The organism is Pseudomonas protegens CHA0 (genome assembly GCF_000397205.1).
Lineage (GTDB): Bacteria > Pseudomonadota > Gammaproteobacteria > Pseudomonadales > Pseudomonadaceae > Aquipseudomonas > Aquipseudomonas protegens.
In genome coordinates this window covers 2,443,024-2,496,656 of record NC_021237.1, presented here as the reverse complement: position 1 = coordinate 2,496,656, position 53,633 = coordinate 2,443,024, and the positions used below count along the sequence as shown (strand labels likewise).

Genomic DNA, 53,633 nt, shown 5'->3' with positions numbered 1-53,633 from the left:
CGACAACAAAGATTTCTCCAGTCAGAGGCTGCCCTCCGTGATCGTGCTAGCAATTTGGTTTGGAATCGGGTGTGATAGCGGAGTGCAGATGGAGCTGATAGATGGAAGCGAAAGACTTAATGACGTTGGCTCTTTCAGGCGGGGCATTGCTCATTTCCTTCGCAGCGTTGTATTTTTCTCAACTATACAAACCTTCCAGCGCGATGTTGATCCTTCTCGAAAGAACATTTACACCTGAGTCAGTTTTATTGCAATTTGGAGATAATATTTACGATACACCTAAGGATCATCTTGTTAGTCCTGCGACACGGCACCTCAGATACACCTTAAGCAATACCGGCAAACAGGCACTATATGTAAAATCTGTCGAGATTCTCAGAGGACCTGACAATCGCGGGCATCTTCGGTCAAGTCATTCGTTCACGACTTTATATGATGCTGAGATAAATTCCCGCCTACTCGATCCGGGGCAAATCCTACCAATTGATGTAAATCATCCCGTTGAATTTAAGATACCAAGTGATTTTGACTATGCCTTTAATGCATATGAACTAGTTAGCATTGAGTTGATTTCGGCTGACGGCGCACGATATCAAATATGTCATGATATTTCAGATCTTGGAGCCAGCGGGCCTGAGTTGCATCACCCTCTATGGGACGGTGTCACTCTCGGGGCTCCAGTAAGAGGCTCCGGGTTTATGTAAAGAAAAATCAAACCGCCCAACTGCATGGTGGAAGTTTTTTGGGGTTGGGGTATATCGTCATTTTTCGCATTGCGCGAACTAATGGAAAAATCAGCAGATGGAAGTCAGAACTCCGCTCATATCCGAGATGAATAGAGCAATAAATAAAGAGCAATTTGATAGGGATAACCCAGTCATCGCTGTATTCAAGGGCTTGCACGAATACGTCACAGGTTTTGAATCCAGCCTAGACGATGATCACGAGGTAGGTGCCAGACTTATAACATTTGGCCAGTCAATTCAAATTCACGTTCAAAACATCGGCTACACAGCGCCATTTCTGATTACTTTTACCGGTGTCGATAGCACTGGCAGCCAACTGCAGCTCGTTCAACATGTGTCACAGTTAAGCTTTTTGCTGGTTGCGGTTCCAAAACTTCAGGAAAAGCCCTTCCGGGTTGGTTTCATCTGGGATAAATGATTGAAAGGCCCTTCTAACCGACTGTGACGCTGAGCAAGGCGAAATGGAAGCTATTTTCTTTGGCAATCAGCTCGATTCGTTTTTACCGGATGCGCGCTTGGAGTACCACCGCGCTGGAGCTGTCTAATAGACTTGCCCCAGCGTATGCCCAACGAATTGTCGGCATCACCGACGACGGTGACGATGGACTGATTGCGTCGCAGACGTGCCAAGACTATGTCAAAGCTCTAGCGCCTGCTCAATCCGAGTAAACCCCATATGCTCATATGATTGTTTATGTCTGAGGTGTCAGACCGCCGAGGAGTTAAAACTACCGATAACGAGCGACCGCCCCTGGCCGTTTTCTGCCTATCGCGACCGGTTGAATCCATAGCCGACTTCCGCCGTTGGCTACCGACTTCGGGCATGTAGAGGTTTAAACATGAGGGTGATTAGAACCTCATCACTTACCTGCGGTGACCACTGCTATCGCCATGACACACTGCCTCAAACATTCTCACCGACACATGGTTGTGCTGCGCAAACTCCCCCCCTATAGTTCGCCCTCGCGGCAAAATCCGCGAACGACCTTGGCCGGTCGAATTACAACGACGCATCAGCGTCCAAAACACCATTGCAGACGCTTTTTTTGTGGCTGCAATTCTGTGTTATGGCGGCTGTGTGCGGGACACCTTCGGGTGTGCCGGTGTCGTTGTTACCGGTCGGCCAACCCTCACACAGCTGCCACCCTCAATTTGCTTGGCCGCAGATGGTGGAAGCTCTACAACGAGTAACGACCATGGACGATCAATCGGTTCACCGCTTCTCCCCCGTCGACACCCATGACGCCAACCAAGCCGTTTTCTACCTCGATACCCAAGCCTCTCTGAACGATCTGGCCAGCAGTGCGGCCCATCGTTTCACCGTGGTGCGGGATCTGATGGACACGCTGTCCACGCTTAACCTGAAAGACATTGCCGACTGCGACCTGACGCGGGTCACCCGAGGGGTGCATCTGCTCACCCGGGAGGGTTGCGCGGTGCTGGAGGTGATTCAGTGGCGAACTGGGCAGGAGCCCTGAAGGCCATTGAATTCAATAAGCGCGTAAAACGCGCATGGGTTTTCTCCGGCTTTTGATCTTCCTGCCTCTTCAGGAAGCCGAGTGCAGGCATTGCGCAAGCGCCAGCAAGGGCGATGTATGACTTACGGGCCAATTCGCTGGCAAGCCGGCTCCTACGACAGCGCGTAAAACGCGCTTGGCTTTGCTTTGGCTTTTGATCTGGCTTTTGATCTTCCTGCCCCTTCAGGAGGCCGAACGCAGGCGTTGCGCAGGGGGCAGCTCGGCATGGATGCCGAGCTAGCCGCCCCAGGCCATGGATGGCCTGTGGCGGCGTGCCCCCGGAGCAATGCCGGAGTGAGGGAACACCGAGCCTAGGCGAGGCGCCGGATGCGGGGGCAGGAGCGTTTTGCTTACTTTTGCGCTTTTCAAAAGTGAGTCGCTGTAAGAGCGAAACCCTAAGCGGCCGTGACCACAGCAACGGATATGTACACAGAACCGTATGAAGTCAGGTGGTGCTAGCGCCGACCATTCGAAAGCCCATGAGAGAAATCGTTATCTGGACGACCAGAACCAGACACAGCAATACCGCTGCCATTCCCCAGTCACCGTGGTCGGCGATAACCCCCAACGTCGCGATCATTATCGTGGCGCCAATATTGCCGACTAACCAGAAAATTGAGGTCGCCGTCCCAGACCTGGAGAGTCCGGCAGTGTCGGCTATCAGTTGCAGCAAAAGAGGCAGCGGAGATAACAGCGCGGCACCGATCACGATCCCTGCCAGGCTCAATATCCAAGGGGAACCCGAGGTGAAAAGCAGTACCGTACCTCCCCCTGCCAACAATGAAACCCCGGACAGAATGCCCCCCACGCTTGCACCGCTACGCACCAGTAAAGGCATGAACGTCATACCCGCGATACCACCGGCCAACATCAGAACAACGATAAATCCTGAAACCTGGGCATCGATCCCCTGACGCAACAGGATCGGCTCCAGCCATGTCGTAATGGCGGAGAAATAGCCGTTGGTTAAAAAAATCATCAGCAAAACCGCCGTGAACGGAGCCGTGCGCAATAAATCGATACCCTCCGCCAGTAAACGGCCGCCGGACTTGGTCGGGGCGGACGTTGTTTGCACAAGAGGGCCATCTCGCGGGACATAAATGAAGGTCAATAGCGCAATCAGCCCCAGGATCGCGACGTCAATCAACAACGAACTGCTAACGTTCCCCTCCTCCGTCAACGGGACAATCATGAACGCGGAGCCTATACCCAGGAAAATCACCGTACTGAACAGCGTCGTGACCCGCACATGTTCGTCTTCAGAAAACCAGGTGATCATCAACTTGACGAGCAGCGACATGGTCAAGGGTTGAACAAACCCGAACAACAGTTGGCCGGCAAGCAGGTATTCATAATGGGGCTGTAACACCCGGATCAAGGCCGCCAACAACATGGCAATGGCTGTGATACGCAAGGCTGTTTGTACCGATATCCGGTCAATCAGGCCACCGCTGGGAAGTGCCAGCGGTAATGCAAGTGCCGTCACAGCCAAAGACAATGAACCGACTTCCCCATAAGTAATACCGTACTGGGTGGACACCTGATCCGTGATAGGCGCAAAGCGCATCCATTCATACTGGGTCAACGCCAGCATGCCGGAGTAAATACAAAGAATACGGTAACGTACTGGGATCACTTTAATCTCCCGCAAGAAGACACAAGTGAAGTCCGGGGCGAATGCGCCGGACCTTGAGTTCACACTGTGCAATCAGAACGCCCTCATAGGGCATTGGTTGTCAGCAACCTTAATACTTGATTCCGGTTGCCAGGCTCCAGTCACCGTATTGCGTGCGGGAAACTGTAATATCGCGAAAACCGGCGATCGTCAGCAGCTCCCTTATCTCGGTCTCTGACAATTGCTGACCCTGGGTCCACAGCAACATGTTCGCGTTATAAGCCGCGACATTATGTGGGCCGGTCTTGTCTTTATTAAAAAACATCTCATGAAGAATGATACGGCCGCCGCTGGGCAGTGCATCAAAACTCTTTTTGGCCAGAAACAGACACTTGTCCAGCGGCCAATCATGAAAGATATCACTGTAAAGATGCACATCGGCGGCTGGATACTCAGACGCCCAGATGTCTCCTTTATGGGTTGTGATGCGCCCCGCCATCCGGTACTGCTCGACGTAGGTATCGGCAATATCGCAGACATAGGGAAGATCAAAGATCACGGCATTCAGTTCAGGCCATTTCTCCAACGCACAAATAGAGTGAACACCCGAACCACCGCCCACATCCAGAAGACAGCTATACCCGGACAGATCAATCCGACCCGACCAGGCCCGAGCCGGTCCTTTGCTTTTACTGTGCATCGCCTTGGTGAAAATTTCGCTGTGTAACTGGTCCTGCGCATTGTTCTCAAACAGATCCGTCTCACCGAACAACCCGGACTCTCCACTGAGCATCGACTCTTTGAAGAATGCATAAGAGAACGCATCTTCTTTGTGGCGTGCGGATTGCAGAACCCCACTGAACGAGGTCTCCGACTTTCGAGTCAGAAACGCTTGCGCCAAAGACGTCAGGCCATAGCACTCCCCACTCTTCTCAAGCAGCCCCTGACTGGTGCACATAGCCACAAGCGCCTGTGCTGCCCGAGGTGCCAGTTCCAATGCCGAGCCGATTTCACCCAGCCTCAGCGCTTTGCCTTCAAGCAGATCAAACAGTTTTACTTCATCCGCAAAAAACAAGGTGTAGGTATTGATAAACCCGAAGTAGATATCAAATATCTGTTTATCACTGTGATGCTCCGTGTGCCCTGTACTATCCATGTAGATGCATATCCCATTTCAAAAATGCCGTTGAAGACCATCAACGATGCCGTGACAATAAAAACCCTCAACAACACGATCAAACGCCTGCCTGGCCTCATGCGAAGCGTTGCCCACCAGGTAACCATGTGAACAGGCCTTCAACATCTCGATGTCATTACAACTGTCCCCGAACGAGATGACTCTGGCGGGGGAAATCTCATGTTTCTTGACGATGAAATCGACCCCCTGCTTCTTTCCGCACCCCGGGTGCATGATGGCTACATCGTAGACATTCTCAGGGTCGCCGGCGGCGGCACTGGCGTAGGTAATCGAGGCCTCAAGACCCACCTGCAAACAGAGTCTATGAATCTGCTCGATGGCGATCGCTTCATTGCCATCGGCCTTCAAGTAATAACCCCGAATGCGTTTTTGCTGGAAAGTCTCCGACTGCAACGTCAACTCAATACCCTCTTGCTCGAACAGGGTGCTCAGCCTTATGACCCGCTCTGGAAAGGTGCCTGCGCCTTGTAACGGCCAACCCTCATCCTCCAGAACACGGTCCGGGTGATTCCAGTACAACTCGGTTCCCAGACTGGTCAGTGCAAAGTCCCAGGGAAATTCGGGGTATCTCTTCATCTTGTCCAGGACCACCGCTTGACTGTTTCCCGTGGCCCAGCCAAACAACAGGTGGTGCTTGCGTTTCAGTTGATTCAAACAGCTTTCCAGTTCGTCTATCCCGGCATCCGCCTCTCGAGACGACAAGACCGGCATGAACGTCTCGTCAAAATCAGAAACTATCAACCAGGTGTCTTTGCTCGTCATACCTGCTCACTCTCTGATGAGTCCCATGGACTGTGAGGATATTTCAATCCGGGAAAACTCCCCGACCGCTCCCTCGGAAAAGGGCGACTGCACACTAAACCCGACGCGCACTTCATCCGGGCAGTTGCTCACATAGAACGCCCGATGAAACACCACCGCACCCTCAGAGCCACTCAGATAACACGAGAACACATCCCCACTTCGCGAAATGAACAGCCGCACAGGCTTATCGTTTACCTCGATGCCATTGACTTCATCGCTATAGGGCGATGAATGCACCGATACGATCTTCTTGTTGCTGCCGTACTCTTCAACACCGAACTTCAGCTTGTGCAGCCCGACTTCAAGAAAGAGCCCTGCAGCATCAAACTTGGCCAGGCTGAATAACTTGATGTCAGCGCCAAGGGCAAACTCTCCCGTCACCGACGTGAGCAAAGTGCCCAAGCTGTCCACCGTATGAAGCCCTGGAATATTGAACGAATCGCTACCGGGTTCGCTTCGCATTTTCAGAACCGGCGCTACATAACGCAGCTGTGCGCAATGCTCGGCAGCGAACACACGATCACTGATCCTCAGTACGGTGTTCGGGTCTTCGCGCAAAAGAGGCGTAGTGCCAACGGTGTCATCCATACAGGTTCATTCCGCCATCGACCGACAGGGATTGAGCCGTGATGTCTTCGTTCTCAAGCACCGCCAGACAGAACCGGGCAATGTTTTCCGGGATCTGTGTACGACCCAACGGGATCAGGCCCTCCATGCGAGCCCACAAGTCATCCAGCGACTCGTTGGGCTCGATGAGGCGGTTCTCCAGGTACTTCCACATATTGGTTTTGACGATGCCGGGGCAAACGCAGTTGACCCGGATATTGTGAGTGGCCAACTCCAGCGCCAAGGCGCCAGAGAAGCCCTGCAACCCGGCTTTCGCGGCGCAGTAGGAAGATATTCCAGGAAAGGCGACTTTTGCGGCAATGGAGCTGATATTCAGGATCGCGCCACCCTTGCCTCTCTGGATCAGTGCGCGGGCAGCTTCACGCGACGTCAGGTAAGGCGCTGTAAGGTTGGTTTGCACGATCGCGTCAAACTCGCTCAACGATGATTCAACCGTGTTGATCAGGTGGCTGCTGCCAATGGCGTTGACCAGGCCGTAAAAGTGCTCTGACTCATGGACAACGCCCGCTACGGCCTCTATGACCTGGGCTTCAGACGTTGCGTCGACCGCAATGGCCTTCACCGAAAGCCCTTGCTCCACCAGATCCGCCGCCAGCGTGCGAGCCGCCTGATAACCACTGACATCCTGAGTTTGATAGTGGTTGATTGCATTGGGTGTCCGGTCGGTATCAAAGATGTAGACATGAACACCTTCTTTGGCCAGTACTTCAACAATCGCGGAGCCGATGCCTCTGGCACCGCCCACGACGATCATGGTTTTACCGGACAACTTGCCTTGCGCTTTATTTCCCTGCGTCATAAACCACTGCTCCTGAATCCATAGAAAGCCCGCCGAACCCTATACAGGGCTCAGAAAACCAATAAGTAGTTGAAACTGCATTTAAACGTGTGAAGTCTAATTAACTAATGCGTACGGCGGATCAGCCAACAATGCACCCAGTGCTCGAGGTGCAACATTTGCCTGGAAAGTCTCGGTTGTTGGCCACTCGTAGGCATCACTGAAGACCTTGCGAACTCGAACCAGCAACCTGGACTCAATGTATTCAGCCAGGTTGAAGCGACCACTGTTATGTTCTACGACAATAATTTCGGCACATTGGCTCAGCATCTCTTTAACCAGCTCAAGATCCGGCCGAACGGACAGGAACCGGATATGCGTGCATCTTTTTGTCGTGGCGACCTGAAAGGCTTCATACGCCATCGACTCCGATGACACTATCAATGAACCGGCGGCAAACTCGGGCTGAAAAATATAGATATCTTCAGACAGCTTCCGGTACTTCTCTCTCAGGGCACACACTCTTTCCATGGGCTGGTCGTACATTAAGTACAGGCCGTTTCCACCCAGCGCTTTCTGTCGATGAATACAGGCCAACAGATCGAGAGGGTCTGTCAGTTCGTATACGGTTTCTTCCGTCAGCAAGCTGAATACGGTTGAGGCGTATGTAGCTCCGCCCCACACACCGTTCTTCCGAGCGCCAATGACATGCAAATTACGACAGGCAATCAAAGCAGAGTGCAGTACATCTATCGCGTTGAGGTAATACTTGTCATCGGTCAGGACAAACTTCAGTTCATCATCCGGGCACCCCATCGCGCAGGTCAGCAACGCTGACTCGGCCAGGCCGGTGTTGCAATAACCGGACAATGACTTAAGGCCAAACCGAGCGGCCAGATCCGCAGTGAATACATGGGCAGGTGCCCCTGACCGAACTTCTTCGATAATGTCGGCCGTTCGACTGCAACTGGAAGCTTTCCTCAGATCATTCTTCTGCTGATCGTCCGTTGACGTCATCAAACTCTGATGGCTGGCACGTTTGAAGGAGTGAACGCCTTTTTCGGTATGACAGATGATCGCGGCCGAGCGATGGTCCTTCTCTGCCTGGCGAACGTGTTCACTGATCGCCTGGGTGTCGTGTCCATCCACTTCATAAACATCAGAAAAGTAGGCGGCCAAATACTCCGGCTTCAACTTCCCGGGAAGTGGGTCAATCCCTCTGCCATTGTTGTCCACTATCAACGTCAGGTTCTTGACCTCAAGTTCGCCAATCAGGCGAATCGCCTCGAAAGACACCCCTTCGTTCAACTCACCGTCACCCGCCACACAGATAACACGTGCATCACGATTGGTATTGGCCCGCCCCAACGCAATGCCCACTCCCTCGCCCAGGCTATGCCGCATGCTGTAGGCAAAACCGTAGTGTTTATTGACAACAGCCGGAATCTTGTCGTGAACCGCAGCCAAAAAAGCCAAAGGCATACCGTTGAGCACATGACGATAAGCATAAAACAATGGCGCAATATGCCCCCTGCCAATCACCAGATCCTGATTGGCCACCCCTGCCGCATTGCAGAGTTCCAATGCAAACAGTGCTTCGGCAATGTTCAGTGACGACAGGCAAGATGCCAGGGTTCCGTAACCGGCAATTTCATGAATCCGCTCCAGGCAGCCCCTTACGTCTGAATAGAACGGCGTAAATTGTCTGGCGATGGCTACCGACAGTTCGTTGATCGTCTGGCACTTCGACGACTCGGCAATACCGACTTCAACTTCCTCATTGGCACGCACATACTCATCGGCCGTCAGGTACGCCTTCCGTTTATGCACGCTTTGACGAATGCCATATAACGGCGTCAACAGGCTGGCAACTGGCTCGAGGTCATAACTGACTAATTGATTCATTCAACACCTCGAACACGTCACTTAGCGTTTCTTCTGACATGATGTAGGCGGGCGCCAGGCAAGCCCAATCTTCCTCACCTCGGATAATCAACTTCCTTTCAAAGCACAGCCCACCCAATTTCTTGCCTGCCTGCTCCCCAAGGCTTGAGTCCAGGGTTATGCCGATCAGCAAGCCATGGGATTCAATTCGGGCGATCCGCTCATTCCCGGCGATTTCCTGACACAGCGCCTGAGTCTTTGTAATGAGTTTTTGTAGCTGCCCTGCGGCCTCTATCTGTTCCAGCACGCGCATCGACGCATTGATGGCCGCGATCGAAACCGGGTTGCTTGCATAGGTATGCGAATAGGAAAACGGGATCCACGGCTCTGGCTTGTCAAACACCGAGGCGATTTTATGGGATGTCGCCATAGCGGATGCCGGGTAATAACCACCGCTGATGCCTTTCCCGAGCGCGACGATATCGGCAGAAACCCCAAACTGATGGGTATTCAAGAACTCTCCGGTTCGAGAGGCGCCGGTCACGATTTCATCGGTAATCATCACAATATCGTAACGGTCACAGAGTTCACGAATACCGATCAGGTACTCGCCGGGAGTTTGCCGCATCCCTTTCAAATGGTTGACCGGCTCGAAAATAATGCAAGCGATCTGCTCCGCACCATAATGAAGAATAATATTCTCCACATCCGCCACGCTGTGCATTTCCAACGCCTGACCTTCGTGAACGACAGGGAATGGCGGGTTGATCCGAATCGTGTCGTAACCGCTGCAACGCAGGTCCTTGAAATCGTTCCTGCCGGTAATACTGTGGGCCCCCAAGGTGGCGCCGTGATAGGAGTGCTTGCGGCAGATCACTTTCTTCTTGAACGTATTGCCTTTGCGCTGGTGATATTCCAAGGCCATGGCAATCGACGACTCGATGGCTTCCGAGCCGCTGTTGACATACAGCAAGCCGCCATCTTCCATCTTGGCGCGTTTGAGCACCAGCTCTGAAGTTTCAAACAGCTCGGACGAATAGAAATGATCCTTGGGGTGGAAAGGCAGATCCGTCAACGTTTTGGAAATATGCTGCTTGATGGGGTCGCACGAATACCCGAACGGTACGTTAAACATGCCCGAAATCGCATCAGTGTAGATGCCACCCTCTGCATGAACACTGACATCTTTAACAGAGCCAACAATTTGATCTTTCACGCGTGACTGATAGACAAACATCCCTTTATGCCCTCTATTGATTAGATCGGATAAACCTGAGAACCAGCGCCCAGCACTTTACTGTGTGGCGGAACCGACTTTGCCACGACAGCACCCGCACCGATAATTGACCCCTTACCCACTGTGACGCCCGGCAAGATTGTTGCGCCGCCGCCAATCCATACATCATCTTCAATGACTACAGGTGCACCCGATTCTATATAACGACGCCGCTGCTCAAGATCCTTGGCATGGTTAGAGGTATAAATACCGACATGAGGCCCGATAAACACACGGTTCCCGATGTTTATTTCAAACGCATCGAGGAACACCCCATTGGCGTTAATAAAAACACCGTCACCAATGTTTATGTTCGAACCAAACTCACAAAAGAAATTGCCCCACTGTTCAAACCCCTCACCCACTGACCCGAACAGCAGTTTATAAAGCGGCTCCCGACCATCAGGGTTATTGCTGATGGAGGAACACAAAGCACGGGCGATGCGCCTACGGGCAACTAAAGCAGGTTCCGCCGCATCGAATGTCATGAACTCACGCATACGCCACCCTGTACACACGGGCGTAACAGAGAGCACTCATGCCGTGCTGATCGGCAAGTAAACGGGGGCAAAAAAGACAATCATTAGTTCCGTGAATGCCACTACCACCAACAACTAACGCCCACACTTCCCCAATAGCCTGATTCCCTTCAGCCATCATCATCTCCATCTACTATTTATTTTTTAAATATACTTCAGAACTTTCTGAAATTTTTCCACCTTCTACACTCGCCACCAGCGCTTTGCAAATTTGTTATTACGTCAGTCGTATTGTTCTGTCACTGTTTTCAGGGCCTGTTACTTCCCTTCTGGATTAAGTGTGACGGCGCCGATGGGCTGCCAATTACGCGTCGCACCTGACCAGCGATGCGTAGGCTGATAAGGGACTTGCTGCTACCGAGCCCAGCAAGCACTGCTGAAGGAAACACTGAGCGCACATCAGGCACGCATGGCCGATCTGGATCAGCGCTTTGAGGTGTGCAAGCGTTTCGCGGCCTGCTGGCAACGTTGCTATGACGGCGCCATTTTCTACCTCGACACCCAAGCCTCCCTGAACGGCCAGCCCAACCGTCCAAGGCCAAAAACCACCCGGAACGACATGTCCCGACACATAACTCCAGACAGACAATTCAACCTGCGCCATTATGCGCCTGGAGTTATAAAGCACCTCTCGCCCCGATAAGGAGATGGAGGTGCAAAGCAGACAGTTGATCAAGGAGCTTGAAGCCACAGGATGGGTGCTGGAGCGAGTCACCGAAAGCCATCATCTGTTCAAGCATCCTTACAGGCCCAACACCGTTCCGGCGCCTCACCCGAAGAAGGATCTGCCACGGGGTACGGTCAGGGCCATCAGAAAACTGGCTGAACTGATCTAGCTCCCACCACCTTCGCACCTATTGAGGAGATCCCCGTGCAATATCCCATCTGCATCGAATGGGGCGACGAACACACCGCCACCGGCATCCAGATTCCTGATATTCCCGGCGCAGTCACCGCCGGCGACAGCTTCGAGAGCGCCTACAGCGCGGCCATCGAGATTGCCCACGTCATGCTCGAAGAGCTGGCCCGAGCGGGGCACGCCATTCCCCTGCCCTCTCCCACCCGCAAGCACCGCGCCAACCCCGATTTCGAGGGCATGGGCTGGGGCATGCTGGATATCGATATCGCGCCTTATCTGGGCAAGACCGAGAAGGTCAACGTGACCCTGCCGGGTTATGTCATCCAGCAAATCGACCGCTTTGTCCGCGAGCACAACATCAAGAGCCGGTCGTCTTTCCTGGCCGATGCCGCGCTGGAAAAGCTCGGGCGCTGAAAGCGGCTGCAGAGGGCAGGCCGAGCGGTGTGAGGGCGGTTGTGGTTGCTGCGCAACCCAGCGGGAGCAAGCTCCCTTGCCACAGGGGTGTGGCCTGCCAAATGGTGAGCGCTGCCATAGGAGAGACTCCAGCCTCAGCGGCCACAACCCCCACCTCACCCAATCACCCGCCCCAACCGCACCGCCACGCTCACCGCCTGCTCCGCACTGACCACATTGGTAAACCCCATCACCAATCCCTGCCTACTCCCGTCCCCCAGATACCACTGCGACAGCGGCTCCACCGCAATCCCCACCTCCCGAGCCCGCCGGGCAATCTGCACATCGTCCCCCTCCCCCAGCCCAGCCACCACATGCATGCCCCCGGCCTGCGGATCTATCTGCAAGCGGCCACCCACCTGCTGGTGCAACGCCTCCATCAGCCATTCCCGCCGACGCGCATACAGGCCCCGCATTTTGTTCAGGTGCCGGGCAAAGTGCCCCTCGTTGAGAAAGGCCGCGACGGTCGCTTGCAGCAGGTGCGGGCAGTGGTTGTGCAAACGATCGGCCTGGCGGGCGAACGCTGGGGTCTGTTCGGCGGGCACCACCAGGTAGGCCAGGCGCAGCCCCGGAAACAGGACTTTGCTGAAGGTGCCGGTGTAGAGCACGCGGCCCTGCTGGTCGAGGCTCTTGAGGGCCGGCAAGGGCTTGCCCTGGTAGCGGTATTCGCTGTCGTAATCGTCCTCGATGATCCAACTGCCTTGACGGTTGGCCCAGTCCAGCAGGGCCAAGCGCCGCGGCAGGGACAACGACACCCCCAGCGGGCTCTGGTGGGTTGGGGTGACCACGGCAAAGCCGGCCTCTGGCGCGCGGGCGATACCTTGGGCGACGTCCAGGCCTTGATCGTCCACGGGCACCGGCACCAGCTGCGCGCCGGCTTCCAGCAGTGCGTTCCTGGCCATGAAGTAGCCGGGCTCCTCCAGCCAGCAGGTGGCGCCTGGGCGCATCAGCGTGTGGCTGATCAGGTCGAGGCAGGCGCGGTAGCCGGCGCAGACGAAAATCTGCTCCGGATGGCAGGTGATGCCCCGGGAAATCCCCAGGTAGGAGGCAATGGCCGCCCGCAACGGGGCGTAGCCGCGCGCGTCCGGGTAGACCAGGCCTTCGACACCCGCCTGGCGCAGTTGCCGGCCCGCCAAGCGGGTCCAGAGTTTGCGCGGAAAGGCATCCAGCGCTGGCAGGCCCATTTGCAGTGCCAAGGGCGAGGTGCCGGCATGGGTAGCTTGGTGGGTCGTTGCAGCCACTGGGGCACGCTGCGCGGGCGCGCAAATCGGTGCCAGTTGCGGGGTGACAATGGTCCCGGCGGCCCCGCGAGCAATCAGGTAGCCCTCGCCTATCAGCAGCTGGTAAGCCGCTTCCACGGTGCCTCGCGCCAGGTTGAGCTCCGCCGCCAAGGCGCGTACCGCCGGCACTCGGTCCCCCGGACGCAGACGACCATCGGCGATGGACTCACGAAACCGCTGGTAAAGCTGGCGATAGATCGGCGCCGTCTGGCTGCGGTCCAATTCGAAAGGAAGGATCATGGCCTAGTCATTTATGCATTTTTTGGCCCTGTAGCTTAAGCCATCGACCTTCTAAAGTGGGTCATCTCTTTTCAGCGGATGACGGACATGCCCTACACCCTTCAACACCTCGAAAGCGAAGCGGCCCTGGCGGCCAGTTTCGACGTGATGCGTGTCTTGCGCCCCCACCTCACCAGCCCGGCGGCCTATGTCACCCAAGTAGCCCGGCAAACCGAGCAGGGCTATCGCTTGCTCGCCGCGTGGGACGCCGAGCGCATCGTCGGCCTGGCAGGCTACCGCGAGCTGGAAAACCTGCTCTACGGGCGTTTCATCTACGTCGATGACCTGGTGGTGACCCCGGAGCTACAGCGCAGCGGCCTGGGAGCGCGGCTGTTGAGTGCGGTGCGGGATGAGGCCGTGCAGCGTCAATGCGAGCACCTGGTGCTGGATACCGGCCTGCATATGCCTCTGGCCCAGCGCTTCTATTTCCGCCAGGGGTTGCTGGCCCGCGGCATGCACTTCACTCAGCGACTTCAGGGTGGGGAGCCGGTATGAACACTGTTCTGTTGATCAACGCCAGCCCCCATGGCCAGGTTTCCCAGGGGCACCGGCTGGCACTGGAGCTGGTGAGCTCCCTGCGCCAACGCTATCCGCAGCTCGAACTGGTCGAGCGTGATCTGGGGGCGCAGCCGTTGCCACCGCTGGGCCTGGACTACGCCCACGCCCTGACCACCCCCACGCCTTTCGACGCGCCACTGTTCGACGTGTCCGAAGGGCTGATTCGTGAGTTGGAGCGCTGCGATGTGCTGCTGATTGCCACGCCCATGCACAACTTCACCCTGCCGGCGGCGCTCAAGCTGTGGATCGACTACGTGCTGCGCATTCACCGCACCTTCAGCTCCGGTCCGGAGGGCAAGGTCGGCCTGCTCAAGGACCGCCCGGTGCATGTCCTGGTCAGTTCCGGCGGCTTTCACCAGGGCCCGCGGGCACGGCAGCCAGACTTTCTCACGCCTTACCTGCGCCAGGTGCTGAACACCCTCGGCCTGTTCGACCTGCAGTTCACTTATCTGCAAGGGTTGGTGTTCGGTGACGAGGCCGTGCGTGCAACCCTCGACGAGGCCCGCAGCGCACTGTCCTTGCAGCCCCTGTTCAACCCTCTCGTTTGTGCCTGATCACTTTTTTCCCTATCGGAGTTTCACCATGAGCCAACTCAGACTGCCCTTTGCCACCCTGTCGCCAGCCGCCTATCAAGGCCTGCTCGCCACCAACACCGCCCTGGTCGCAAGCCCGCTGGGCTTGCCTCTCGTGGAACTGGTGTTTTTGCGCGTGTCGCAGATCAACGGCTGCTCGTTCTGCCTGGGCAAGCACTCACAGACCCTGCGCGAGTGTGGGGTGGCGCAAGACAAGCTGGATTGCCTGGCCGGCTGGCGCGTCAGCGAACTGTTCAGCGAACGCGAGCGCGCCGCGCTGGCCTGGACCGAAACCCTCACCTACGTCCACGACAAGGGCGCGCCAGACGAGCTGTACGAACCGCTGAAAGCGCACTTTAGCGACGTTGAAATTTCCGACCTGACCTTGGCCGTGTCCTTGATGAATGCCTTCAACCGGCTGGCGGTGGGCATGAAGCTCTGAGAGCGAGGCTATCGTTGGCGGTGTTGGCTGTTGATCTTCCTGCCCCTGCGCACAGGAGGGTCGAAGGCAGGCATCGAGCCGTGGCCAACCCGGCAGGATGCCGGGTTGGCCGCCACCCGCCCCCAGGTGCACGCGGTAAGAAGGTGGCTCCGCGTCATCGTTGGCGAGCTTCGCTGGCAAGCCAGCTCCTACAGGGGAAGCGATATCAGGTCGGCTCGGGGGCCTCTCCTGCTCTATGCGAGAAAAGCTCCGCTGGCGCCGGCATCGGCCAATGCAAACAGCAGTGCTTCCAGCGCTTGTTCGGGCGCCGAGCCGAGGTCAATCTTGAGCCTGTACCCCTCCTCCGTGGCCTCCGGGTCCGACACAAAGTGCAGCACCCCTTGCAGCCCTTCTTCGGTTGGCAGGTTTTCATCTTCGCCATCGAACCACTCAAAGAACCACGCCCGAATAACCTCAGAGGCCTGTTCCAGGCTCAAGCCCCGCACCTCCAGGGGCAACCAGTCCCAGCCAAAGGGCGAGATCACCACCGCCATCTGCTCGATCGCAAAGCGCACAGGCTCAAAGCCCAGCTCGGTTTCGGAATCGACCTGCACCGGCTCGCCAGCCGAAGCGCCCTCGGCCGCAATCACATCCACCCGGCAAGGCGTGGCCATGGCCCCTTCAACCGCCAGCGAACCATCGCTGTTGCGGTAAGCGGGTTCGACATACGCCGCCCCTTCTGCGGCAACACGCGCCAGGGTTTCGACATAGGGTTTACGAATGGCGGCAAGCAGTTCGCTGACGGTCATGGATCTGATGACTTCCTTGGCAGGGGCCGTCGAGGGTTCTGTCTTCGACGGGAGGGTGATGAGTGGCTGAAAGGCCGGCGCAATAGTGCAATGGGCGGCCGTGCAACGTCCATGAAAAGCCACGCTCCTCTGGCCGCTCCTCGCCGCAGGCCGGCGCCTCGAAAAATTTTGGCTTGCACAATACATATGGATATTCGTATATTCGATTTTCCATATACAAGGAGCGAGCATGATCACGCCTCCCGAAGTCTTCAAAAGCCTGGCCGACGAAACCCGTGTACGCGCCACCCTGCTGATCGCCGATCAGGGTGAGCTGTGTGTCTGCGAGCTGATGTGTGCACTCGACGACAGCCAGCCAAAAATCAGCCGCCACCTGGCGCAACTGCGCAGCAGTGGCTTGCTGCTCGATCGCCGCCAGGGCCAATGGGTGTATTACCGCCTCAACCCCCAGTTGCCGGGCTGGGTCCGGGAGATTCTGCAGGTGACGGCCAAGGCCAACGCCGCTTGGCTCAAGGACAACGCCGCGCGCCTGCAGAACATGGATGGCCGCCCCGTTCGCGAAGCCGCCTGTTGCTGACCCCTATCGAGTGAACCTGCATGTTTGTCGCTGTGGCTGTTTTTCTCTTCACCCTGATTCTCGTCATCTGGCAGCCCAAGGGCCTCGGCGTCGGTTGGAGCGCCACGCTCGGCGCAATGATCGCGCTGGCGGTGGGCGCGGTATCGCTGCAGGACATTCCCACGGTGTGGGCCATTGTCTGGAACGCCACCGCGACTTTCATCGCGGTGATCATCATCAGTCTGCTGCTGGACGAGGCCGGGTTCTTCGAATGGGCCGCCCTGCATGTGGTGCGCTGGGCCAGGGGTAGCGGCCATCGGCTGTTCGCCTTCTGCGTGCTGCTGGGGGCGGCGGTGTCGGCGCTGTTCGCCAATGACGGCGCAGCGCTGATCCTCACGCCCATCGTCATGTCGATGCTGCTGGCGCTGCGTTTTTCACCCGGGGCGACCCTGGCCTTCGTCATGGCCGCGGGCTTCATTGCCGACACCGCGAGCCTGCCGCTGGTGGTGTCCAACCTGGTGAATATCGTGTCCGCCGACTACTTCCGGCTGGGGTTCGCCGAGTACGCGGCGGTGATGCTGCCGGTGAGCCTGGCCAGTGTCGCCATGACCTTGCTGGTGCTGTTCCTCTATTTCCGCAAGGACCTGCCGCCACGCTATGCCCTGGATGCGTTGCCGGAACCTTGCACGGCGATCCGTGACCGGGCCACCTTCAGGGTCGGGGGCTGGACCCTGCTGATGCTGCTGGTCGGGCTGTTCGCCCTGGAGCCCCTGGGCATCCCCATCAGCGCCGTGGCGGCGGCCTGTGCCGCACTGCTGTTTGCCGTCGCCGCCAAGGGCCACCGGATCTCCACGCGCCGGGTGCTGCGCGAGGCGCCGTGGCAGATCGTGGTGTTCTCGCTGGGCATGTACCTGGTGGTGTACGGCCTGAAGAATGCCGGCCTGACGGACCTGCTGGCCCAGGTGCTGAACCGCCTGGCCGAACAGGGGCTGTGGAGCGCCACCCTGGGCACCGGCCTGCTGTCGGCGCTGCTGTCCTCGGTGATGAACAACATGCCCAGCGTGCTGATCGGCGCACTGTCGATTCAGGCCAGCGAGGCGCAGGGGCTGGTACGCGAGGCGATGATCTACGCCAACGTCATCGGCTGCGACCTGGGCCCGAAAATCACCCCCATCGGCAGCCTCGCCACGCTGCTCTGGCTGCACGTGCTGGAGCGCAAGGGCCTGCGCATCACCTGGGGGTATTACTTCAAGGTCGGCGTGCTGCTGACCCTCCCGGTTCTGCTGGTCACCCTTTCGGCCCTGGCCCTGCGCCTGAGCCTCTGACAGCCGCCCAAAGCGGCAGGAGCCCCCCATGCGAGTCCTGTTCATGTGCACGGCCAACAGTTGCCGCAGCATTCTTTGCGAAGCCCTGTTCAACCATCTGGCGCCCAAGGGGTTCGCGGCGCTCAGCGCCGGCAGCTTCCCCAAGGGCCAGGTGCTGCCCCGCAGCCTGTCGACCTTGCAGCAGGCCGGCATCGCCACCGACGGCCTGTACAGCAAGGGCAATGACGCCTTCGCCGACAACCCGCCGGATATTGTCATCACCGTCTGCGACAAAGCGGCCGGTGAAAGCTGCCCGGTGTATTTCGGCCCGGCGCTGAAGGCCCATTGGGGGCTGGCGGACCCGTCCGATGTGCGCGGTGAAGAGGCAGCGATCGACGCCGCGTTCCGCGCCACCCAGGCGCAGATCGAACAGCGCTGCGCAGCCTTCTTCGCACTGCCCTTCGACCACCTCAGCCGCGATCAGCTCAAGACCGAGCTTGATCGCATCGGCACGCTTTAAGGAGGCCCCATGTCCGAGCACCTACCCAACCTGGATTTGCGCCTGTTCGATGGCGCGCCCACTTCGACGCCAGACGAGCACAAGCCGCGCATCCTGTTGCTCTACGGTTCCACCCGCGAACGCTCCTTCAGCCGGCTGCTGGTCGAAGAAGCCGCGCGCCTGCTGGAGCATTTCGGTGCCCAGACGCGGATCTTCAACCCCTCCGGCTTGCCCTTGCCCGACGATGCCCCGGCGGACCATCCCAAGGTCCAGGAACTGCGGGAGCTGGTGCTGTGGTCAGAAGGCCAGGTCTGGTGTTCGCCAGAACGCCACGGGGCGATGTCGGCGGTGTTCAAGGCGCAGATCGACTGGGTTCCGCTGGAGCTCGGCGCGGTGCGTCCGACCCAGGGCAAAACCCTGGCAGTGATGCAGGTCTGCGGCGGCTCCCAGTCGTTCAACGTGGTCAATCAGTTGCGCGTGCTCGGGCGCTGGATGCGCATGTTCACCATCCCCAACCAATCCTCGGTGCCCAAGGCCTACATGGAGTTCGACGACGCCGGGCGGATGAAGCCTTCGCCGTTCTACGACCGGCTGGTGGATGTGATGGAAGAGCTGGTGAAGTTCACCGTGCTGCTGCGCGACCGGCAGGCGTTTCTGGTGGACCGTTATTCCGAGCGCAAGGAAAGCGCCGAGCAATTGATGGCCCGGGTCAACCAGCGTTCAATCTGAGCGGGACCACTGGCCTATTCATAGCCTTCGCACCTCGCTACCCCCGATTTGGCGAGGATGGGCTGGGGCATGCTGGAGATCGACATCACGCCTTACCTGGGCAAGACCGAGAAGGTCAACGTGACCTTGCCCGGTTATGTGATTCAGCAGATCGACCGTTTTGTCCGCGAGCACAGCATCAAGAGCCGCTCGTCCTTTCTGGCGGAGGCGGCACAGGAAAAGCTCGGGCGCTAAGTACAGGGTCAACCGGGGAACAGGGCCAATGCAGAACGCCGTCAGGTTGGAGGGTCGTGTTCAGGCCGGCCCGGCTCACTCGCCCTGGTCTTGCTCAAGCCGGTTGCGCAGCTGGTTCAGTACACGGTGGGTCGTCTGGATCTCATCGACTTCCAGCCCCTGGGCAAGCTCGTTGATCCAGGGTGCTTGCAGCTTCAACGCCTGATCGAATGCCGCCTTTCCCGCCTCCGTCAGCAGCACCAGTTGCGCCCGACGGTGATGCGGGTTCGGCTGAAATTCCAGCAGGCCATCCTGCACCAGGTCATTGACGATGCGCTGAACGTTCTGCCGATTGGCGCCCATGTCGCGGGCAATCCATGACACCGGCTGCGCCCGATCGGCAGCCACGATCGTGCCAAGCAGCTGCCAGCGGGCGCTGGTCAGGCCGATCTCGGCCACCAGGCGGTCGCCTGCGGTGAGCATGCGCGCACTGGCTCGAAAGAGCTCGAGGACCAGATCGGTCATGGCGCGTCCAGCGGGGGTGTGGTTTGGTTTTTTCATGTCGCGAACTTTTTCACATTGACACCATGATGTCAATCAAGCTAGTTTTTATCCATAGCACCACATTGTCATCATGTTTACATACTGGAGATCGCCATGTTGTCCATTCGCCCGCTCGATCCTGTAGTCCCCATCCATCAGCAACTCCAGTGCAGCGAGTCACCGGTGGTGCTGGTCAACCTGTTTAGCGTCGACGAGGACGATATACCCGAGCTTCTGCGTGCCTGGGAGCTGGATGCCAACTGGATGAAACAGCGTGCCGGTTACATTTCCACGCAGCTCCACCAGGCCATCGGTGGCAGCTGCATGTTCCTGAACTACGCGGTATGGGAGTCGGTGGAGCGCTTTCGCGAAGCCTTCAGTCACCCGGATTTCGCCAACGCCCTGGGCCGCTACCCCTCCAGTGCCCTGGCCATGCCCCATCTGTTCACCAAGGTCGCCGTGCCGAATATCTGCACAGTGTGAACACAGCCCAATCGACTGACGGGAAGCGCCCCATGCTCAAACGACTTCACCTCACCGCCAGCCTGCTGGCCCTGCTGTGCATCGCCACGTTCTTTGTCTCGACCCTGCTGGTGGAAAGCATGGGAACCCTGCATGCGATCGCTCAACTCAAGCAACTGATCGTCAGCCCCGGGCTCTGGGTGCTGATTCCGGCAATGGCAGTGGCGGGAGCCAGCGGCATGGGGCTGAGCCGGGCCCGGCAGGGACGCCTGATCGCCTCGAAGCAAAAACGCATGCCCTTCATTGCCGCCAACGGCCTGTTGGTGCTCGTGCCCTGCGCAATTGTGCTCAACCAGTGGGCGTCGGCAGGCAGCTTCGACACGGGTTTTTACGTGGTGCAGGTCATCGAACTGATCGCCGGGGCCACCAACCTCACATTGATGGGGTTGAACGTGCGTGATGGTTTGCGGCTTAGCGGTCGGTTGTAGAGGGCCATGCCTTGGGGCCGGTAGGCCATGCGTTGCCTGGACCGACGCCTTCGCTGGCAAGCCAGCTCCTACGGAGGAACCAGACCACCGTAGGGCAAAAAACCGCGCTCAAACCTTGAACCGCGCCACTAACCGATTCAGCTCAATCGCCAGATTGGCCATCTCCCCGCAGGCACTGGCCGTCTGGCTGGCCCCCGCCGAACTCTGGATCGACAGCTCGCGAATGCTGGTCAGGTTCTGGTCCGCCTCGCGCGCCACCTGGGCCTGTTCTTCCGAGGCGGTGGCAATCAGCAGGTTGCGTTCGTTGATCTGGGTAATCGCCTGGGCGATCTGCTTGAGGGACAGGTCGGCGTTCTGCGCCACGGAGATCGAGCTGCTGGCCATCTCGGCGCTGACGTTCATGGCGCTCACCGCGTGGGTCGAGTCGGCCTGGATCGCGCTGATCATCTGTTCGATTTCCTGGGTCGACTGCTGGGTGCGGTGGGCCAGGGCCCGCACTTCATCGGCCACCACCGCAAAGCCGCGGCCCTGCTCGCCGGCGCGGGCGGCTTCGATGGCGGCATTGAGGGCCAGCAGGTTGGTCTGTTCGGCAATGGCGCGAATCACTTCCACCACTTTGCTGATGTCCTGGGCGCGGCTGGACAGCGCCTTGACCTGCTCGCCAGTGCTGGCCACGTTGCCGGCCAGGCCTTCGATGGCCTTGAGGGTCTGGGCCACGTTCTCGATGCCGGAGCGGGTGAACTCCATGGACTCGCGGGACGACTGGGCGGCGGCTTCGGCGTTGCGGGCCACCTCGTCCACCGCGGCGCTCATTTCGGTCACTGCGGTGGCCGCCTGGCTGACTTCGTCGTTCTGGCGCACCAGCCCGCGGCTGGCGTCTTCGGTCACTGCGGTCATTTCTTCCGAGGCCGAGGCCAGTTGGGTGGAGGAATCGGCGATGTGGGCGATGGTTTCCCGCAGGTTGGTCTGCATCTGCGCCAGGGCGGCCAGCAGGCGGCCGGCTTCATCGCGGCCACTGACGCCGATCTCCCGGGACAGGTCGCTGCCGGCAATGCGTTCGGCCACGGCCAGGGCGTCGCTGATGGGCGCGGTGATGCTGCGGGTCAGCACCGCCGCCAACACCACGGTGAGCACCACCGTCACCCCCATCAACACCAGCACCAGCGTCAGGCCACTGCTGTAAACCGACTCGGCAGTGATCCCCGCCTGCCTGGCGCCCTCGTCGTTGAAGTCCGAGAGTTTGTCCATCTTCTCCTGCATGGCGTTGGTCATGGGGCTGATGCGGGTGTTGATCAGGGTGATGGCCGCGGCGTTGTCGCCACTGCGCAACAGCGGCTCCAGCTCGTCCACCAGCTTGAAGTAGGCCTGCACATCGGTCGCTACAGCCTGGTACAGCTCACGCTCCGCCGGCCCGGTGATCAGGGGTTCGTACTGGTTGATGGTGTTCTGCAGGTTGGATCGATAACCGCTCAACGAGGCGATGCGGGTCTGGCGCTGCTGTTCGTCGGTGGTCACGGTGATGCGGATGCTTTCCAGACGCAGGCGCAAGACGCTGGTCTTCATCTTGCCGATCTCGCGGATGCTGGTCATCCAGTTGGTCTCGACATCCTGCTCCGCATCTCGCAGCTTGCCCATTTGCAGCACGGCGACAATGCCCAGGGCGAACACCACCAGGACAATGAGCGAGAAAAAGGCGGCAGACCTTGGAGCAAGATTCATTGTCCTGACGTTCATTTTTTATCTCTCTAATAGAATGGTCGGTACTTCCCTGCTGTCATTCCACGCTATCGACTGAGTGTCAGAGAGCTGCAAACAACCCGACGACCAGGTTAGCGGCCCACCCGGCACGGCAACGTCGATACTCACTCGGGTCAATCCAGGCCTGTCGGGACGCAGGCCCCACTCGGTCCTCCTGCGCCCATATCCCCCTTGGCGGGTGAGCATCAGTTAAGTCGAATAACGCGGCCCGCGCCGTCTCGATTTTTCTGGGCAATGGCACCTGGAGCCCGGCATCTATCCAGGGGGGGCCTAACAAGCCATAGCAGATGGTGGCGTTTTGTCACTACCGTCGATCAGACCGCTGTTGAAAAGAGCACGCCGCCGCTCGATCAGGTTGCGCCTGAACGGGGCAAGCCCCGGCAGCCCACCCTGGCCTCGCCCACGGGCCGGAACCGCGACCACCGATTGCCCACTGAAGAAACCCATCGCTACGGCCTATAATGCCGCCGCCCCCACGTTCTGAAGGATCAGCAATGTCCATCACCAATCCAAAAGTCATCGATATCTGGGCCATCCCCAAATCCGCGCCCGACAGCCTGCTGCTGATCATGGTCGACCCCCTCGAATGGGGTGACGAAGCGGCACACAGCGAACACCTGCTCCTGCTGCAAGAGAAGATCAACACCTACATCACCTTCATCGAAAGTGAAGAGATCTACAGCGAAATTCCCGATGCCTGCGGCAAGCACCTGATTATCCGGGTACTGGGTTTGCACGAACTGCCCGAGCAAGTCGATTGGTTTTTCAAACGCATTACCGAGATCCTCCATGAACGGAGCATCGGCTTCGATTTCGAGCTGAAAGTGAACGAAGAGGCTCCCAGCCTGTAGCTCGCCCCCTGCGCGCTCGCCGATTGAGCCGCGCGCAGGAACACCTTGTGCAGGCAGGATCAGCGCCCGATCAAGCGCAATGAAATCCACATGCGGCTCATGGAAAACGCGTCGAGCACCCCGCCAGCGTGACGGTGGGAGCCAGCAAAACGCATGGGGTCTTGCCTGTCGTCAGGCTGCCGGCCAGGGCACCGAGAGCGAGCCGGGCGCGAATGAACTTCTATTTGAACTCGAAATACTCTCTCATCATTTCAATTGGCTTCATCGGTTCCACATTCAAGAAACCCAACACCTCAAGAAACCACGAGAGGTTATCTCCCAACACGGAAATATCGTCCTCATCATTCGACAGCAGACAAATGGCCAGTCGTGCCTTCAATACCTCCCGATCCTTGAACCCTCGTATTGCCCCTTGCTCATCGATTTTTGCCCACCAGAGTGCAGCCTGCGCCTTGCAGCGTTCAGCAGGAATTTCCCCGGCAACATAGGCTTTCGCCAGGCGCAGAGGATCCTGCTCGCAGTCGGAGAACTGGATATCCAGTTCCTCCAGAACCTTGATCAGGAATCCGAGCTGGTGTTTGAGCGCAGCAGAGCTTTGAGTGGCCCGAACAATTGAGCCGATATTGAATTTCTTGAAGTCATCCGGATTCATGCAGCAACCTTGAAACTGAGTAAAGGATCACGACGATGGGGGCCCGATCATCATCGGGAACGCGCACATCCTATGGCCAAATATCCATTACGCAACGGTTGTTGGAAAATCGCCGGGGCGGTTCTCGCCTTCAGGGCCCGGCCCGGTCACTAGAACAGTTCCTGCATCGTGCGCTGCATGCCCATCCATGCCGCACGCGCAACAGCACCGCCACTAACCCCGGGGCACGTAATACAATCCCCGCCCCCGCCGCCTGAAGGATCAGCCATGTCCGTCACCAATCCCAAAGTCATCGATTTCTGGGGGATCTCCAAGGAGGCTCCCAACGACCTCCTACTGGTGATGACCGACCACCTCGAATGGGGCGACAAGGCGGAACAAGGCGAGCACTTGCTCGTGCTGCAAGAGAAAATCAACAGCTACATCGCCTTCATCGAAAGTGGCGAGATCTACACCGAGATCCCCGGCGCCTATGGCAAGTACCCGATCATCCGGGTCATTGGCTTGTATGAATTGCCCGCGCAGGCCGAGTACTTCATGGCCCGGGTCACCGAAACCCTGAATGACGTGGGCATTGGCTTTGAGTTCGAGCTCAGGGCCGACGAGAGGATTCGCAACATGTAGCCGGGCCGGGCACGGCGCTGCCTCAGGCAGGCTTGATCACAGCCCGGTTGAGGGCAATCACATCCACATGCTGCTGGTGCGAGAAGTGCTCGATCACGTCTTACAGGTGCACATGCTCCAGGCCATTGGCCGCCATGTCGGCTGAAGCCTTGATCAGGAACTCACCCAGCGCCCTGAGTGTGTCCGGCTCGGCGAGAACGGTCAGCAGCCTCCCTCAGCCCTCTTTCTGCAACCGCGCAATCAAGGTGTCGATAAAGAACGCCAGGCTTTCCGGCAACACCCGCTTGGGCATGGTCAGCACCTGAATGTCCCGATCGCCCAAGCGCGGGTTGGACAGGGGCACCGATACCAGCCCATCCATCCCCTGCCCTTCGCCGCTGATGGCACTGGCAAAGGCCACCGTGTCGGACTGGCGCACAAACTCATGCAGGGCCCCGGAGAAGTTGCAGGTCATCACCTGATCGAAGCTCAGGCCGTCCATCTGGCACACCAGGTCCAGCAGTTGCCGCTGGGTGGTGCCCTTGGGCGTCAAGGCCACGGGAAACGCCTGCACCTGCTCCAGTGACAGCACCCCGGCGCTGGCCAGCGGATGCCCGGCGCGCATCAGGGCGCGAATCGGCGAGCGGATCGAGTAGCACACGTTGACCCCCTCCACCGGCTCGGTGCTGAAGGTCAGCCCCACGTCCGCCTCGCCCCGGCGAATGCGCTGCACGCACTCGTGGGGCGAGATCACGTCCAGGCGGTACTCGGCTCCGGGCCGCAGGCGGTAATGCTCCAGCAGCACCCGGGGCAGGAAATACCGCGACAGGCCCTCGGTGGATACCAGGCGGATTACCTTGGCCCCCGGGTAACCCTCGCCCCGCAGTTCGGCGAGGATGTTCTCCTGTTCCAGCCAGGTGCGCCGGGCGTGTTCGGCCAGGGCTTCGCCAGCGGCGGTGAGTTGCATGCCCCGCGGGCGCCGCTCGAACAGCGCCACGCCAACGCTCTCTTCCAGCAGGGCGATCTGCCGGCTCACCGCGCTGGGGGCGATGTGCAAACGCTCCCCCGCCGCGGCCAGGGAGCCCGCATCGATCACCGCCAGAAAATACCGATAGTCCATCTGCATCCCCTTGCCAGGCATCCAATTTTTAGAATCATGCCTTCAAAAAACAGCAATATACAGATGCCTTTGCCAACTCCACCATGGGCCCGTTCCCTTGCCCGACCGGAGTTGCAATGACCAAGCAAGCTGCCCTCGCCGGCGTTCGCCAGTACCTGGACGACGGCCACTTTGAACAGGACCTGCGACGCCGGGTGGCGTTTCGCAGTGACAGCCAGGACCCGGCCCACGCCAGCGAGTTGCCGCGCTACCTGCTGGAGGAAATCCAGCCGCTGCTGCAGCGCCTGGGCTTCGACTGCCACATGCTGGCCAACCCCGAGGCCGGTGGGCCGTTCCTGATTGCAACGCGCCTGGAAGACCCAGCCCTGCACACAGTGCTCAGCTACGGCCACGGCGACGTGGTGCCGGGTTACGCCGAACAGTGGCGCGCGGGCCTGAATCCCTGGCAACTGACCCTGGAGGGCGAACGCTGGTACGGCCGTGGCACCGCCGACAACAAGGGCCAGCACAGCATCAACCTGACCGCCCTGGAGCAAGTGCTAAAGGCCCGCGACGGGCGCCTGGGCTTCAACCTCAAGCTGCTGTTCGAGATGGGTGAGGAAGCCGGTTCCCCGGGGCTGCGCCAGCTGTGCCAGGAGCAGCGCGAACTGTTGCGGGCCGATGTGTTCATCGCCTCCGACGGCCCACGGCTGAATCAGGCCCGACCGACGCTGTTCCTCGGCTCCCGCGGCTCGGCGCAGTTCCGCCTGGAGGTCAACACCCGGGACAAGGGCCTGCACTCGGGCAACTGGGGCGGGGTGATGAGCAACCCCGGCGTGGTACTGGCCAACGCCCTGGCCAGCCTGGTGGACCAGAACGGCCGCATCCGCTGCCGCGAACTGCTACCGGCGAACATTCCCGACAACGTGCGCGCCGCCATCGCCGACCTGGAGATCCAGCGCGAGTCCCTGGGCCGCCCCCTGGACGAACACTGGGGCGAACCGGGGCTGACCCTGGGCGAGCGCCTGTTCGCCTGGAACACCCTGGAAATCCTCGCCTTCAGCACCGGCAACCCGCAAAAGCCGGTGAACGCGATTCCGCCCCGGGCCGTGGCCTTCTGCCAATTGCGCTTTGTCCTCGGCACGCCCTGGCAGCAGCTGGAAAGCCTGCTGCGGGCGCACCTGGACCGCGAAGGTTTCAGCCAGGTGGAGATCGTCATGGAGCGCTGCTCCCCGGCCACCCGCCTGGACCCGGACAACCCCTGGGTCAGGTTCGCCAAGACCTCGATTGCAGGTAGCAGTGCGCAGCGCCTGGCGCTGTTGCCGAACCTGGCGGGCACCCTGCCCAACGACATCTTCGCCGAAGTGCTGGGGCTGCCGACCCTGTGGATTCCCCACTCCTACCCCGGCTGCTCGCAGCACGCCCCGGACGAACACCTGCTGCTGCCGGTGATTCGTGAAGGCCTGGAGATCATGACGGCCCTGTTCTGGGACCTGGGGGACCTGCCCCGGACCTGAGGCATCGCTTACCCGGCCCGGCCCTGGCCGGGCACCTGTCGCTCAAAATCCAACAATAAGCAGGAGCGTCCTGTATGACAGCGTTAGCCACCACCTCGACCGCGACCCGGGTCGAACCCAAGGCCCTGTGGAAACCCATAGGCGCCGCCCTGATCGGCAACACCCTGGAGTGGTTCGACCTGTCGATCTACGCCTACTTCGCCCTGACCATCAGCCAGGTGTTCTTTCCCACCGCGGACCCGACCTTCTCCCTGCTGCTGGCCTTCGCCACCTTCGGCATCTCGTTCCTGATCCGCCCCCTGGGCGCGGCGGTACTGGGCTCCTACGCCGACCGCAAGGGCCGCAAGAAGGCCCTGACCCTGTCGATCCTGATCATGCTGACGGGCACCCTGCTGATCGCCATCATGCCCAGCTACGCCACCCTGGGCCTCGCCGCGCCGATCGGCATCCTCCTGGCCCGGCTGCTGCAAGGCTTCTCTGCCGGTGGCGAGTTCGGCACCTCGACCGCCTTCATGCTGGAACACGCGCCGCCGCGCACCCGGCACTTTGTCGCCAGCCTGCAATTCGCCAGCCAGGGCTTTGGCGTGGTCATCGCCTCGACCTTCGGCTACTTCCTGACCAAGCACCTCGATGCCCAGCAAATGCTCGACTGGGGCTGGCGCGTGCCGTTCTTCTTCGGCCTGCTGCTGGGCCCGGTGGGCCTGTACATCCGCCGTACGGTGGACGAGTCGCCGGACTTCAAGGCCAGCGAACCGGGGGAACGCCCTTTGCGCGAAGTGCTGGTGACCCAGAAGACCCTGCTGCTGATCGCCATGGGCACCCTGGTGGTGTCGACCGCCTCGAACTACATGATCCAGTACATGCCGTCCTACGCCGCCACCAGCCTGAACATCGCCCAGTCCTCGGGCTTTTTGGCGACCCTTACCGGCGGCCTGATCCTGACCATCATCACGCCCATCGTCGGCTACCTGTCCGGCCATATCGGTCGCCTGAAAATCATGCTGGCAGCGGCGGTGGTCTATGCCGTGGCGATCCTGCCGGCGTTCTTCTGGCTCAACAGCCGCCCCAGCGCCAGCTCCCTGCTGCTGGTGGTAGCACTGATGGCCCTGATCAAGGCGGTGTACTTCGCCCCGCTGCCGTCGCTGATGGCGGACATCTTCCCGGTGCGCACCCGGGTCACCGGCATGTCCCTGAGCTACAACCTGGGGGTCACGATCTTCGGCGGTTTTGCACCGGTGATCGCTACCGGATTAATTGCCCTGACCGGCTCACAGCTGGCACCGAGTTTCTACCTGATGCTGGCGGCAGCGTTGAGCGTCGTAGCCCTGTTGATGGCGCGTAAGAAACTCGGCATGACCTGAAATGCGACCGTTTTTTGCGCGGGGCAAAAGCGCCGCGTAGGGGCCGGCTTGCCGGCGAAGAGGCCCGCGAGACATGTAGCGCCTGGACGGGCGCCTTCGCTGGCAAGCCAGCTCCTACTGCACCGGCAAGAAATTCATCAGCAGCAGGCTCTGCGCGTAATTGAACCCCACCCGCCGGTAGCGCTCATCGAGAATCTGCGTGAGCAAATCCAGGCGCGCGACGATCTTGCCGAACTCCACGGCAAAACTCAGGTTGCTGCCCTCCTCGGAAATCTCGTTGGAGAACAGCAACAGCACCCCATTGGCATCCTGGCGCTGGCTCAGCAGCCAGGTGGCCTTCTCGATATTGCGCGCGGCGTTGCTGATGAACTGCGGGTCGATGGTATCGGTCATGTAGAACTCGGTGCGCCCGCCATGGGCGGTCACCAGCATGCTGCCAATGGCATAGATGAAGGCCCCCACCCGATCGCCCTGGAACTCCGGGCTCAGGGAATAGCTCAGGGCCGCCAGGTCGCGACGATCCCCCAGGGCCGGCAGCGGCTGGCGCTTTTCGATGGCATTGCGGATCTCGCGCTGGGCCGTGGTGCCATCGGGGAACCCCGACTTGCGCCACTGGCTGGGGTTGCGCAGGTAGAGCTTGCCCATCAGCAGGTACAGGCTCTGCAGGTTGTCGCGCATGCCGATGGTGGCCATACGGTCAACGCTGGTCTGGAAGAATTCGTCAGGCTTGCCTTCACGAAACTGTTTGGCGATATCGCGCCCTTGCTGCTGGGTACAGGCCGTGGCGCCAAGCATCAGCAGCGCCACCAGGAACAGGCGCTGAAATCGGGTTTGCATCATGCAAGAAGAGGGAGCGTAGGCCATCGGCACCGGGTCGGAATTCACGGGCTGCGGCGGGGATCGGCGCGGCCAGGCCTGGTGATAGAACGCAAAACTGTAAAAAAGTGCGATGGCCGCGGCCGGCCATCGCCAAATCGCTCGTTTACGAGCGTCGCAACTGACCGGGAGAAACAATGATCTTGACGTTGTGTTCCTTGTTGTTGACCAGTTCCTCGAAGCCCTGGCCAACGATCTCTTCCAGTTGGATGCGCCCGGTCACCAGGGGCGAAATATCCAGCCGGCCATCGGCGATAAAGGCGATCACATCGGCGAACTCACCGTTGTAGGCCAGGGCCCCCAGCACCGTTTTCTCGGTGGCCACCAGCTCGAAGAAGTTGAACTCGCTGGGCTCTTCGAATATTCCCACCATCACGCACTTGCCGGCCTTGCGGATCAGGTCGATGGCCAGCTTGGCGGTGTGCTTGTTGCCGATGCACTCAAAGCTGACATCGGCCCCCAGCCCGCCGGTCAGGCGCTTGACCTCGGCCAGGGCATCGCACTCCTTGGGGTCGAGCACGTGGGTCGCGCCCACCTCCAGGGCCTTGGCCTTGCGCGCGCCGGACATTTCCAGGGCGATCACCTGGGCCGCGCCGGCGGCTTTGGCGCACATGATGGTGCACAGGCCGATGGTGCCGGCGCCGACCACCACCACGTTCTGCCCCAACAAACTGCCGGCTTTTTTCACCGCGTGCATGCCCACCGCCAGCGGCTCGATCAGCGCTCCGGCCTCGGCGGGAAAGTTGGCCGGCAAGGCGTACAGCAGGTTGGCCGGCACGTTGACCAATTCGGCGAAGGCGCCGTTGTTCATCAGCCCGGTAAAGGCCAGGTTTTCGCAGATGTTGTACAGGCCGTGGGTGCAGTAATAGCAGGTGCCACAGTGCTGGCAGGCGTCGGCTGCCACCGGCTGGCCGAGGCTGAAACCCTGGACCCCTTCGCCCAGGGCGACGATTTCGCCGCAGAACTCGTGGCCGAGGATGCACTGGCCCTTGATCCCGGTCAGCGGGTGCGGTGCGTCCACCGGAATGAACACCGGCCCGGCCACGTATTCGTGCAGGTCGGAGCCGCAGATGCCGCACCAATCGACGCGGATCTGCACCCAGCCGGCAGGCGGCGCCTCGGGCAGCGGTACGTCTTCGACGCGGATATCGTGGCGGCCGTGCCAGACCGCGGCACGCATGCTGGGAACAGGCTTGAGGGAAACACTCATCTTGGCTTCTCCTTATTCTTGTAGAGCTGCGACGGCCCCCTGGCCGCCGCAGAACACCTCAGTGCTGCTGGATAAAGTCGAGGATCAGGCGGTTGACCTGCTCCGCCGCTTCCATCTGCAGCATGTGCCCCTGCCCCGGCAGCACCTCGATCTGCGCCTTGAGATCGGCGCTGTGGCTCACCGGAATGATCCGGTCGTCGCTGCCCCAGATCACCAGCACCGGCTGCGGGCCGTCCTGCACCACCGGGCGCAGGTCGGCCTGCTGGCGGCCGTCGGCGAACAGCTGTTGCGCAAGCTGCCCGAGGGCCGCCTGCACCCCTTCCAAGCGCTTGTACTTGAGCATGTCGTCGAGCATCTGCCGGTTCACCAGCTCGGCGTTGGAGAACAGCTGCACCAACTGCGGCTTGAGCGCATTGCGGTTGCTGGCCTCGACAAAGCCTTGCAGGTAGTCGCCGTTGATCTCGCGGCCCAGCCCGGCGCTGCCGATCAGGGTCAGGGTGCGCACGCGGTCCGGCGCCAGCCGCGCGGTGTTGAGGGACACCGCGCCGCCCATGGAGTGGCCCACCAGATGGACCACGGGAATCTCCAGGTGATCCAGCAGCGCCAGCAGCACCTGGCTCAACTCGTCCAGGTCGCCCCGTTGCAGGGCCTTGGCCGACTCACCATGGCCCGGCAGGTCGAGGGCAATCACCCGGCGCCCGGCAGCCAGGGCTTCGTGGTTGAACAGCCAGTTGTTGAGGTCGCCGCCAAAGCCGTGCACCAGCAACAGCGGCGTACCGCCTTCACCGCGCTCGAAATAACGGATCAGGCGGCCGCCCAGTTCGACCTTCTGCGGCGCCGGGCCGCTGTCTTCATCGGCGCTGTCGCCGGGCACGAAGCTGGCCTGGAACTGCTCGATCACCGCGTCGATCTCGGCGTCACTGGCCTCGCCTTCGACCACGATGCCCAGCAGCGCGCCCACCGCCAGGGTCTCGTCCTGGCGGGCGATCTGCCGGCGCAAGATGCCGGAGAACGGCGCCTCGACGCTGCTGGATATCTTGTCGGTCTCCACGTCCAGCACTTCATCGCCCTTGCTGATGCTCTGGCCTTCTTCCTTGAGCCAGGCATCGACCCGGCCCTCGGTCATCGACAGGCCCCACTTGGGCATGGTCAGGGTATGGATCTGGCTCATCAGCGGCTCCACTCGATCACAGTGAGCACGGCTTTCTCGATCTTCGCCGCGTCGGGGATGTACAGGTCTTCCAGGGCGTCGGAGAACGGCACTGGGGTGTGGGGCGCGGTGACCATTTCAATCGGCGCCTTGAGGGAGGCGAAGGCTTTCTGCGCCACCAGCGCCGAAATGTCGGTGGCCATGGAGCAGCGCGGGTTGGCTTCGTCGATCACCACCAGGCGCCCGGTCTTCTCCACGCTTTCGAGGATGCTGTCTTCATCCAGCGGGCTGGTGGTGCGCAGGTCGATCACCTCGCAGTCGATACCGCGCCCGGCCAAGCTGCGGGCCGCGTCCAGGGCGGTGTTCACCGTGCGCCCGTAGGACACCAGGGTCACGTCCTTGCCGTCGCGCAGGAAGTTGGCCTCGCCGAAGGGAATCGCGTAGGACTCCTCCGGCACTTCGCCCTGCAGGCTGTAGAGCAGCTTGTGCTCGCAGAAGATCACCGGGTCGTTGTCGCGGATGGCCTGGATCAGCAGGCCCTTGGCGTCGTAGGGCGACGAGGGGCAGACCACTTTCAGCCCGGGGATGTGGGTCCACAGCGAGGTGAGCATTTGCGAGTGCTGGGCCGCGGCGCGCAGGCCGGCGCCGACCATGGTGCGGATCACCAGCGGGGTCTGGGCCTTGCCGCCGAACATGTAGCGAAACTTCGCCGCCTGATTGAGGATCTGGTCCAGGCAGCAGCCGGCGAAGTCGACGAACATCAGCTCGCACACCGGGCGCACGCCACGGGTGGCGGCGCCGACCGCGGCGCCGACGTAGCCGATCTCCGATAGCGGGGTGTCCAGCACCCGCCCGGGGAATTGATGGTAGAGGCCCTTGGTCACCCCGAGCACGCCGCCCCAGGCGTCGTTGTCGCCGGGGGCGCCGGCGCCGCCCGCCACGTCTTCGCCCATGATGAACACGCTGGGGTCGCGCCGCATTTCCTGGGCCAGGGCTTCGTTGATGGCCTGCTGGTAACTGATTTTTCTCGCCATGATGGTGGTCTCTTGTTGTTCTATGGGGCGTTAGGGGTAGGCGACGTACACGTCGCTGAGCAGGTCGGCGGGGCTCGGCTTGGGGTCGGTCTTGGCCTTGCGCACCGCGTCTTCGATCAGCGCTTCCACGTCGGCATCGATCTGGTCCAACTGGCTGGCCTGCACCAGGCCCGAACGGGTGGTGCGCTCGCGGAACTGCATCAGGCAGTCGTTGTGCTCGCGGTAATGCTTGACCTCATCCGGCGCGCGGTAGGTCTGGGCGTCGCCCTCGAAGTGGCCGTAGTAGCGGGTCAGCTTGACCTCAATCAGCGACGGCCCCTCCCCGGCCCGGGCCCGCTCCACGGCGGCGCCGGCAGCTTCGTGCACGGCGAAGAAATCAAAACCGTCCACCGTCACCCCGGGCATGCCGAAACCGGCGGCGCGGTCGGCGATGTGGTCGCAGGCCACCGACCAGTTGGAGGCCGTGGCTTCGGCGTAGCCGTTGTTCTCGGCGATGAACAGGCACGGCAGGTTCCACACCGAGGCCATGTTCATGGCTTCGAACACCGCGCCTTCGTTGGAGCCGCCGTCGCCGAAGAACACCACCGACACACCGTCGGTGCCTTGCAGCCGGGCGGCCAGGGCCGCGCCCACCACCAGCGGCGCACCGGCACCGACGATGCCGTTGGCGCCGAGCATGCCCTTCTCGAAATCGGCGATGTGCATGGAGCCGCCCTTGCCCTGGCAGACCCCGGTCTTCTTGCCGTAGATCTCCGCCATCATCCCGTAGACGTCCACGCCCTTGGCGATGCAATGGCCGTGGCCACGGTGGTTGGAGGCGATGCAGTCGTCGTCCCGCAGGTGGGCCATGACTCCGGCGGCCGAGGCTTCTTCCCCGGCATAGAGGTGGACGAAACCGGGGATCTCGCCGGTGGCGAATTCCACGTGCAGGCGTTCTTCGAATGCGCGGATGGTGCGCATCACCCGGTAGGCGTGGAGCAACTGGTCAGTGGTCAGGGGTGTCGACATTTTTATTCTCCAGGGTGTCTTCGGACTGAAGGTTCACGGGGTGTTGCCGGTGATGGCGGTCGATGGCCAGCAGGCGCTGGCGCGCCGCGTGTTCCAGGACCGCGTTGACGTCAATGCTCAGCGGGCCGCCGGCATCCAGGGTGACCGTGGGCCGGTCGTGGGGGTTGAACTCGATCTCGCGCTCGCCATCCAGGGCCAGAGTGCCGGCGTTCAGGCACAGGGGCTGGGGCACATCGGGTTGCAGGTAGCCGGCCTCCAGCACCCCGCAGCCCTGCAGCAGGCCGGGGGCCAGGGGCACCAGCAGCGCCTCGGGGGATTGCGGGTCCAGGCGCATCCAGGCGCCGTGGGGTTCCTGGCGGGTGACCGGCAGCCACAGCCCGCAGAGCGCGGAAATGCCGATGGACTGCGGTTCGGCGAAGGTCACGAAGACCTCGGCCAGATCGCTGGCGCGGCTGATGGCCCGGGCGCCGACAAAGGCCAGGGGCGACACCGCCACATCCACCAGGGCCACTTCGCACAGGCCCCGGGACGGTTCGCGCACCAGCAGGCGCTTGTTGCGCCGCAGGGCGATCTCGGCGGGCACCCGGCCGCTGGCGTAGAGCCCGCCGGCCAGCCCGGCGCTGGTGGCTTCGCGCAGTTCCGGAAAGGCGTTGTTGGTGCCGGTGGACAGGGTCAGCAGCGGAATATCGCCGACCTCAGCAGCCACCGCCTTGTGGGTGCCGTCGCCACCGAGCACGGCGATCAGCGACACCCCGCGCTCGGCCATCCAGCGCGCTGCCTGGCGGGTGTCCTCGACGCTCTGGCGCAGGGTCAGGTCGAGGAACTCCAGGGCCGGCCAGTGCTGCTCCCGGGCCTGGCGGCTGCGGCTGTTCTTCTGCACCGCGGCGGCGATGCCGGTCATGTCGGTGGGCATCAGCACCTGCTCGATGCCGGTGGCGCCGAAGGCCGCCAGCAGGCGCTGGATCACCGAGACCTTGTCGGTGCTGGAGAACAGGCCGGCGTTGGCGGTGAGGCGGCGCACATCACGGCCCGAAGCCGGGTTGGCGATGATGCCGACGGTGAGGGGGCGGCGGTTCATGGGCTCACCGCGGGCGGAGCACAGGCAGGAGAAAACATCGGGCACCTCGTTCTTATTCTTCGATGGGCCAGTCGGCGCGGGTTGCCGAGAACTGGTTGCCAAGAGCCAGAGCAAGGCCGGTGCCAGTTATGGAAAAACCGCTGCAAAGGCCCGTGGCAGAGCGGCTGTTGCACTCGCCTGCAGGTGTCGGGAAGCCCTGCGCCTGAGACGTTGCATGTCAGGCTGCACGGGGCCTTGGCGAGACCCTGAGACGTTGCGTCTCAGCGCCCCCACGGCGGCGCCCGGTGCTTGTCGGGAGCCGCGGATCGGCGCTTAATGCGCCCACAACGATAAGAAGCTGCAACCGGAGGCCTTCATGCTTTCCGCACATTCAAAAGCCCATGTGGACTGCGTCAGCCGGGTCCTGAAAAACGCCGATCACCTGCCCCAGGCGCCGGTGCCGAGCCTGATCCTCGATTCCTGGCGCCGCTCCATGGAGCAGCACCAACTGGACCCCGGCTCGCTGCAGGGGCCGCGCATCCTGTCCGAAAACGTGCTCAAGGAATGCCGCGAGCGTTCCGAGCTGTTCCTGCGCATCGCCAGCGAAGAAGTGGCCCGCCTGCATGGCCGGGTGCGCGACGCCGACTACTGCGTGCTGCTCACCGACGCCCAGGGCCAGACCATCGACTACCGGGTGGAATCCACCCTGCGCAACGACTGCCGCAAGGCCGGGCTGTACCTGGGCACCTGCTGGTCGGAGGGTGAAGAAGGCACCTGCGGCGTGGCGGCGGTGCTCACCGCGCGCACGCCGATCACCGTGCACAAGCGCGACCATTTTCGCGCCGCGTTCATCGGCCTGACCTGTTCCGCCGCCCCGGTGTTCGACCCCCAGGGCGAGTTGCTGGGGGTGCTGGATGTGTCGGCGGTGCGTTCCCCGGACGACCGCCGTTCCCAGCACCTGATCCGGCAGATGGTGGTGCAGAGCGCGCGGGAGATCGAACAGGCATTCTTCATGAACAGCGCCCAGGGCTACTGGGTGCTGCGGGCCCATGCCAGCCCCGGCTATGTCGACAGCCAGCCGGATTACCTGCTGGCCTGGGACGACGACGGTTGCCTGCGCGCGCTCAACCCGGCGGCGCGCCATTACCTGCTGCGCCGCTATGGCCGCTTGCCGCAGCACATCGCCCAGGTGTTCGACCCGCAGCTGTTGCAGCGCGCCCGCGACGAAGCCCTGTGCCCCCTTTCCGATAACCTCCACGGCCGCCTGCAAGCGCCAAGGCGCCCGGCACAGCGCCCGCGCCTGAGCCTGGCCGGAGAACCGCTGGACCCGCGGGTGGAACAGAGCCTGCGCCTGGCGGTGCGGGTCAAGGACCGCCACCTGCCGGTGCTGATCCAGGGCGAGACCGGTTCCGGCAAGGAAGTCTTCGCCCGCCAGCTGCACCAGGCCAGCCAGCGTCGGGACCGGCCCTTTGTCGCGGTGAACTGCGCGGCGATCCCGGAAAGCCTGATCGAGAGCGAGCTGTTCGGTTACGTCGCCGGGGCCTTTACCGGGGCCTCGAACAAAGGCATGCAGGGGCTGCTGCAACAGGCCGATGGCGGCACCCTGTTCCTCGATGAGATTGGCGACATGCCCCTGGCCTTGCAGACCCGCTTGCTGCGGGTGCTGGCCGAGGGTGAAGTGGCACCACTGGGGGCCTCACGGCGCCAGTCAGTGGATATTCAGGTGATCTGCGCCACCCACCGCGACCTGGAAGCGCTGGTGGCTGAAGGCGGCTTTCGCGAGGACCTGTATTTTCGCCTCGGCGGCGCGCGTTTTCAGTTGCCGCCGCTGCGCGAGCGCAGCGACCGGCTGGCGCTGATCACCCGGATTGTCGAAGAGGAATCCAAGCGCTGCGGTGCGCCGGTGCAACTGGGCAATGCGGCGCTGGAATGCCTGCTGGGCTACCGCTGGCCGGGCAACGTGCGGCAATTGCGCCATGTGCTGCGCTATGCCTGCGCGGTGTGCGAAGGGCCGCTGATCCAACTGCATGACTTGCCCGAACAACTGCGCGGCGCCGAGGCCGAAGGCGCCCTGCCCGCCCTGGAAACCGCCACCAGCCCCGAGCGCCAGGCCCTGCTGGACGCCCTGGTGCGCCACCGCTGGAAACCCGTGGCGGCAGCCAAGGCCCTGGGCATTTCCCGCGCCACCCTGTACCGCCGCGTGCAGCAGCACGGCATCCAGATGCCCGGCCGCAGCCCGGCCTAACCCACACCGACCGTAGGCGCCGGCTTGCCGGCGAGCAGGCCCTTGGATGGGGCGGTGATCTTGCGGGCGCCTTCGCTGGCAAGCCAGCTCCTACAACGGACTGCGTGACGGGACGAAATCCGTAGGAGCCGGCTTGCCGGCGAATGGGCCCTGGGATCAGGCGGTGATCTTGCGGGCGCCTTCGCTGGCAAGCCAGCTCCTACAAGGGACTGCATGACGGGACGAAATCCGTAGGAGCCGGGATGTCGTGGAATCAGGCGGGGGCTGGCTGGAAACGGGCGCGGTAGCGCCCGGGGCTTTCGCCGGTCCATTTCTTGAACGCGCGGTGGAAGGCGCTGGGCTCCTGGAAGCCGGTGAGTTCGGCAATCTCGCTGATGCTGGCCGCCGAGCGGCGTAGCAGCTCGACGGCGACACCGCGGCGTACTTCGTCCTTGATCTCCTGGTACGAGCCGCCCTCGCGCTCCAGGCGCCGGCGCAGGGTGCTGGCGCTCATCTGCACTTCGCGGGCGAAGGCTTCCAGGGTCGGCCACTGGCTGTAGTGGCTGCCCCGCAGGCGCTGGTGCACCTGGGTGGTCAGCCCGTGCTGGTTGCGAAAGCGGATCACCAGCCACTGCGGTGCGCTGCGCAGGAACACCTTGAGCGAGGCCAGGTCCTGGACCACCGGCAGGCGCAGGAAGCGGCTGGCGAATTCGATCTCGGTGCGCCCGGCGTTCCAGCTCAGGTTGCTGCCCCACAGCAGCGCATCGTCGCTGAGGCTCAGGCGTGAATGACGAAAATCGGCGCGGTCGATGGGAATCCGTCGCCCGCCGAGCCAGCACAACAGGCTGATAACCAGCACCAGCAGGGTTTCCTCGGCGTAGTGGCTGCGCAGCGGGTCGGCGCAGCGGCTGTCGAGGCTGATCACCGCACGCTTGCCCCGCAGGCTGAGGCTGGCACCGACGTCCCGCAGGAACAGGCCGAAGTTGTTCAGGCACTGGCGCAGGGCTTTTTCCAGGTTGGGCTCCTGGATCAGCCCGCGGCAGATCAGGGCAAAGGCCCCCGGCGGCATGCCCCGGGAGTCGAGCTGGAAGAATTCGTCCTGCAACTCGCGGATCTGGATCAGCCACAGCGCGGCAAAGGCACTGCCGGGCACCCGTGCCCGGGGCTGGTCGAGCAACGCCGGGTCGATGCCGGCCTCGCGCAGCACGGCCGCCAGCCGCGCCGGCTGCTGGCGCAGGGCGTGGGTCATCACCCGGACAAAGTAGACCGCGACCGAATCCGATTCACGCATGTAGAGGCTGTGCTCCCGTAGCTGGACCTATGGCAAAAAACGCCAGCACGCTTGACCGCTTTCGGCATAGGCCGGCCACCGCGCCGGGCTCTAGACTCGCGCTGGATAACGCGCTGTGCAAGGCAAACGCGCCATGCTCCGCGAAGGCAATGAACAAAGGAAGAGCTGAAGATGAATCTTGCGAATATCGGGGTGATCGGCGCCGGCACCATGGGCAACGGCATCGCCCAGGTCTGCGCCCAGGCGGGCTTTGACGTGACCCTGCTGGACATCGCCCAGGGCGCCCTGGAAAAGGCCCTGGCCACCATCGGCAAGAACCTCGACCGCCAGGTGAGCAAGGGCACCCTCGGCGAAGACGACAAGCTCGCCGCCCTGGGCCGGATCCGCATCAGCACCGACTACGGCGTGCTCAAGGATGCGCAACTGGTGATCGAAGCCGCCACCGAGAACCTCGACCTCAAGCTCAAGGTGCTGCAGCAGATCGCCGCCCAGGTCAGCGCCGAGTGCGTGATCGCCTCCAACACCTCGTCGCTGTCGATCACCCAACTGGCCGCCAGCGTCAGCGCGCCCGAGCGGTTCATCGGCCTGCACTTCTTCAACCCGGTGCCGGTGATGGGCCTGATCGAAGTGATCCGCGGCCTGCAGACCAGCGACGCGACCCACGCCCTGGCCATGAATATGGCCCAGCGCCTGGGCAAGACCGCGATCACCGCCGGCAACCGCCCGGGTTTTGTGGTCAACCGCATCCTGGTGCCGATGATCAACGAGGCGATCCTGGTGTTCCAGGAAGGCCTGGCCAGCGCCGAGGACATAGACGCCGGCATGCGCCTGGGCTGCAACCAGCCGATCGGCCCGCTGGCCCTGGCCGACCTGATCGGCCTGGACACCCTGCTGGCGATCCTTGAAGCCTTCTACGACGGCTTCAACGACAGCAAGTACCGCCCCGCGCCGCTGCTCAAGGAAATGGTTGCCGCCGGCTACCTGGGGCGCAAGACCGGTCGGGGTTTCCATCACTATGGCTGAGCGTTGCTCACGCTTTGCCGAAAGCCGCGACAAGGCCCTGGAGCTGTTCGCCAGCAAGGGCTTCGGCCAGGTCGGCATGCGTGAGCTGGCGAGCCATCTGGGGCTGACCCCGGGCTCGCTGTACCACCATTACCCGAGCAAGCAGCACCTGTTGCTGGACCTGATCGAGGAGTTCTTCGATGAGCTGCACAGCACCCTCAAGCGCCTGCAACGGCGCAAGTTGCAGGGCGACTGCCTGCCGGCGCTGATCCGCGCCCACCTGAAGCTGCACCGGGAATTGCCGCGGCATTTCCGCCTGGTGGAGCGCGACAGCGGCTGCCTCAATCCCGACCAGCAACTGCGGGTCGGGCAATTGCGCGAACGCTACGAACAACAGCTGGTGCAGTTGCTGGGCACCCCGACCGGCCTTGGCCCACAGGCGCAGCGCGCCGCGGCCCATGCTTTGGCCAACCTGCTCAACAGCGCCCCCAGCTGGTTCAGCGAGCAACCCCTGGCCGAGCGGGAACGCGAAGCCCTGTTGGAAAACCTGCTGAGCGGCGCCATTGAGCGGCTGCTGGGCGGCGTGCCCGTGCGCAGCGCGGTGGCCTGAACCTCAGCGCAGGTGCAGCGGGTCTACCAGCCCGGCGGCAATGGCCATGCCCACCAGTTCCGGCAGGTGTTCGGCCTGCATGCGTTTCATCACCCGTGAGCGATACAGGTCGATGGTCTTGATGCTGACCCCCAGTTGCTCGGCAATTTCCCGGTTGGTGTAGCCCTGCACCAGCGGCAGCAACACGTCTTTCTCCCGTGGCGTCAGGCTTTCCAGCAACCGTTGCACCCGGGCCTGCCCGGCACTCTGGTTCTGATGGCGGTCGGCGCGGCTCAGGGCCTGCTGCACGCTGTCCAGCAACAGCTGTTCGTTGTAGGGCTTTTCAATGAAATCCACCGCCCCGGCCTTGAACGCGCGGACCACGATGGGCACGTCGGCGTGGCCGCTGACAAAGATCAGCGGCAGGCGGATATCGCGCTGGCGCAGCTCTTCCTGGACGTTCAGCCCGCCCATGCCGGGCATGCGCACATCCAGCAGCACGCAGGCGTTCAGGCTCGGGTCGCAGTGTTCGAGAAACTCGCGGCCACTGGTGAAGGGCAGCGCCTTGAGCCCCACCGACTCCAGGAGCCAGACGGTGGAGTCGAGCATGCCCGGGTCGTCGTCGACCACATACACCAGTTGCTGCGCCACACTCGTCATTGCCTTGCTCCTGTCGTTGCGGGGGAAGTTGCCTGGGACGTTGCCGAGGGGTCGGCCGGGGCACTGGCCGGCAGCCGGCAGCACATGCGCAGGCCAATGGCCTGGGGCTGGGCCTGCAAGTCGCCGCCAAAGCCCTCGACGATGCTGCGGCTCATGGACAGCCCGAGCCCCAGGCCATTGGCCTTGCTGGTGTAGAACGGGGTGAACAGCTGCGGCAGTTGCTCGGCGCAGACACCGGGGCCCTGGTCGCTGACGCTGATCTGCACCCCGCCTTCGGCCGTCGCCTCGGCGGCCAGCACAATGTGCGAGCCCTGCTGCCCATGCACTTCGCGGTTGGCCTCGATGGCGTTGCGCAGCAGGTTCAGCAGTACCTGCTCCAGCAGCACCCGGTCGGCGTACACCGGCGGCAGATTATCCGCCAGCTGCAAGTCGATCGTCACCTGGCTGGCCTGGGCTTCCCAGGCACACAGGCGCACGGTTTCCCGGGCCACTTCGGCGATGTCCAGGGCCTGCACCCGGCGCCCGCCCTTGCGCAAAAAGGCCCGCAGGCGCTTGATCACTTCGGCGGCGTGGGTCGCCTGCTCGGCAATCCGTTCCAGGCCCTGGGCCACCTTGCGGGCGGCCTCTGGCTGGGTGCCCAGGGCCTGCAAGTAGCGCTGGCTGGCATTGGCGTAGTTGACCACTGCGGCCAGCGGCTGGTTGATCTCGTGGGCGATACCCGAGGCCAGTTCGCCCAGGGTCACCAGGCGCGCGGTGTGGGCCAGTTCGTCCTGGTGATGGCGCTGCTGGGCTTCGCGCAGTTCGCGCTCGCTCTGGTCGTGGGCCACCAGGGAATAGAAACGCTCGCCACTGGCCGCGCGGTGGGCCAGGAGCATCAGCGAGACCGGCACCGAGGCGCCGCCGGCCGGCGGTTGCAGGCGCGCCTCGATGTTCCAGCGGCCGCTGTGTTCAGCGCGGTCCCAGCCTTCGCGTTGCAGGCTGTCGAGTACCGCAGCGCTGAGGATGGCCGCCAGTGGCGGCATTGCCTGCCCGTCGCCGAGCCCCAGGGTGCGCCGCGCCGCCGGGTTGAGGTAGGTGACCGCGCCGCCGGGCTGGATGAACAGCACCGGGTCGGGGTTGGCCTCTACCACTTCCGCCAGGCGCCGCTTGTTCTCTTCGGCCTGGACCCGGGCGGTGATGTCCCGGGACACCGCCACCACTTCCACCACGGTGCCGGTGTAGGTGTCGCGAATGCCGCGGCAGGCGGTTTCGAACCACAGGTAGTGGCCGTCGCGATGGCGGATGCGGTAGGTCATGGTGTGGTAGCCGTCCTGCTCCAGGGCATCGCGGGAGCGCTGCATCAGCCCGGCCAGGTCCTGGCTGTGGAACAGGCTGCGGGCCAGGCGCCCGCGCAGTTGCTCGGGCCAGTAGCCGAGCAGGGTCCAGGAGGCCGGTGAGGCGTCGAGGAAGCTGCCGTCCGGGGTGTGCCGGGAAATCAGGTCAGTGGTGTTTTCGGTGATCAGGCGGTACAGGCGCCGGGCCTTGGCCGACTCGCGCTCGGCCCGGACCTGGGCCGTGGCTTCCTGGCAGCGCGCCAGCACCCGCTGGCGATGCGGATCGGGGATAAAGCTCCAGAGCAGGATGCGCTCGCCCCACTGGGCTTCCACCTGCTCGATGGCCCGCTGCTGTTCCAGGCAGGCCCGCACCAGGGCCGGGTGGTTGACCGGCAGCAGGGCCGCGAGATCGCCAGTGGCAGCATCGTCCAGCCACTGGCGCAGTGCCGGGTTGAGGTCCAGCGGCTGCGCCTGGGCGTCCAGCAGCAGGCTGGGTTGCGGGTCGTGGCCGAGCCAGGGCGAGTCCGGCAACTGGCCTTCACGCTGCAGGCGCAGCCAGTGACGCAGGTGGGTAGAGTCGGGCATGGTCGATCAGTCTCGCGGCCGGAAGGGTAGGTTCTTTTTATAGTACAACTACTATACAACTCAGGTAGTACTTCCATATCAATCGACAAACAGTATATAAAAGACCCCGGATAAGTCACCGAGCTTTCGCTGGGTGTGCTGCGTACCTGTAAGCAACGCCGAACGTAGGAGCTGGCTTGCCAGCGAAGAGGCCCGTGGGATCGCTTTCGCCGGCAAGCCGGCTCCTACAGTCAGTGCCCCCAGGTACACAGCACGCGCCACCCAAGCCTCGGCCAATAGAGCTAATAATCAGCCACCGGGTACCCGAACCATGTCCATCTACGAGCAAGGCCTGGCGCCGACTGCCGTCAACCATATCGCCCTCTCCCCCTTGAGCTTCATCGAGCGTACCGCTGCGGTTTACCCCGATTACCCGGCGGTGATCCACGGTTCGATCCGTCGCACCTGGGCCCAGACCTACAGCCGCTGCCGGCGCCTGGCCTCGGCCCTGGCCGGGCGCGGCATCGGCAAGAACGACACGGTGGCGGTGATGCTGCCTAACATCCCGGCGATGCTCGAAGCGCACTTCGGCGTGCCGATGATCGGCGCCGTGCTCAATGCCCTCAATGTGCGCCTGGACGCCGAGGCCATCGCCTTCATGCTGGCCCACGGCGAAGCCAAGGTGCTGATCGCCGACCGCGAGTTCCATGAGGTGATCCACGCCGCCGTGGCCATGCTCGATCACCCGCCCCTGGTGATCGACCTCGACGACCCGGAGTACGGCGAGGGCCAGCCGGTCAGCGAGCTGGACTACGAAGCGTTCCTGGCCGAGGGCGATCCCGAGTTTGCCTGGCAGTGGCCCGATGACGAGTGGCAGGCCATCGCCCTGAACTACACCTCGGGCACCACCGGCAACCCCAAGGGCGTGGTCTACCACCACCGCGGCGCCTACCTCAACGCCCTGGGCAACCAGATGACCTGGGCCATGGGCAACCACCCGGTGTACCTGTGGACCCTGCCGATGTTCCACTGCAACGGCTGGTGCTACCCCTGGACCGTCACCGCCCTGGCCGGGGTGCATGTGTTTTTGCGCCGGGTCGACCCGCAGAAGATCCTCGACCTGATCCGCGAGCATCAGGTCACGCACCTGTGCGGCGCGCCCATCGTGCTCAATGCCCTGGTGAACATGCCCGACACCGCCAAGGCGGCCATCGACCACCCGGTCAACGCCATGGTGGCCGGGGCCGCGCCGCCGGCCAAGGTGATCGGCGCGGTGGAGGAAATGGGCATCAAGGTGACCCACGTCTACGGCCTGACCGAGGTCTATGGCCCGGTGACCCTGTGCGCCTGGCACGCCGCCTGGGATGAACTGCCCCTGGAACAGCGGGCGCAGATCAAGTCGCGCCAGGGCGTGCGCTACCCGACCCTGGAAGGGGTGATGGTGGCCGACCCGAAAACCCTCGAACCCACGCCCCGGGACGGCCAGACCATCGGCGAGATCTTCATGCGCGGCAACACCGTGATGAAGGGCTACCTGAAGAACCCCACGGCCACCGCCGAAGCCTTCGAGGGCGGCTGGTTCCATACCGGCGACCTGGGGGTGACCCACCCGGACGGCTACGTGGAGATCCGCGACCGGCTCAAGGACATCATCATTTCCGGGGGCGAGAACATTTCCACCATCGAACTGGAAGGCGTGCTCTATCGCCACCCGGCGGTGCTGGAAGCGGCGGTGGTGGCCCGGCCCGATGAAAAATGGGGTGAGACGCCCTGTGCCTTCATCACCCTCAAGGCCGATCATCAGGACGTGCGCGAAGCCGAGATCATCGCCTTCTGTCGCGAGCACCTGGCAGGCTTCAAGGTACCGCGTACCGTGGTCTTCAGCCCGTTGCCCAAGACCTCCACCGGCAAGATCCAGAAGTTCGTCCTGCGCGACATGGCGAAAAACCTCTAGCCTGAATACACCTACCCAGCCCTTGTAGGAGCTGGCCGGGCGGCGCTTCGCTTGCCAGCGAAGGCGTCGGCCAGGGCGATGCATGGCTTGCGGGCCTCTTCGCCGGCAAGCCGGCTCCTACAAGGTGGCGGGGTTTTCGTTGTCGATTCATGCGGCCGAGGCCGCTCAACCTCCACTTTTGCCCGAGGTTCCTGCAATGCCCGAATTCAACGCTCCGCTGCGCGACATGCGCTTTGTCCTGCATGAAGTGTTCAACGCACCCAAGCTCTGGGCGCGCCTGCCGGCCCTGGCCGATACCGTGGACGGCGACACCGCCGACGCCATTCTCGAAGAAGCGGCCAAGGTCACCGGCAACCTGATCGCCCCGCTCAACCGCAGCGGCGACGAGGAAGGCGCCAGCTGGCACGCCGGGCAGGTGCGCACCCCGGCCGGTTTCAAGGAGGCCTACAGCACCTATATCCAGGGCGGCTGGGTCGGCCTGAGCGGCAACCCGGCCTACGGCGGCATGGGCATGCCGAAGATGCTCGCGGTGCAGTTCGAGGAAATGCTCTACGCCGCCAACTCCAGCTTCGCCCTGTACTCGGCCCTGAGTTCCGGGGCCTGCCTGGCCATCGACGCCCACGCCAGCGAAGCGCTGAAACAGCTGTACCTGCCGCCGATGTACGAAGGCCGCTGGGCCGGCTCCATGTGCCTCACCGAGGCCCACGCCGGCACCGACCTGGGGATCATCCGCACCCGCGCCGAGCCCCAGGCCGACGGCAGCTACCGCATCAGCGGCAGCAAGATCTTCATCACCGGCGGCGAGCAGGACCTGACCGAGAACATCATCCACCTGGTGCTGGCCAAGCTGCCGGACGCCCCGGCCGGGCCCAAGGGCATCTCGCTGTTCCTGGTGCCGAAGATCCATGTGGACGCCAACGGCAATCTCGGCGCGGCCAACGCGGTGAGCTGCGGTTCCATCGAGCACAAGATGGGCATCAAGGCCTCGGCCACCTGCGTGCTGAACTTCGACGGCGCCACCGGCTGGCTGATCGGCGAGGCCAACAAGGGCCTGGCGGCGATGTTCACCATGATGAACTACGAGCGCCTGTCCATCGGCATCCAGGGTATCGGCTGCGCCGAGAACTCCTACCAGAACGCCCGCACCTACGCCCGCGAGCGCATCCAGAGCCGCTCCCCGGCCGGCCCGGTGGCCAAGGACAAGATCGCCGACCCGATCATCGTCCACCCCGATGTGCGGCGCATGCTGCTGACCATGAAGGCCATGACCGAAGGCGGCCGCGCCTTCGCCAGCTACGTCGGCCAGCAGCTGGACCTGGCCAAGTTCGCCGACCAGCCCCATGAGCGGCACAACGCCGAGGCCCTGGTGGCGCTGCTGACCCCGGTGGCCAAGGCGTTCTTCACCGACACCGGCCTGGACAGCTGCGTGCTGGGCCAGCAGATCTTCGGCGGCCACGGCTACATCCGCGAATGGGGCCAGGAGCAACTGGTGCGGGATGTACGCATCGCCCAGATCTACGAAGGCACCAACGGCATCCAGGCCCTGGACCTGCTGGGGCGCAAGGTGGTGGGCAACGGCGGCGTGGCCCTGCGCCTGTTCACCGGCGAGATCCGCGACTACGCCTACCTGCCCGGCGCCGCCTACGCCGCCGAGCTGCTGGACGCGGTGCAACGCCTGGAAGACCTCAGCGACTGGCTGCGTGAACAGGCGGCGCAGAACCCCCACGCGGTAGGCAGCGCCTGCGTCGAATACCTGCAGCTGTTCGGCTACGTGGCCTACGCCTACCTGTGGGCGCGCATGGCCCAGGTGGCCGAGCACAAGCGTTCCGAGGACGACGGTTTCTACGGTGCCAAGCTGGCCACCGCGCGCTTCTACTTCAGTCGCATGCTGCCGCGCATCCTCAGCCTGGAGCAGAGCATCCGCGCCGGCAGCGCCTCCTTGTTCGGCCTCGACGCCGAGCACTTCTGAGCCCCTGGGCAGGGCGCCCGGCGCCCTGCCCCGTGCCGGTAAAAAAGCCGCGCCCGCAGGTGCAAAACCCCGGGCGGCCCGGCATACTCCGCGCACCCGAGCACCGCCCAAGGAAGAAACGTGTTGGCCCCCGCCCTGATCATCGCCAGCTCAGCCATCGTGCTGCTGCTCGGCACCCTGCACCTGATCTACACCTTCGCCACCGACAAATTCCAGCCCCGTGACCCGGCCCTGGCCGAACGCATGCGCCAGGTGTCGCCGATGATCACCCGCCAGACCAGCCTGTGGCGGGCCTGGGTCGGCTTCAACGCCAGCCACAGCCTGGGCGCCATGCTGTTCGGCCTGGTCTATGGCTACCTCGCCTGGCTGCACCCGGCCCTGCTGCTGGAGGCCCGTGGCTTGCTGCTGATCGGCCTGGGGTTTCTCGCCAGCCTGTGGGTGCTGGCGATTCGTTACTGGTTTCGCATTCCCCTGGCGGGCATCAGCATCGCCCTGGTGCTGTTCGCGGTTGCCTGCGGTTTGCTGTTGGTTTGAACCCAGCCCACCACACACTCTCATCGGCCCTGTTTTTTTCGAGTCTCTGCATGTCGCCCCTGCACACCTTCTGGTCCCGGCTCTACTACCTCCTGTGCTGGATCGCCGTGGCCGCACAATTGGCCACCATGATCCGTTGCAACCTGCACCTGATCGTCCCCCGGGAAGTCGGCGGCACGCTGTTCGGCGGCTCCATGGGTTTCATGCTGTACCTGGGCGGCTGGGCCTTCAGCGTCATCGGCCTGGGCCTGGCCGTGCTGACCCGGGTGCCCGGCGCCCGCCTGGCCTGGATCATCGGTGGGCTGGTGCAGTTGCTGCTGGGCCTGTGGTGGCGGATCAACTACCCGGACGATTTCGACGGCAACCTGATCTTCAGCATCCAGGCCCGGGAGCTGGACTATGTGATGGTCTTCGGTTTCGCCCTGGTCTACAGCGGCATCTACCTGTTGCACCGGCAGCGGCTCAAGCCGAGAGCCCCCGCCACCCTCCGTGAGCTGTCGTTGCGGATTGCATGGGCGGTGTTGCTGGGGGGCTTCTTCATCCCCCCCTTGGTCAATGCCAGCAAGGCGCCCCTGCCGTACTGCGCCTTCAACCGGGCCGGCGAACAGTTGAGCCTGTGCCTGGGCCCTGGCACCCGGGTCATTGTCGACTGACCGTCAACCCCGCCTCTTTCTTGCTTCACCAAACCTCGATGAGTGTGCCCATGTCTCGCCTGTTTACCCTGTGGTTGTGGCTCTACCGCCCTCTGTGCTGGATCGTCGTTGCCGCGCCCTTGTCGCTGATGCTGCTGTGCGACGTGCAGATGATGCAGCCGCGGGATGTCAGCAGCACGCTGTTCGGTGGGGCCATGGGCTTTCAGCTGTACCTCTTTGTCTGGGTGCTGTGCCTGATCGGCCTGGCCGTGACCCTGCTGACCCGGATGCCCGGCGCGCGCCTGGCCTGGCTCCTGGCCGGGCTGGTGCCGCTGCTGCTGGGCGCCTGGTGGCGGCTCGACTACCCGGATGACCAGGACGGCAGCCTGGCCATCAGCCCCCAGAAGTGGGAGCTGGAGTACATGATGGGCATCACCTGTGTGTTCGTGGTCAGCAGCCTGTACTTCTACTGGCGCCGCCGCCTCGCCCCGCGGCCCGCCGCCGACAACGCCGATGAGCTGTTTCTGCAGACCCTGTGGGCACTGGCCCTGGCAGCAGCCTTCATCCTCCCGCTGCTGAGTTTCATGCAGCCGTAATTGCGCCCCGCTGCGCCCTCGCCCCGTCCGGCCATGCCCCCGGCCGGGCATAAAAAAGCCCCGAACCGGTCGGGGCTTTTTTCCTGCCTGGGCGCTAGCCACCGGTGGCGGCCGGTCGTTGCCTGCGCGCCGGCAGGGCGGCGGCAAAGGCCATGGCCTCTTCCCGGGTGCCGAAGGTAGCAAGCCGGTCACCCGGCGTGCAGACCTTCCAGGGCCCGTGGTTGACGCTCAAGACCTGATAGCCGTTGATCTGCAGTTTGTTCAGCAGCGGCGTGCTCATGGACACCTCCTTTTTCCTCGGCGAGCCTGGGGCTTGGGCGTTTTACCTTACACCCGCCACACCGCCCGGCGACTGCCGCATGTCGGCGCGCCGGGTCATTTCTTCAGGTTGGCCAGGGGATCGTAGGCCCGCGAGCGCTTGCGCCGGTGCTCGGGTTCAGGGCGGTCCAGGGGTGCCCTGGCCGGGCCTACCGGGTCTACCTGGGGGTCGGCCAGGTCTGGCGAATCGGGGTCGAAACCCGGGTCATGATGATTCGAGGCATGCTCGGACGAGCGCGGCCCCGTGGGGTTCTTGGCAGTCATGGGCAGCTCCTGTGCCAGCCTGGAAAAGGCCGGATACAGGGGTTGGATCACGATTCGTGGCCAGGGTGCCGCCGAGCGGACCAGCGGCCAGCGGCAAATTGCATTGTGCTGCCGGGCGTCGCAGGATGGCGCCTGGCCCATAACCGCTCAAAAGGACGTGTTCATGACGATTCGTGCCGTGGTTTTCGATTTTGGTGGCGTGCTGTTCGACTGGAGCCCGCACCACCTGTACCGCCAGCTGATCCCCGACGATGAGCGCCGCCAGTGGTTCCTCGACACCATCTGCACCCAGGCCTGGAATACCCGGCAGGACGCCGGCCGCAGCCTGGCCGAGGCGACCCGCAGCCTGGTGGCCGAGCACCCCGACCATGCCCCCTTGATCGAGGCCTATTACGGGCGCTGGCCGGAAATGCTCAAGGGGCCACTGGATCAGGGCGTGGCCCTGCTGGAAGAGCTGCACCAGGCGCAGGTGCCCCTGTTCGGGCTGACCAACTGGTCCCGGGAAACCTTTCCCTATGCCTGGGACAATTACCCGTTTCTGCAGCGCTTTCGCGACATCGTGGTGTCGGGGCAAGAGCGCCAGATCAAGCCGGATGCCGAGATCTATCACACGACCCTGGGGCGCATTCGTGCGCATTTGCCGGGGGTGGCCCCCGAGGAACTGGTGTTCATTGACGACCATGCGCCCAATATCGTCGCCGCAACGGCGCTGGGGTGGCATGCGATTCATCATGTGACGGCGGCCGAGACGCGGCGCCGGCTGGAGGAGTTGGGGGTGGTCCGAGCGCACTGACACCCCGTAGGGGCTGGCTTGCCAGCGAAGGCGCCGGCCAGGGCGATGCATGGCTGTCGAGGGCCTCTTCGCCGGCAGCCGGTGCCTACGCTCGCCCCCCTTTCTCACCCCCTCCTATCGCCATCCGCAATCACCTCCCGCCTGCATATCGCCCTTTGGAATGTCTCCAAAATCAACCCTTTACCGACCGTGAATCCACCGGTCGGAAACCCACAAAATCAATGTGCCATTACCCTGCCAATTCCACCCGCGCTGCTTAACTGCAAAAGCTGCCGAGTAGCGCAGCACCCCATCCACACCCACGGAAGGCAAACGCCATGAGCAATGCATCCCAACATGTGATCCCCCCCTACGGAGTCGCCATCCAGTCGGCCATCAGCGAAGGCAAGCTGCCGGAGATGAAAGCCCTGCTGGCCAAGCGCGATCCGGCCAGGAACGAACCCAAGGATCTGCACAACGCCTACGAACAGCTGGCCAAGGAAGTCGCCCGCCTGGAACGCCGCTGATCGCGGTTCCCCTGTCATTGAATGGAGGCAAAGCAAATGTCCGGCAACTACTCGCAAGCCGAAGGCCTGTTCCCCCTGAGCTACCGCATCGGCACCTCGCAACCCGGCGCACCCACCCTGATCCTCAACCTGCTGGCCTATACCCCGGAACACAGTGTGCGCGGCACTTCCAGCATCACCCAGGCGGTCAACCCGCCCCTGGACCTGCACAGCGATGTCTGGGGCCAGTACACCTACCTCACCGTCATGCCGCCCAGCACCAGCAAGATCCTCATCACGGCCCAGGGCAACCAGGGCGGCCCGGGGTCGAACTCGGTGATCAACTTCAAGCTGCACCTGGTGGTCAGCGACGACTGGAAGGAAGGCGTGGCCAACTATCAGTACTACAACGGCCACAGCTGGGTGACGGTCAACCAGGTGCCCGCCCACCTGCAGGAAACCGTGCAGTCCAGCACCCTGTCGGCCCCTCTGCACCGCGGCCAGCCCAACCACCCGCTGCCGCCGATCTCGGCGCTGTACGGGGCGCCGATCCACGGTGCCATCGCCAGCGGTGACCTGGCGCAGATGAAGAGCCTGCACAAGGTCGCCACCCAGCAACTGGAACAGCTGCCGCTGATCCGCACCGCACTGGTGGCCGCCAAGGCCGAGATCAGCCAGCAGGAGCGGCGCTGAGGCCGGCCGTCCATCGAACCTGATGTCTTCAAGAAGATAAGGAGTTGCAGCATGACAATCGGACTGTTCCATACCCGCCTCATCGTCGCCAACCCCGTGATCGGTGGGCCGGTGCTGACCCTCGACCTGCTGGTCGATACCCCGAAGAAACGCGTCAGCGGCGTTGCCCGCGTGACCCAGAGCACCTCGCCACCGGTGCAGTTCCATGCCGACGTGTGGGGCGACTACTCCCAGGTCAAGCTCGACCCCTCCAGCGAGGGGCACATCATTCTCAGCCTGGCCGGCAACCCCAGCGGCCCCACCAGCCAGATCGCCGAGACCTTCCACCTGCAGGGCATCCTCGGCCTGGACTGGGCCAGCGGCTTCGCCAGCTACAAGTACCAGTTCCAGGGGCACTGGCACGTGGTGCAACACGCCGCCGTGAGCCCGGCCCCGGTGGAGCAGGCGCAGGCAGCGGACTACGCCAGCCAGGCCGGCCCGGCCGCCGAAGCGCGCCACCCGCTGTATGCCGTGGCGCTGCAGCAGGCCCAGGCCAGCGGCGACCTGGCGCGGCTCAAGGCACTGGTGGCCCAGGGCGAGCAGCAACTGGCCAACGCTGACAACCTGACCCAGGCGGTGCAGCAGTTGCAGGCAGAAATCAGCCGCCTGGAACAGCGCTGACCACCAGCACCCGGGGCCGCCCGCCGCGGCCCCGGGGGCTGCCACAAAACGACCGCGCCATTGCGACACAAGGAAGGCGCGCCTATTTCGATGGGTTGGTGCCGCGCACCGCCGGGTGCGCAAGGAACTCTCATGTCAGACCGTCTCCCCGCCCGCTACCTCAGCGAAACCGACCTCAAGCGCTTTGTCCCGGTGCATGTGGTCTGGGAAATCACCCTCGCCTGCGACCTCAAGTGCCTGCATTGCGGCTCCCGCGCCGGGCATCGGCGCCCGGGCGAACTCAATACCCAGGAATGCCTGTCGGTGATAGATTCGATCGCCGCCCTGGGCACCCGGGAAGTCACCCTGATCGGTGGCGAAGCCTATCTGCGCAAGGACTGGACGCGGCTGATCCAGGCCATCCACGACCACGGCATGTACGTGGCGATCCAGACCGGCGGGCGCAACCTGACCCCGGCCAAGATGCAGGCCGCGGTGGATGCCGGGCTCAATGGCGTCGGCGTCTCTCTAGATGGCCTGGCGCCGCTGCATGACGCGGTGCGCAATGTCCCCGGCTCCTTCGACAAGGCCCTGGATACCCTGCGCCGGGCCAAGCAGGCCGGGCTCAAGGTCAGCGTCAACACGCAGATCGGCGCCGCCACCCTGCCCGACCTGCCGGCCCTGATGGAGCTGATCATCGATGCCGGCGCCAGCCACTGGCAGATCCAGCTGACCGTGGCCATGGGCAATGCGGTGGATCACCCCGAGCTGCTGCTGCAGCCCTACCAGTTGCTGGAGGTGATGCCGCTGCTGGCGCGCCTGTACCGCGAAGGCGCCGAGCGCGGGCTGCTGATGAATGTGGGCAACAACATCGGCTACTACGGCCCCTACGAGCACATGTGGCGCGGCTTCGGCGACGATCGCGTGCACTGGAGCGGATGCGCCGCCGGGCAGACGGTCCTGGCCCTGGAGGCCGACGGCACGGTCAAGGGCTGCCCGTCCCTGGCCACCGTGGGTTTCTCCGGTGGCAACGTGCGCAGCATGAGCCTGCACGACATCTGGCACTACAGCGAAGGCATCCACTTCGGCCGCCTGCGCTCGGTGGACGACCTGTGGGGCTACTGCCGCACCTGTTACTACAACGATGTCTGCCGCGGCGGGTGCACCTGGACCTCGCACTCGCTGCTGGGCAAGCCGGGGAACAATCCCTACTGCCACTACCGGACCCTGGACCTGGCGAAAAAGGGCCTGCGCGAACGCATCGTCAAGCTCGAAGACGCCGGCCCGGCGTCGTTCTCGGTGGGCCGTTTCGACCTGATCACCGAACGCATCGACACCGGCGAGGCGGTATCGAGCGTCAACGACAGCGGCCAGGTGATCAAGCTGGCCTGGGTCAACCAGGGCCAGGCGTCGCCCGAGGAAGGCCGCATCCCGCCGCGCCTGGCCCTGTGTCGCAATTGCCTGGAGTACATCCACGCCCATGAAAGCACCTGCCCGCACTGCAACGCCGATGTCGCCGCCGCCGAAGCCCGGCACCAGCAAGACCGGCTGCGCCAGCAGGCGCTGATCAACACCCTGCACCAGTTGCTCGGCACGCCCCAGGAGCAGCCGCGCCTGTAACCCCCGCCCGCACCGCCGCCGCGCCCCCAATGGCGCGGCGACGGTTATATCGCCACGGGCGAGCATGGAAAAACCATCTATAAAAAAACCTCCGCGCAGGGCCGATAGCGGCTTTGCTATGGAAGTTCGTCCACAGGCCCGCGTGCCTGCCCGTTACCTGCGACCGGAGCACAGCATGAAAATCAACCCCTACCTGGTGTTCAACGGCACCTGCAAGGCCGCCTTCACCTTCTATGCCCAATGCCTGAACGGCACCCTGGAAATGATGATGACCTTCGGTGAAAGCCCGGCCCGTGATCACATCTCTG

Annotated in this window: 57 protein-coding genes and 3 pseudogenes (1 of these 60 running past the window's edge); 33 read left to right on the top strand and 27 right to left on the bottom strand. The window is 62.6% G+C overall.

The genetic code is table 11. From position 1 onward, the window contains the following. Positions 1 to 101 precede the first annotated feature (101 nt). From PFLCHA0_RS31675 to PFLCHA0_RS11275, 3 genes are all read left to right on the top strand, one after another. Entirely contained in the window at positions 102 to 704 is a 603-nt protein-coding gene (locus PFLCHA0_RS31675) for a hypothetical protein (protein WP_134532577.1), read from the top strand. Between the two features lie 97 nt (positions 705 to 801). Then, a complete protein-coding gene (locus tag PFLCHA0_RS11285; RefSeq protein WP_041752118.1) occupies positions 802 to 1,164 on the top strand; it encodes a DUF6173 family protein in 363 nt (120 codons plus the stop codon). A 778-nt stretch (positions 1,165 to 1,942) separates the two neighbouring features. Next, positions 1,943 to 2,224 carry a hypothetical protein gene (locus PFLCHA0_RS11275; protein WP_041752114.1) on the top strand — a complete coding sequence of 94 codons (282 nt, stop codon included), beginning with the start codon at positions 1,943 to 1,945 and terminating at the stop codon, positions 2,222 to 2,224. A 484-nt stretch (positions 2,225 to 2,708) separates the two neighbouring features. Here the strand turns inward: PFLCHA0_RS11275 and PFLCHA0_RS11270 are convergent, their stop codons facing one another. From PFLCHA0_RS11270 to PFLCHA0_RS31155, 8 genes are all read right to left on the bottom strand, one after another. Continuing rightward, a complete protein-coding gene (locus tag PFLCHA0_RS11270; RefSeq protein WP_015634990.1) occupies positions 2,709 to 3,899 on the bottom strand; it encodes an MFS transporter in 1,191 nt (396 codons plus the stop codon). Between the two features lie 109 nt (positions 3,900 to 4,008). Beyond that, positions 4,009 to 5,034 (bottom strand): methyltransferase, encoded by a 1,026-nt coding sequence (locus tag PFLCHA0_RS11265; protein ID WP_015634989.1) that lies wholly within the window; start codon positions 5,032 to 5,034, stop codon positions 4,009 to 4,011. Positions 5,035 to 5,052: 18 nt separating this feature from the next. Beyond that, positions 5,053 to 5,838 (bottom strand): HAD-IIB family hydrolase, encoded by a 786-nt coding sequence (locus PFLCHA0_RS11260; RefSeq protein WP_015634988.1) that lies wholly within the window; start codon positions 5,836 to 5,838, stop codon positions 5,053 to 5,055. Positions 5,839 to 5,844: 6 nt separating this feature from the next. Further along, the gene (locus PFLCHA0_RS11255; protein WP_015634987.1) at positions 5,845 to 6,468 is read right to left on the bottom strand and encodes a DUF1349 domain-containing protein; all 624 of its coding nucleotides are present in this window, start codon (positions 6,466 to 6,468) and stop codon (positions 5,845 to 5,847) included. Continuing rightward, positions 6,461 to 7,306: an SDR family NAD(P)-dependent oxidoreductase gene (locus PFLCHA0_RS11250; protein ID WP_015634986.1), complete on the bottom strand. Its 846-nt coding sequence runs from the start codon at positions 7,304 to 7,306 to the stop codon at positions 6,461 to 6,463. The genes PFLCHA0_RS11255 and PFLCHA0_RS11250 overlap by 8 nt, the downstream gene beginning before the upstream one ends. Positions 7,307 to 7,402: 96 nt before the next feature. After that, positions 7,403 to 9,190, bottom strand: a complete 1,788-nt coding sequence (locus tag PFLCHA0_RS11245) for a 1-deoxy-D-xylulose-5-phosphate synthase N-terminal domain-containing protein (RefSeq protein ID WP_015634985.1) — start codon at positions 9,188 to 9,190, stop codon at positions 7,403 to 7,405. Continuing rightward, entirely contained in the window at positions 9,168 to 10,406 is a 1,239-nt protein-coding gene (locus tag PFLCHA0_RS11240; protein WP_015634984.1) for an aminotransferase class III-fold pyridoxal phosphate-dependent enzyme, read from the bottom strand. The genes PFLCHA0_RS11245 and PFLCHA0_RS11240 overlap by 23 nt, the downstream gene beginning before the upstream one ends. 20 nt (positions 10,407 to 10,426) lie before the next feature. Then, complete coding sequence (locus tag PFLCHA0_RS31155) at positions 10,427 to 10,945, bottom strand: sugar O-acetyltransferase (RefSeq protein ID WP_053150430.1); 519 nt, start codon at positions 10,943 to 10,945, stop codon at positions 10,427 to 10,429. Between the two features lie 692 nt (positions 10,946 to 11,637). On the opposite strand from PFLCHA0_RS31155, the gene PFLCHA0_RS11235 reads away from it, so the two are divergent. Further along, positions 11,638 to 11,820 carry a type II toxin-antitoxin system HicA family toxin gene (locus PFLCHA0_RS11235; protein ID WP_041752740.1) on the top strand — a complete coding sequence of 61 codons (183 nt, stop codon included), beginning with the start codon at positions 11,638 to 11,640 and terminating at the stop codon, positions 11,818 to 11,820. A gap of 35 nt (positions 11,821 to 11,855) precedes the next feature. Next, positions 11,856 to 12,257 (top strand): type II toxin-antitoxin system HicB family antitoxin, encoded by a 402-nt coding sequence (locus PFLCHA0_RS11230; RefSeq protein ID WP_015634980.1) that lies wholly within the window; start codon positions 11,856 to 11,858, stop codon positions 12,255 to 12,257. A 155-nt stretch (positions 12,258 to 12,412) separates the two neighbouring features. Here the strand turns inward: PFLCHA0_RS11230 and pdxR are convergent, their stop codons facing one another. Further along, entirely contained in the window at positions 12,413 to 13,816 is a 1,404-nt protein-coding gene (gene pdxR / locus PFLCHA0_RS11225; RefSeq protein WP_015634979.1) for a MocR-like pyridoxine biosynthesis transcription factor PdxR, read from the bottom strand. An 87-nt stretch (positions 13,817 to 13,903) separates the two neighbouring features. On the opposite strand from pdxR, the gene PFLCHA0_RS11220 reads away from it, so the two are divergent. From PFLCHA0_RS11220 to PFLCHA0_RS11210, 3 genes are read left to right on the top strand one after another with little or no spacing between them, the layout of a single operon-like run. After that, positions 13,904 to 14,350 (top strand): GNAT family N-acetyltransferase, encoded by a 447-nt coding sequence (locus tag PFLCHA0_RS11220; protein ID WP_041752112.1) that lies wholly within the window; start codon positions 13,904 to 13,906, stop codon positions 14,348 to 14,350. Next, positions 14,347 to 14,967 carry an FMN-dependent NADH-azoreductase gene (locus PFLCHA0_RS11215; protein WP_015634977.1) on the top strand — a complete coding sequence of 207 codons (621 nt, stop codon included), beginning with the start codon at positions 14,347 to 14,349 and terminating at the stop codon, positions 14,965 to 14,967. Before PFLCHA0_RS11220 ends, PFLCHA0_RS11215 begins: the two co-directional genes overlap by 4 nt. Positions 14,968 to 14,995: 28 nt before the next feature. Continuing rightward, entirely contained in the window at positions 14,996 to 15,427 is a 432-nt protein-coding gene (locus PFLCHA0_RS11210) for a carboxymuconolactone decarboxylase family protein (protein WP_011060488.1), read from the top strand. A 233-nt stretch (positions 15,428 to 15,660) separates the two neighbouring features. On the opposite strand, the gene PFLCHA0_RS11205 is transcribed toward PFLCHA0_RS11210, so the two are convergent. Then, positions 15,661 to 16,215 carry a hypothetical protein gene (locus PFLCHA0_RS11205; protein WP_041752110.1) on the bottom strand — a complete coding sequence of 185 codons (555 nt, stop codon included), beginning with the start codon at positions 16,213 to 16,215 and terminating at the stop codon, positions 15,661 to 15,663. A 229-nt stretch (positions 16,216 to 16,444) separates the two neighbouring features. Here PFLCHA0_RS11205 and PFLCHA0_RS11200 point away from each other — a divergent pair, with 229 nt between their 5' ends. The 5 genes and pseudogenes from PFLCHA0_RS11200 to PFLCHA0_RS11180 form a co-directional block, all read left to right on the top strand. Beyond that, on the top strand, positions 16,445 to 16,792 hold the full coding sequence (locus tag PFLCHA0_RS11200; RefSeq protein WP_015634975.1) for a metalloregulator ArsR/SmtB family transcription factor: 348 nt from the start codon (positions 16,445 to 16,447) through the stop codon (positions 16,790 to 16,792). Positions 16,793 to 16,812: 20 nt separating this feature from the next. After that, the gene (locus tag PFLCHA0_RS11195) at positions 16,813 to 18,096 is read left to right on the top strand and encodes an arsenic transporter (protein ID WP_015634974.1); all 1,284 of its coding nucleotides are present in this window, start codon (positions 16,813 to 16,815) and stop codon (positions 18,094 to 18,096) included. 28 nt (positions 18,097 to 18,124) lie between these two features. Next, positions 18,125 to 18,595, top strand: a complete 471-nt coding sequence (locus PFLCHA0_RS11190; RefSeq protein ID WP_015634973.1) for an arsenate reductase ArsC — start codon at positions 18,125 to 18,127, stop codon at positions 18,593 to 18,595. Positions 18,596 to 18,604: 9 nt separating this feature from the next. Beyond that, entirely contained in the window at positions 18,605 to 19,303 is a 699-nt protein-coding gene (gene arsH, locus PFLCHA0_RS11185; RefSeq protein WP_015634972.1) for an arsenical resistance protein ArsH, read from the top strand. Between the two features lie 30 nt (positions 19,304 to 19,333). After that, positions 19,334 to 19,537 (top strand): annotated as a pseudogene (locus PFLCHA0_RS11180) (type II toxin-antitoxin system HicB family antitoxin); the annotation flags it as partial. Between the two features lie 75 nt (positions 19,538 to 19,612). Here the strand turns inward: PFLCHA0_RS11180 and PFLCHA0_RS11175 are convergent. Next, positions 19,613 to 20,041, bottom strand: coding sequence for a MarR family winged helix-turn-helix transcriptional regulator (locus tag PFLCHA0_RS11175; RefSeq protein ID WP_041752108.1), 429 nt, complete (start codon positions 20,039 to 20,041; stop codon positions 19,613 to 19,615). A gap of 132 nt (positions 20,042 to 20,173) precedes the next feature. On the opposite strand from PFLCHA0_RS11175, the gene PFLCHA0_RS11170 reads away from it, so the two are divergent. Then, positions 20,174 to 20,542 carry an antibiotic biosynthesis monooxygenase family protein gene (locus PFLCHA0_RS11170; RefSeq protein ID WP_015634969.1) on the top strand — a complete coding sequence of 123 codons (369 nt, stop codon included), beginning with the start codon at positions 20,174 to 20,176 and terminating at the stop codon, positions 20,540 to 20,542. 32 nt (positions 20,543 to 20,574) lie between these two features. Beyond that, entirely contained in the window at positions 20,575 to 21,009 is a 435-nt protein-coding gene (locus PFLCHA0_RS11165; protein ID WP_015634968.1) for a hypothetical protein, read from the top strand. Between the two features lie 108 nt (positions 21,010 to 21,117). Here the strand turns inward: PFLCHA0_RS11165 and PFLCHA0_RS32290 are convergent, their stop codons facing one another. Continuing rightward, entirely contained in the window at positions 21,118 to 21,906 is a 789-nt protein-coding gene (locus PFLCHA0_RS32290; protein ID WP_370059486.1) for a methyl-accepting chemotaxis protein, read from the bottom strand. A 66-nt stretch (positions 21,907 to 21,972) separates the two neighbouring features. Next, a pseudogene (locus tag PFLCHA0_RS32285) lies at positions 21,973 to 22,728 on the bottom strand (MCP four helix bundle domain-containing protein); the annotation flags it as partial. 533 nt (positions 22,729 to 23,261) lie between these two features. On the opposite strand from PFLCHA0_RS32285, the gene PFLCHA0_RS11155 reads away from it, so the two are divergent. Next, positions 23,262 to 23,618 carry a DUF6572 domain-containing protein gene (locus tag PFLCHA0_RS11155; protein ID WP_015634967.1) on the top strand — a complete coding sequence of 119 codons (357 nt, stop codon included), beginning with the start codon at positions 23,262 to 23,264 and terminating at the stop codon, positions 23,616 to 23,618. A gap of 220 nt (positions 23,619 to 23,838) precedes the next feature. Here the strand turns inward: PFLCHA0_RS11155 and PFLCHA0_RS11150 are convergent, their stop codons facing one another. Beyond that, positions 23,839 to 24,270 carry a hypothetical protein gene (locus PFLCHA0_RS11150; RefSeq protein WP_041752106.1) on the bottom strand — a complete coding sequence of 144 codons (432 nt, stop codon included), beginning with the start codon at positions 24,268 to 24,270 and terminating at the stop codon, positions 23,839 to 23,841. A gap of 267 nt (positions 24,271 to 24,537) precedes the next feature. Between PFLCHA0_RS11150 and PFLCHA0_RS11145 the strand changes: the two genes are divergently transcribed. Then, complete coding sequence (locus PFLCHA0_RS11145) at positions 24,538 to 24,894, top strand: DUF6572 domain-containing protein (protein WP_015634966.1); 357 nt, start codon at positions 24,538 to 24,540, stop codon at positions 24,892 to 24,894. 100 nt (positions 24,895 to 24,994) lie between these two features. Here the strand turns inward: PFLCHA0_RS11145 and PFLCHA0_RS32505 are convergent, their stop codons facing one another. Then, positions 24,995 to 25,099: an Imm32 family immunity protein gene (locus tag PFLCHA0_RS32505; RefSeq protein WP_436248352.1), complete on the bottom strand. Its 105-nt coding sequence runs from the start codon at positions 25,097 to 25,099 to the stop codon at positions 24,995 to 24,997. A gap of 9 nt (positions 25,100 to 25,108) precedes the next feature. Continuing rightward, entirely contained in the window at positions 25,109 to 25,993 is an 885-nt protein-coding gene (locus tag PFLCHA0_RS11140; protein ID WP_011060477.1) for a LysR family transcriptional regulator, read from the bottom strand. A 116-nt stretch (positions 25,994 to 26,109) separates the two neighbouring features. On the opposite strand from PFLCHA0_RS11140, the gene PFLCHA0_RS11135 reads away from it, so the two are divergent. After that, positions 26,110 to 27,489 (top strand): M20 family metallopeptidase, encoded by a 1,380-nt coding sequence (locus tag PFLCHA0_RS11135; protein WP_015634965.1) that lies wholly within the window; start codon positions 26,110 to 26,112, stop codon positions 27,487 to 27,489. 74 nt (positions 27,490 to 27,563) lie between these two features. Then, the gene (locus tag PFLCHA0_RS11130; protein ID WP_015634964.1) at positions 27,564 to 28,850 is read left to right on the top strand and encodes an MFS transporter; all 1,287 of its coding nucleotides are present in this window, start codon (positions 27,564 to 27,566) and stop codon (positions 28,848 to 28,850) included. A gap of 114 nt (positions 28,851 to 28,964) precedes the next feature. Here PFLCHA0_RS11130 and PFLCHA0_RS11125 read toward each other — a convergent pair whose 3' ends face one another. From PFLCHA0_RS11125 to PFLCHA0_RS11100, 6 genes and pseudogenes are all read right to left on the bottom strand, one after another. Further along, positions 28,965 to 29,690 carry a hypothetical protein gene (locus PFLCHA0_RS11125; protein ID WP_015634963.1) on the bottom strand — a complete coding sequence of 242 codons (726 nt, stop codon included), beginning with the start codon at positions 29,688 to 29,690 and terminating at the stop codon, positions 28,965 to 28,967. A 142-nt stretch (positions 29,691 to 29,832) separates the two neighbouring features. Further along, on the bottom strand, positions 29,833 to 30,906 hold the full coding sequence (locus tag PFLCHA0_RS11120; protein ID WP_230493602.1) for a 2,3-butanediol dehydrogenase: 1,074 nt from the start codon (positions 30,904 to 30,906) through the stop codon (positions 29,833 to 29,835). Positions 30,907 to 30,994: 88 nt separating this feature from the next. Beyond that, a complete protein-coding gene (locus PFLCHA0_RS11115; RefSeq protein ID WP_015634961.1) occupies positions 30,995 to 32,107 on the bottom strand; it encodes an acetoin dehydrogenase dihydrolipoyllysine-residue acetyltransferase subunit in 1,113 nt (370 codons plus the stop codon). Further along, complete coding sequence (locus PFLCHA0_RS11110; RefSeq protein WP_011060471.1) at positions 32,107 to 33,120, bottom strand: alpha-ketoacid dehydrogenase subunit beta; 1,014 nt, start codon at positions 33,118 to 33,120, stop codon at positions 32,107 to 32,109. The genes PFLCHA0_RS11115 and PFLCHA0_RS11110 overlap by 1 nt, the downstream gene beginning before the upstream one ends. A gap of 30 nt (positions 33,121 to 33,150) precedes the next feature. After that, positions 33,151 to 34,128 carry a thiamine pyrophosphate-dependent dehydrogenase E1 component subunit alpha gene (locus tag PFLCHA0_RS11105; RefSeq protein WP_019094732.1) on the bottom strand — a complete coding sequence of 326 codons (978 nt, stop codon included), beginning with the start codon at positions 34,126 to 34,128 and terminating at the stop codon, positions 33,151 to 33,153. Positions 34,129 to 34,130: 2 nt separating this feature from the next. Continuing rightward, positions 34,131 to 35,206: pseudogene (locus PFLCHA0_RS11100) on the bottom strand (ATP-NAD kinase family protein). Between the two features lie 355 nt (positions 35,207 to 35,561). On the opposite strand from PFLCHA0_RS11100, the gene PFLCHA0_RS11095 reads away from it, so the two are divergent. Next, on the top strand, positions 35,562 to 37,430 hold the full coding sequence (locus PFLCHA0_RS11095; protein WP_015634957.1) for a sigma-54-dependent Fis family transcriptional regulator: 1,869 nt from the start codon (positions 35,562 to 35,564) through the stop codon (positions 37,428 to 37,430). A gap of 253 nt (positions 37,431 to 37,683) precedes the next feature. Here PFLCHA0_RS11095 and PFLCHA0_RS11090 read toward each other — a convergent pair whose 3' ends face one another. Then, positions 37,684 to 38,700, bottom strand: a complete 1,017-nt coding sequence (locus PFLCHA0_RS11090) for an AraC family transcriptional regulator (protein WP_015634955.1) — start codon at positions 38,698 to 38,700, stop codon at positions 37,684 to 37,686. Between the two features lie 171 nt (positions 38,701 to 38,871). Between PFLCHA0_RS11090 and PFLCHA0_RS11085 the strand changes: the two genes are divergently transcribed. Beyond that, on the top strand, positions 38,872 to 39,723 hold the full coding sequence (locus PFLCHA0_RS11085; protein WP_015634954.1) for a 3-hydroxybutyryl-CoA dehydrogenase: 852 nt from the start codon (positions 38,872 to 38,874) through the stop codon (positions 39,721 to 39,723). Then, the gene (locus PFLCHA0_RS11080; protein ID WP_011060465.1) at positions 39,716 to 40,312 is read left to right on the top strand and encodes a TetR/AcrR family transcriptional regulator; all 597 of its coding nucleotides are present in this window, start codon (positions 39,716 to 39,718) and stop codon (positions 40,310 to 40,312) included. The genes PFLCHA0_RS11085 and PFLCHA0_RS11080 overlap by 8 nt, the downstream gene beginning before the upstream one ends. A gap of 3 nt (positions 40,313 to 40,315) precedes the next feature. Here PFLCHA0_RS11080 and PFLCHA0_RS11075 read toward each other — a convergent pair whose 3' ends face one another. Together PFLCHA0_RS11075 and PFLCHA0_RS11070 are read right to left on the bottom strand one after the other, a co-directional pair. Further along, a complete protein-coding gene (locus tag PFLCHA0_RS11075) occupies positions 40,316 to 40,951 on the bottom strand; it encodes a response regulator transcription factor (RefSeq protein ID WP_015634952.1) in 636 nt (211 codons plus the stop codon). Next, positions 40,948 to 42,849 carry a PAS domain-containing sensor histidine kinase gene (locus tag PFLCHA0_RS11070; protein WP_015634951.1) on the bottom strand — a complete coding sequence of 634 codons (1,902 nt, stop codon included), beginning with the start codon at positions 42,847 to 42,849 and terminating at the stop codon, positions 40,948 to 40,950. Before PFLCHA0_RS11070 ends, PFLCHA0_RS11075 begins: the two co-directional genes overlap by 4 nt. A gap of 310 nt (positions 42,850 to 43,159) precedes the next feature. Between PFLCHA0_RS11070 and PFLCHA0_RS11065 the strand changes: the two genes are divergently transcribed. From PFLCHA0_RS11065 to PFLCHA0_RS11045, 5 genes are all read left to right on the top strand, one after another. After that, entirely contained in the window at positions 43,160 to 44,782 is a 1,623-nt protein-coding gene (locus tag PFLCHA0_RS11065; protein ID WP_015634950.1) for an acyl-CoA synthetase, read from the top strand. A gap of 196 nt (positions 44,783 to 44,978) precedes the next feature. Further along, positions 44,979 to 46,751, top strand: coding sequence for an acyl-CoA dehydrogenase C-terminal domain-containing protein (locus tag PFLCHA0_RS11060; RefSeq protein WP_015634949.1), 1,773 nt, complete (start codon positions 44,979 to 44,981; stop codon positions 46,749 to 46,751). 120 nt (positions 46,752 to 46,871) lie between these two features. Continuing rightward, positions 46,872 to 47,285 carry an LIC_13387 family protein gene (locus PFLCHA0_RS11055; RefSeq protein WP_015634948.1) on the top strand — a complete coding sequence of 138 codons (414 nt, stop codon included), beginning with the start codon at positions 46,872 to 46,874 and terminating at the stop codon, positions 47,283 to 47,285. A 50-nt stretch (positions 47,286 to 47,335) separates the two neighbouring features. Then, complete coding sequence (locus PFLCHA0_RS11050) at positions 47,336 to 47,938, top strand: hypothetical protein (RefSeq protein ID WP_015634947.1); 603 nt, start codon at positions 47,336 to 47,338, stop codon at positions 47,936 to 47,938. A gap of 50 nt (positions 47,939 to 47,988) precedes the next feature. Beyond that, positions 47,989 to 48,513 carry a hypothetical protein gene (locus PFLCHA0_RS11045; protein ID WP_041752103.1) on the top strand — a complete coding sequence of 175 codons (525 nt, stop codon included), beginning with the start codon at positions 47,989 to 47,991 and terminating at the stop codon, positions 48,511 to 48,513. Positions 48,514 to 48,607: 94 nt separating this feature from the next. On the opposite strand, the gene PFLCHA0_RS11040 is transcribed toward PFLCHA0_RS11045, so the two are convergent. Both PFLCHA0_RS11040 and PFLCHA0_RS31815 read right to left on the bottom strand, forming a co-directional pair. After that, positions 48,608 to 48,793, bottom strand: coding sequence for a DUF2188 domain-containing protein (locus tag PFLCHA0_RS11040; protein ID WP_011060459.1), 186 nt, complete (start codon positions 48,791 to 48,793; stop codon positions 48,608 to 48,610). A gap of 95 nt (positions 48,794 to 48,888) precedes the next feature. After that, a complete protein-coding gene (locus PFLCHA0_RS31815; RefSeq protein WP_015634945.1) occupies positions 48,889 to 49,095 on the bottom strand; it encodes a DUF6021 family protein in 207 nt (68 codons plus the stop codon). A gap of 163 nt (positions 49,096 to 49,258) precedes the next feature. On the opposite strand from PFLCHA0_RS31815, the gene PFLCHA0_RS11030 reads away from it, so the two are divergent. The 6 genes from PFLCHA0_RS11030 to PFLCHA0_RS11005 all read left to right on the top strand — a co-directional run. Continuing rightward, entirely contained in the window at positions 49,259 to 49,888 is a 630-nt protein-coding gene (locus tag PFLCHA0_RS11030; RefSeq protein ID WP_011060457.1) for an HAD family hydrolase, read from the top strand. Positions 49,889 to 50,205: 317 nt separating this feature from the next. Next, positions 50,206 to 50,394, top strand: coding sequence for a DUF1843 domain-containing protein (locus PFLCHA0_RS11025; protein ID WP_015634943.1), 189 nt, complete (start codon positions 50,206 to 50,208; stop codon positions 50,392 to 50,394). A 36-nt stretch (positions 50,395 to 50,430) separates the two neighbouring features. After that, positions 50,431 to 51,066 (top strand): DUF1842 domain-containing protein, encoded by a 636-nt coding sequence (locus tag PFLCHA0_RS11020; RefSeq protein WP_011060455.1) that lies wholly within the window; start codon positions 50,431 to 50,433, stop codon positions 51,064 to 51,066. A 51-nt stretch (positions 51,067 to 51,117) separates the two neighbouring features. After that, complete coding sequence (locus PFLCHA0_RS11015) at positions 51,118 to 51,726, top strand: DUF1842 domain-containing protein (protein WP_015634942.1); 609 nt, start codon at positions 51,118 to 51,120, stop codon at positions 51,724 to 51,726. A 132-nt stretch (positions 51,727 to 51,858) separates the two neighbouring features. Next, positions 51,859 to 53,325, top strand: a complete 1,467-nt coding sequence (locus PFLCHA0_RS11010) for a GDL motif peptide-associated radical SAM/SPASM maturase (RefSeq protein ID WP_015634941.1) — start codon at positions 51,859 to 51,861, stop codon at positions 53,323 to 53,325. Between the two features lie 175 nt (positions 53,326 to 53,500). Further along, on the top strand, positions 53,501 to 53,633 hold the beginning of the coding sequence (locus PFLCHA0_RS11005; RefSeq protein ID WP_041117105.1) for a VOC family protein. The gene runs 281 nt beyond the window's last position; only the first 133 of its 414 coding nucleotides appear in the window; it begins with the start codon at positions 53,501 to 53,503; its stop codon lies beyond the right edge, outside the window.

Excerpts from the sequence above, each read along its gene's own strand:
- PFLCHA0_RS31675 (WP_134532577.1), top strand. The coding sequence starts at position 102 with ATGGAAGCGAAAGACTTAATGACGTTGGCTCTTTCAGGCGGGGCATTG.
- PFLCHA0_RS11285 (WP_041752118.1), top strand. The coding sequence starts at position 802 with ATGGAAGTCAGAACTCCGCTCATATCCGAGATGAATAGAGCAATAAAT.
- PFLCHA0_RS11275 (WP_041752114.1), top strand. The coding sequence starts at position 1,943 with ATGGACGATCAATCGGTTCACCGCTTCTCCCCCGTCGACACCCATGAC.
- PFLCHA0_RS11265 (WP_015634989.1), bottom strand. The coding sequence starts at position 5,034 with ATGGATAGTACAGGGCACACGGAGCATCACAGTGATAAACAGATATTT.
- PFLCHA0_RS11260 (WP_015634988.1), bottom strand. The coding sequence starts at position 5,838 with ATGACGAGCAAAGACACCTGGTTGATAGTTTCTGATTTTGACGAGACG.
- PFLCHA0_RS11255 (WP_015634987.1), bottom strand. The coding sequence starts at position 6,468 with ATGGATGACACCGTTGGCACTACGCCTCTTTTGCGCGAAGACCCGAAC.
- PFLCHA0_RS11250 (WP_015634986.1), bottom strand. The coding sequence starts at position 7,306 with ATGACGCAGGGAAATAAAGCGCAAGGCAAGTTGTCCGGTAAAACCATG.
- PFLCHA0_RS11245 (WP_015634985.1), bottom strand. The coding sequence starts at position 9,190 with ATGAATCAATTAGTCAGTTATGACCTCGAGCCAGTTGCCAGCCTGTTG.
- PFLCHA0_RS11240 (WP_015634984.1), bottom strand. The coding sequence starts at position 10,406 with ATGTTTGTCTATCAGTCACGCGTGAAAGATCAAATTGTTGGCTCTGTT.
- PFLCHA0_RS31155 (WP_053150430.1), bottom strand. The coding sequence starts at position 10,945 with ATGCGTGAGTTCATGACATTCGATGCGGCGGAACCTGCTTTAGTTGCC.
- pdxR (WP_015634979.1), bottom strand. The coding sequence starts at position 13,816 with ATGATCCTTCCTTTCGAATTGGACCGCAGCCAGACGGCGCCGATCTAT.
- PFLCHA0_RS11220 (WP_041752112.1), top strand. The coding sequence starts at position 13,904 with ATGCCCTACACCCTTCAACACCTCGAAAGCGAAGCGGCCCTGGCGGCC.
- PFLCHA0_RS11215 (WP_015634977.1), top strand. The coding sequence starts at position 14,347 with ATGAACACTGTTCTGTTGATCAACGCCAGCCCCCATGGCCAGGTTTCC.
- PFLCHA0_RS11210 (WP_011060488.1), top strand. The coding sequence starts at position 14,996 with ATGAGCCAACTCAGACTGCCCTTTGCCACCCTGTCGCCAGCCGCCTAT.
- PFLCHA0_RS11205 (WP_041752110.1), bottom strand. The coding sequence starts at position 16,215 with ATGACCGTCAGCGAACTGCTTGCCGCCATTCGTAAACCCTATGTCGAA.
- PFLCHA0_RS11200 (WP_015634975.1), top strand. The coding sequence starts at position 16,445 with ATGATCACGCCTCCCGAAGTCTTCAAAAGCCTGGCCGACGAAACCCGT.
- PFLCHA0_RS11195 (WP_015634974.1), top strand. The coding sequence starts at position 16,813 with ATGTTTGTCGCTGTGGCTGTTTTTCTCTTCACCCTGATTCTCGTCATC.
- PFLCHA0_RS11190 (WP_015634973.1), top strand. The coding sequence starts at position 18,125 with ATGCGAGTCCTGTTCATGTGCACGGCCAACAGTTGCCGCAGCATTCTT.
- arsH (WP_015634972.1), top strand. The coding sequence starts at position 18,605 with ATGTCCGAGCACCTACCCAACCTGGATTTGCGCCTGTTCGATGGCGCG.
- PFLCHA0_RS11175 (WP_041752108.1), bottom strand. The coding sequence starts at position 20,041 with ATGACCGATCTGGTCCTCGAGCTCTTTCGAGCCAGTGCGCGCATGCTC.
- PFLCHA0_RS11170 (WP_015634969.1), top strand. The coding sequence starts at position 20,174 with ATGTTGTCCATTCGCCCGCTCGATCCTGTAGTCCCCATCCATCAGCAA.
- PFLCHA0_RS11165 (WP_015634968.1), top strand. The coding sequence starts at position 20,575 with ATGCTCAAACGACTTCACCTCACCGCCAGCCTGCTGGCCCTGCTGTGC.
- PFLCHA0_RS32290 (WP_370059486.1), bottom strand. The coding sequence starts at position 21,906 with ATGACCGCAGTGACCGAAGACGCCAGCCGCGGGCTGGTGCGCCAGAAC.
- PFLCHA0_RS11155 (WP_015634967.1), top strand. The coding sequence starts at position 23,262 with ATGTCCATCACCAATCCAAAAGTCATCGATATCTGGGCCATCCCCAAA.
- PFLCHA0_RS11150 (WP_041752106.1), bottom strand. The coding sequence starts at position 24,270 with ATGAATCCGGATGACTTCAAGAAATTCAATATCGGCTCAATTGTTCGG.
- PFLCHA0_RS11145 (WP_015634966.1), top strand. The coding sequence starts at position 24,538 with ATGTCCGTCACCAATCCCAAAGTCATCGATTTCTGGGGGATCTCCAAG.
- PFLCHA0_RS11140 (WP_011060477.1), bottom strand. The coding sequence starts at position 25,993 with ATGGACTATCGGTATTTTCTGGCGGTGATCGATGCGGGCTCCCTGGCC.
- PFLCHA0_RS11135 (WP_015634965.1), top strand. The coding sequence starts at position 26,110 with ATGACCAAGCAAGCTGCCCTCGCCGGCGTTCGCCAGTACCTGGACGAC.
- PFLCHA0_RS11130 (WP_015634964.1), top strand. The coding sequence starts at position 27,564 with ATGACAGCGTTAGCCACCACCTCGACCGCGACCCGGGTCGAACCCAAG.
- PFLCHA0_RS11125 (WP_015634963.1), bottom strand. The coding sequence starts at position 29,690 with ATGATGCAAACCCGATTTCAGCGCCTGTTCCTGGTGGCGCTGCTGATG.
- PFLCHA0_RS11120 (WP_230493602.1), bottom strand. The coding sequence starts at position 30,906 with ATGCGTGCCGCGGTCTGGCACGGCCGCCACGATATCCGCGTCGAAGAC.
- PFLCHA0_RS11115 (WP_015634961.1), bottom strand. The coding sequence starts at position 32,107 with ATGAGCCAGATCCATACCCTGACCATGCCCAAGTGGGGCCTGTCGATG.
- PFLCHA0_RS11110 (WP_011060471.1), bottom strand. The coding sequence starts at position 33,120 with ATGGCGAGAAAAATCAGTTACCAGCAGGCCATCAACGAAGCCCTGGCC.
- PFLCHA0_RS11105 (WP_019094732.1), bottom strand. The coding sequence starts at position 34,128 with ATGTCGACACCCCTGACCACTGACCAGTTGCTCCACGCCTACCGGGTG.
- PFLCHA0_RS11095 (WP_015634957.1), top strand. The coding sequence starts at position 35,562 with ATGCTTTCCGCACATTCAAAAGCCCATGTGGACTGCGTCAGCCGGGTC.
- PFLCHA0_RS11090 (WP_015634955.1), bottom strand. The coding sequence starts at position 38,700 with ATGCGTGAATCGGATTCGGTCGCGGTCTACTTTGTCCGGGTGATGACC.
- PFLCHA0_RS11085 (WP_015634954.1), top strand. The coding sequence starts at position 38,872 with ATGAATCTTGCGAATATCGGGGTGATCGGCGCCGGCACCATGGGCAAC.
- PFLCHA0_RS11080 (WP_011060465.1), top strand. The coding sequence starts at position 39,716 with ATGGCTGAGCGTTGCTCACGCTTTGCCGAAAGCCGCGACAAGGCCCTG.
- PFLCHA0_RS11075 (WP_015634952.1), bottom strand. The coding sequence starts at position 40,951 with ATGACGAGTGTGGCGCAGCAACTGGTGTATGTGGTCGACGACGACCCG.
- PFLCHA0_RS11070 (WP_015634951.1), bottom strand. The coding sequence starts at position 42,849 with ATGCCCGACTCTACCCACCTGCGTCACTGGCTGCGCCTGCAGCGTGAA.
- PFLCHA0_RS11065 (WP_015634950.1), top strand. The coding sequence starts at position 43,160 with ATGTCCATCTACGAGCAAGGCCTGGCGCCGACTGCCGTCAACCATATC.
- PFLCHA0_RS11060 (WP_015634949.1), top strand. The coding sequence starts at position 44,979 with ATGCCCGAATTCAACGCTCCGCTGCGCGACATGCGCTTTGTCCTGCAT.
- PFLCHA0_RS11050 (WP_015634947.1), top strand. The coding sequence starts at position 47,336 with ATGTCGCCCCTGCACACCTTCTGGTCCCGGCTCTACTACCTCCTGTGC.
- PFLCHA0_RS11045 (WP_041752103.1), top strand. The coding sequence starts at position 47,989 with ATGTCTCGCCTGTTTACCCTGTGGTTGTGGCTCTACCGCCCTCTGTGC.
- PFLCHA0_RS11040 (WP_011060459.1), bottom strand. The coding sequence starts at position 48,793 with ATGAGCACGCCGCTGCTGAACAAACTGCAGATCAACGGCTATCAGGTC.
- PFLCHA0_RS31815 (WP_015634945.1), bottom strand. The coding sequence starts at position 49,095 with ATGACTGCCAAGAACCCCACGGGGCCGCGCTCGTCCGAGCATGCCTCG.
- PFLCHA0_RS11030 (WP_011060457.1), top strand. The coding sequence starts at position 49,259 with ATGACGATTCGTGCCGTGGTTTTCGATTTTGGTGGCGTGCTGTTCGAC.
- PFLCHA0_RS11025 (WP_015634943.1), top strand. The coding sequence starts at position 50,206 with ATGAGCAATGCATCCCAACATGTGATCCCCCCCTACGGAGTCGCCATC.
- PFLCHA0_RS11020 (WP_011060455.1), top strand. The coding sequence starts at position 50,431 with ATGTCCGGCAACTACTCGCAAGCCGAAGGCCTGTTCCCCCTGAGCTAC.
- PFLCHA0_RS11015 (WP_015634942.1), top strand. The coding sequence starts at position 51,118 with ATGACAATCGGACTGTTCCATACCCGCCTCATCGTCGCCAACCCCGTG.
- PFLCHA0_RS11010 (WP_015634941.1), top strand. The coding sequence starts at position 51,859 with ATGTCAGACCGTCTCCCCGCCCGCTACCTCAGCGAAACCGACCTCAAG.